The organism is Salinivibrio sp. IB872 (assembly GCF_001995345.1).
Classification (GTDB): Bacteria; Pseudomonadota; Gammaproteobacteria; order Enterobacterales; family Vibrionaceae; genus Salinivibrio; species Salinivibrio proteolyticus.
Window position 1 is genome coordinate 1 of the sequence record NZ_MUFO01000010.1, and the last position, 57671, is coordinate 57671.

Genomic DNA, 57671 nt, shown 5'->3' on the forward strand with positions numbered 1-57671 from the left:
TAGCGTTAGTGGTGAGCTATCTAAGAAAATGTGGCTTTAACATGGCGGATATAAGGCAAATACTGGCTTCTATCCGCCAATTTAGGCGTTGGTCGGTAACGACCACTCTCTAACAAAAAATATCGCGATCGCGGCCTACGGCCGCTTATCAAAAAGAACCCCGCCTAAAAAGGCGGGGTTCGTCAGCAATCTGAGGCGTCTCTCGACGCCTTTTTTATTCACTCGTTTTAGTGTGCGATTCGCCGCGCAGGGCTCATACGTCAGAGGCTGTATCGTTTTTGGCTTTGCGGCTGAAAAAGCCCAGCTTATGACCCACCCAAAACGCCAATACCATAGCAACCAAAATCGAGAAGAAGTTACCGCCCAATTCTGGCATTTGCATACGCATGAACGCAGAGTACCCAAACGCACCCACTAAGAAACACGCAAACGCGATCAGCGGTGTGCCTTCAGTGAGGGGTTGGCGTTCATGCAATTGGTAACAAGCATGTACGGCCAGCACAAACGCTAGAATGGGGAAAATAGAAAACGCCACACCACCGACAAATAGCGTGGCGAGAGTGGCACTGCCACAGATACCTGTGATCAACGACAGTACTAAGAATTTACGCTCAGATTTAACTTGCTCATGTTCCATGTTTTCACCTGTTATGACAGCTTTTTCTGTAATGCCCGCCGCTCACGATCTTTACGATACCAGTAAGCTCCCTTGGCTATCATGCGCAATTGTATCACCATTCGCTCGGCCAATTCTGCCCGTGAATGTGTATCAAGATCTAACGCTTCCGCGCCGGAGTTGAATACCAAGATCACGCAGGCTTCAGCCTGATTGTACGCTTCTTCATAGGTGAGCTGCGTGCGAGACTGCAAATACTCGGTCAATTCTGCGACAAAGTGCTGAATTTCTCGTGCTACAGCCGCACGGAACGCCGCTGAGGTCCCTGAACGTTCGCGAAGCAGCAAGCGAAAAACGTTGGGGCTGCTTTCAACAAATTCCATAAAGGTTTCGACCGAGGTACGCACCACACTACCTTCTGCGGCAATACGCTGACGGGCTTGACGCATCAGCTGACGAAGCAGGAGCCCCCCCTCATCGACCATGGTTAATCCCAACTCATCCATGTCTTTAAAGTGGCGATAAAATGAGGTTGGCGCAATGCCTGCTTCACGCGCGACTTCTCGCAAACTCAAGCTTGAGAAGCTTCGCTCCGCACTCAATTGGCTAAAGGCCGCATCAATCAATGAGCGACGCGTCTTTTCTTTTTGTTCTGCTCGAATACCCATCACACTCAACCTGCCGTCATCATGGCGACACTATACGCATTTTTACGTCCTAAATCAGCCAAACACCCTCTTGAACAGCGCCTTGCGTTTTCCACGCGAACGTCCAGATCATGCAGGAAAGTTAACCTTACTGCCAATAAGCGTTAAACTGGTCATAAATGGATGTTGCAATAATGAAAATAAGGTTTGAATCCTATGAGCAAGTCGAATCCTCGCCCTGTTGATCATTTTGATGCGATCGTAATAGGGAGTGGCCCAGGCGGCGAAGGCGCGGCAATGGGGCTAACCAAGGCGGGCAAGCGCGTGGCCGTGATAGAACGCGAAAGCACTGTCGGTGGTGGCTGTACCCACTGGGGCACCATTCCTTCCAAAGCACTGCGCCACACCGTTAGTCGGATTATTGAATTTAATCAAAGCCCGATCTACACCCAGAACACCAAAAGTATTCACAGCACCTTCTCTCAAATCCTGAGCCATGCCGATTCCGTGATCGGCAAACAAACGCGCCTTCGTCAGGGTTTTTACGATCGCAATCAGTGCACGCTGCTCCATGGAATGGCGGAATTTGTTGACGCACATACTTTAGCCGTTCGCCACCCTGACGGCAGCAAAGAGCATTACACTGCCGATCATTTTGTGATTGCGACCGGCTCACGCCCTTATCAACCAGCCGATGTCGATTTTAGCCACGCACGTATTTACGACAGTGATTCAATTCTGTCACTCAAGCATGATCCGCGCCATGTGATTATTTATGGCGCAGGTGTCATTGGTAGCGAATATGCGTCTATTTTTCGCGGGCTTGGCGTCAAAGTCGACTTAATCAATACCCGTGATCGCTTGTTGTCATTCTTGGATAACGAAATTTCCGATGCCCTGTCATACCATTTCTGGAATAGCGGGGTCCTGATCCGCAATGATGAAACCTATGAGCGCATTGAGGGCACAGATGACGGGGTCATTGTCCATCTTGCCTCAGGTAAAAAAATGAAAGCCGACTGCCTGCTCTATGCCAACGGTCGCACCGGTAACACAGATAAGTTGAATCTTGGTGCGGTGGGACTGACGCCCGACTCTCGCGGCCAGTTGAGCGTCGACGACAATTACTCGACCGAGGTTGACCATATTTATGCGGTTGGGGATGTGATTGGCTATCCAAGTTTGGCCAGCGCGGCCTATGATCAGGGACGGGTCGTCGCAGAAGCAATTAGCCAAGGCAATGCCAATGCACGCCTCATTGAACATATTCCCACCGGCATTTATACCATCCCAGAAATCAGTTCTGTGGGGAAAACGGAGCAAGAGCTCACGGCAGAGAAAGTCCCGTATGAAGTCGGGCGTTCTCAATTTAAACATCTCGCTCGCGCCCAAATTGCCGGGATGGATATTGGCAGTTTAAAGATCCTCTTTCATCGCGATACCCGTGAGATTTTGGGGATCCACTGCTTTGGTGAGCGAGCCTCAGAGATCATTCACATCGGCCAAGCGATTTTTGAGCAAAAAGGCGCCGGTAATACCATCGACTATTTCGTCAACACGACCTTTAACTACCCGACCATGGCCGAAGCGTACCGCGTTGCTGCACTCAACGGCTTAAATCGCTTGTTCTAAGCGGTACCAATCGCTATCTCTTACCAAAAAACGGCACCTGACGGTGCCGTTTCGCGCGACTGTTACGATGCACGCAATATCGAAGACCAAGCGAGCGATTCATCACCCAGTACAATAAAGTTGGGGTTTTGCAACGAGTCACGCTCGTTATATGACAAGGGGTCCAACTCGGTACTTAAAATCCGCCCCCCTGCTTGTTCGACAATGCATTGGGTGGCTGCCGTATCCCACTCCCCAGTCGGACCTAGACGCAAATAACAATCTACCGCGCCTTCAGCAACCAAACACGCTTTCAATGCTGCGGACCCTAGTGGGACCAAATCATAGTTGATCTCAGGGGCGAGCTTTTCTGTCACGGCATGAATATCTTGACGGCGGCTAATGGCAATCGAGAGTGAGGTGATGGCCTCTTCTCGCTTCATTGTCGAGATGCGATGCATTTCGCCATCGGGGGTAATTTTCCACGCCCCTTTTTCTTGGCACGCATAATAAGTCACACCCGAGACAGGGGCATAGACCACTCCCATCACCGGATGGTTATTTTCCACCAGCGCAATAATGGTGGCAAAATCGCCACTCCCGGCAATAAACTCTTGGGTGCCATCCAATGGGTCAATCAACCAGTAACGCTGCCATTGCTGACGATCACTGAGCGGCACACCACAATCTTCTTCCGATAACACCGGAATATCCGGGGTTAACGCCGTCAGTTTCTCGGTGATCAGTTTGTGTGCAGCAAGATCCGCGCTGGTGACGGGGGTTTCATCGCTTTTGGTAATTTCTTCAAAATCACCGTCTTGGTAAATATCGAGAATCACTTGTCCCGCTGCGCGGGTAATTTCAATCACATCGGGCAACAACTCAGGCAGTGGCATGCCTCACCTCTCAGATTGTAAGTACTTCAGCGCCATCATTAGTGCGGTGATACTGCGCGCTTCACAGAAATCGCCGTGGGTCAGCAACTCCTCCGCTTGAGCTAATGGCCAACGGATCACCTCAAGTGGTTCGGGTTCATCCCCTTCCAAGGTTTCAGGATACAAATCACGTGCCAACATCAGTGTCATACGGCTTGAGAAGTACGACGGAGCCAGTACGACCTCCTTGAGTGGAATAAGCTCGCGGGCGCCCAAGCCTATTTCTTCTTTCAGTTCACGCACCGCTGCCTGCTCTGGCACTTCCCCTTTATCAATTAAGCCTTTTGGAAAGCCTAGCTCATATCTCTCCGTGCCAGCTGCATATTCTCGCACCAGCAACAAATCCCCCTGTTCGGTCAGCGGCACCATCATGACCGCATTACGGCCCGAAGGCTTCATGCGTTCATAGGTGCGATTTACGCCGTTACTAAACTGGAGATCGAGCGATTCCACCTTAAATAAACGAGAAGCGGCAACCACTTGCTTAGACAGGATCTGGGGAGGTTTTCGCTGCGTCATATCCTATTTGCACCCTTTACTGATAAGCCTAACAGGCTTGATTAGCCTCGAAAAGAAAAGCGATAGCGCCCTTGTTGATCCGGCGCACCCAGCCAAGCAAGTGGCTCTTTCATTGGCGGTGGGAACGCGGCTTCCGGCTTGAGCCATCCCGAAACAGAGTATCGCCCCGACGGTGTGATTGACAATGAAAACTTATTACTCAGCGAGGAAGACGCGCCTTGGCCTTCGGCGAGAATACCTTGCTGCTCACAACGGAGTGTGGCACTGGCTGGGATATCTGCTAAACGCCCCATTGGCAAGCGTAATGCGGCTTGTTGCCACTGCAGCTGACCATCGAGTCGCTGACAGCCCGCCTCGGTAAAGGCCAGATCGCGTAATACCAGATCCACATGGCCTTCAATCGCCACATTGGCAGGGAGTGCCACAGAACTGGCAAGCAACTGGGCCGGTGCTGACACCAGCGCACGGGATAAAGAAACTGCATGACCATCAAAGCCCACGGTTGCTTTCCCTTTCACCCCATCTGAGCTGCGAAGACGAATATCCGCTTCTAACGTTGCCGCAGTAAATAAACGGTGTACTTGAAGATCCCAACGAAGTGGACCGACGGTGTAATCTTGCCAGCGTATTTGCGCAATGCGTCCTTTCCACACTGTCCCCTCAATCGCGCCCACCTTAAGTTCAGGCGGCAAGGGGGCCAGACGCAATAGCGATGCGGGTGCGTGGATCACGACGCTGAGTACAAAAACCAGCGTACAAGCTAAACCCAAGACTATTTTTTTCTTCATGACTATCGTTCTAATTGCAGGCGATTAACCTTCACAACCCCAGCGTTATCTGTCATTTCCGTATCAAGACGCACGACCTGAATACCATGTAAGCGAGCGAGTTGGTCGAGCCAACGCAAAAGTTGGTTAAATGGCAAGGGCTCGACACCCAATTGGACACTCGCCTCACCGGGCTGCAAGCGAGTAATGGTGACACTAAACTCCCCTGCGCTGGCCGCCACCACTTGGTTTAATGGCTGATTACTGCTGGTTGGTGCGCGACTGCTTGCACCTGACTTTGCGCGCAACTGAACAATTTGCTGATGCTTTTGCTGTACATCACTCAGCAAACGTCGCTCACTAGCAAGCGCTTCTCGCGCATTGTTCGCCTCGGCTTGAATCGGCGCAATGATCCCCCAGTACAAGACACTGAGTAGCATCACCAGTGCAGCCACCATCAATAAACGCTGCTCACGTTCACTGAGCGATTGCCAGCGTGCTTTTAACTGACTCATCATGATTCGGTCCTCAAGGTAAACTCACCACTTACGCTGTCACCATTACGGTTGAGCTGCCCAAGCTCGGTCGTATAGTGTTCGCTCAGCAGGCCGCGTAGTCGCTCAAACTGGGCAAAATCGCTGCCGGAGGCTCGGATCACTAAGACTTCACGTGCTGCTTGATAACGTAACGCTTGCAGGTGAATACCGGGCGTTTTTTCTAGCATCGGCGCTAATTTCGCTAACCAAGGCAAAAGCGCAGCATTGTGCTGCTGTCCTTCAAGACGCGCAATTTCCGCATCCATCTGGCGAACCATGTACGATTGCGTCGGAATGCGCTGATACTGTGGCAACGTCTGGCGAAAGACAGACTCGCTCTGTGCACGTAGCGCTTCAGCCTGCTGTTGGGTATCACGAATCGTCAGCCATTGTTCAACGCCCAATAAGGCGCTAATGGCTAACACTAAACAGGCGGCAGGTAATAAAGGCTTGAGCGTTTGCTTAGTCTGGCTTTGTGGCCGATAAGGCCCAGTTAGCAAGTTCGCAGACAGAGCATGACTTTGTGTCGCCAACAGCCCTATCACAGTGTCACAGGGATGCCACTTAGCCTCCGCCTCATCCAGTCCACTGACTGGCCAATCAAGGTCAAGATGGGACGGGCAATATCCATGTAAGGTGAGTGACGGGGCCTTGTCCTCGTCATCCGCATCCACCGGATCCTGTTCTAGCGCCTTTTGTTGTTGAGCTCGCCACGCGTTCGCCCAGAAACGAAGCCAGTCACGCGATCCCACCACACCTTGACTGTCATGATGCCGACACAGCCATTGCTCACCCAGTGGCGCAACCGTCAAATGGTTTGTTTGCCACGGTAAACACAGCACATCGGGTAGCCATTGCCGCGCATGGATATCTGCATCCGCCAGCGCTTGCTGCCAGGCTTGCATTTTGTCGTGTGCTACCACCGCCACGTGGGCAAGACTGCCCGAGACACTCAAAATACTGACGTGTACCCTGTCCACATCATCGGCCAATGCCTCTTCAAGTAAGTAAGGCACCACTTTATCGCGCTGACGCCGAGAGCCGGGCGGCAAGGTCACCGACCTGAGGGTCACCCAAGTGCTATCCACTAAGATCACCACACGCCGCGTTTGTGCTTGCTCCGTCAAGGCTGACAGATGCTCGCATTCACCGGTCGCGGTGACCTGATTGTCACTCACACGCACCTGGGCCCAAAAGATCGGCTGGCTGGCATCACTGATCCTTATTATCAGTCGCTCGCTCACGCATTCCTCCAAAGCGACGACGCACCACGGTTGTGGTGCCATCGTCTTGATAGTGCAATAACGCCTGAATGTGACGTTGGGCAGACGCCACGGTCACATCGGCCTGTAATAAAAAAAACTCGCTGGTCACCGTGAGATGTGGGATCACCTGCTCACGGGCTTTGTCATCGAATTCACTCAGGTTTAACACCGCCATAAAGGCGTCGACATTTTTCCACCCAGCATCAGGGCGCTGTGCAATCACCTGTTTGGCTTGTTCTATCGACAGCGCAGGGGTGAACAGCGCCGCCAGCAAAGGCGCCTGCTTATCCGTCAGTGTATTGACATTGATTTTCAGCTCCGCACTGGGAATCGCACAAACCTGAGCGGATAAACGCTGAAAGACCTGTGCATTGACTCCTTTGACCGCACGCCACTCGCTACGGTCGGCTAGCACGGCATCCGCCGTCACATAGGGAGGACGTAAACTCTCATAGTGGGCATCTTCGGCCCCGAGCGACTGATCCAGTTGATTGTTTTCATCGACAAAGTCTCGCGTAGATTGGGCAATCACATCCGCTTGGTACTCATCATCGACCCCACTGCCGACCAAGGCTCTGAGTACCGTCACTTCATAGGGCACCGCACTGCCTAGGGTCGCGCCACGCAGCTGCAAACTATTCAAATTAAAGCAGGCTTGTGCATCTCGTAAGTGACCACTTACTGTGCCACCTTCTAGCGGAAAGCTGCGCTCTTTCTCGGCCCAACTTTGACTTAAATTCACCGTGTCACTGCCAGATAAACTGTCTCGCAGCACCGCTGCGGCAAGCCCTTCGACGGCCATGCCGTACCAATAGGCTTGCTGAAAATGAAGCTGATTTTCCGCGCGGTTGTAATTAGTAAATAACCGCGATGCCATGCTACCGGCTATCGCTGTCATCAACGCCATAATCAACATCACGACCAATAACGCTGTACCGCGTTGACGACTCATTCTGCCTCCCGCTGTAGCGCTGCAGGCAGCGTTTGCCCGGCCAATAAATAAGTCCGTACTAACTGACCATAGCGAGGATGGGTAAAACGCAGTTGAATGGCATCGGGCAATGCGTGAGGGGTATCAAAGCTGCTCTGCCAACTTCCCTTCACATTAAAGCGGAAGGTGAGATCATCAATATCGTCCAGCAATGTCATCACCGCCGGTTGTTCACCGGCAGCCTGATCCGGATAGCGCCAACGTAACCGCTCCAACTTACCATCTCGCTGGCGATAACCCACCGCCACCACTTCGCTACGCGGAAAACGATACTGGGGATTAATCCAACCGGTACGGGTAAAGCGCACGCCCATGGCATCCCCGCCCAGCACCTCTTTGCCTGCAGTTAGTAATTGCTCACTGGGGGCTTGGCCATCCATACGCTGGCGTCGCGCGGCCATTTGGCGAAAATCACTGTCCATGATCACCAGTGCACGCTGTAATTGTTGCAACGTTTCTCCCACTTGGCGCGATTGCTCGTCACTGCGCTGCACCGTCTGTAGCACTTGATACGCAGTCAGGCTAATGCTGGCGAAGACCACCAGCGCCAGCAACACTTCCAGTAAGGTAAACCCCTTTTCAGCGCGTGGCGACATAGGTCCTCACGGTTACCAGTGGATTGTCTGTCGATTCTGCTGCTGCAACGGCGAGATCCACCGCTCGCAGTGGTCCCGTGTTAGTCGCAATCGGCGTCAACTGCCACTGCCAGCGCTGCCCGGCCATCTCCGTGGTGCCTTGGGTGGCTTTGTCCGGCACCTTGCCGCTCAGCACTACCTCAGCCAACTGATTGTCAGCCACCATCGCCGCCAAGGTTTTTTGCTCCAGGCGACTTAGTGAGCGGGTATGCTGCCCAGTGGCTTTCATCACACTGAGCGCGGCAACCGCAAAAATGGCCACTGCWACCAGCACTTCCAGTAACGTCATCCCATGTTGGGTCTTAGGCATCATCCATCCTCCTCGGCCCGCTGCCAGCGAAATTGCGCCAGTTCATTGGCCTTTAATTGCCACATGGCACGACCGTCGGTTTCGATGGTGAGCGTAAAGGGAGTGATTTCGCCATTCGGTAATAGCCAAATCTGAGGGGGCGCCACAGCGGTTTCACCGTCTTCTTCAAACATGTTTTCGAACAGCGGTTTGTCTTCAAATAACCGGTCCTGCTGCTGCCAACCAAAGCCATCCATACTTAACGCAAAGCGGCTTTGTTCAGGCAAGGTCCCTTGGGTTGCCCAACGATCGCTGCTCACCGTTTGCCAGTTTTCTTCGCCTAACTTCAGCAATTGATAATCATGGTTGTTGATCCGCACCCCGTAAGTCTGCCCTTCCAGCCAACTTTGCTCTGCCCATAACTTAATGCGCTGATACAAAGCTTGGCCGGCTTGCTCGGTCCGGGTGTCAACAGGCTCAGGCCACACCATCACCACGCCTGAGGCGCTGACGGCAATAATCACCACCACCAACAGGATTTCGAGTAACGTGAAGCCCGCCGCCTGACGCATGTTATTGCAGCTCGTTCAGGTTCCAGTTACCAATGTCTTGGTTGACCCCTTCACCGCCTTCTTGCCCATCCGCGCCTAGCGAGAACACATCAATCACACCATGCTCACCTGGGCTCACATAGCGATAGTCATTGTTCCAAGGGTCTTTAGGCAAACGCTTGATATAACCTTGTGCCGGATAGTTACGTGGCACGGGTTCACTTTGTGGCTTGGTCACAAGTGCATCAAGTCCTTGGTCGGTGGTGGGGTACTGGTTATTGTCCAGTTTGTACATATCCAGCGCATTTTCGAGCGCGCTGACATCTGCGATCGCCTTTTTCACTGCTGCTTTATCTTTGTTGCCCAATAAGTTCGGGGCGACAAAGCTGGCTAGCAAACCAATGATGACCACCACGACCATCACCTCGAGAAGCGTAAAACCTTGTTGACGACGCATCTTGTTCTCCTTGTTTATTATCATAAAATCACAACCCCACCATGTTGTTCATGGCAATAATTGGCATCAAAGTGGCGACGACAATAAAGAGCACCAGACCTGCCATGAGCACGATCATCAGCGGCCCAAACACACCTAATGCCACGTTCACCTGCGCCTCAAAATCTTTATCTTGGTTGTCCGCCGCCCGTGTGAGCATGGGTTCAAGTTCCCCACTGCGTTCACCGCTGGCAATCATATGCAACATCATGGGCGGAAAAAGCCCAGATTGATCCAGTGCCACTCGCAAGCTGGCACCTTCTCGCACCTTATCCGCGGCCTCGAGCACTCGGGTACGCACATACTGGTTGGTAATCACCTGTGCGGCGACCTTCATGCCATCCAAAAGCGGGATCGCACTGGCAGTACAAATAGCGAGTGTGCGTGCAAAGCGCGATGTGTTGAGGCCTCGTGCAACGCGCCCCAAGACCGGTAACGACAACTTTTGTTTGTCCCACGCCAATCGCCGTTGCTTGTCCTTCAGCAATGTGCGTATTCCCGCACTGAGTAAGACAAGGCCACCTACGACCCAAATTCCCCATTGGGTAATAAAATCACTGGCGTTGAGAAGAAACTGGGTCGACGCGGGTAAGGATTGACCGGTTTGCACAAACTGGCCAACGATGTCAGGCACCACGGTCGCCAACAAAAAGGCGACAATCACCACAGAGAAAAACGTCAAAATGGCGGGATAAAGCATCGCTTGTAGTAGGGTTGATTGAATGCGCTGACGATTTTCCACATAGTCCGCCAATCGCTCCAGCACCGTGCCCAAATGACCGGCTTTTTCGCCCGCCGCAATCATGGCACGGTACAGTTCATCAAACACTTGCGGATAATCGGCGAGCGCACCAGCAAGGGTATAGCCTTCCATCACCCGCGCGCGCACACTGGTCATCATACTGCCAATACGCGGCTTCTCGGCTTGCTCCGCCACCGCCCGTAAGCACTCTTCCAGTGGTATCGCAGCCTCAATCAAGGTCGCCAATTGACGCGTGATCAACGACAGCTCTTGGGTGCTAATACCGCGATTACGTGATGAAAACAAAGGCCGCGACGTCTCGGTCTTTTGCTGGCTACGCTTGCGTGTGGTCGCGTTGACCACCAATGGCGTCAGCCCTTTGTCACGGAGCTGCTGGCGTGCCTGTCGAGGCGTATCAGCTTCAATCACACCTTTGCGTTTACGCCCACGCGCATCTAAAGCTTGGTAATCAAACGCCGCCATCAGGTCTCCTTGGTGACTCGCATCACTTCTTCAAGCGTGGTTTTCCCTTGTAGCACTTTGGCCAGTCCGTCGTAGCGGATACTCGGACTCTGTGCGCGCACCGCTTGTTCAATCGCATGCTCACCCGCATCGTGATGAATCAGTGCTTGCACCTTCTCGTCGACCGTCAGCAGTTCATGAATACCGGTTCGACCTTTGTAGCCTTTGTGGTGGCAACGCGAACAGCCCCCCGCTTTATACAAGGTGACAGCATCACCAGGCTGGGCCAGTCCCACTCCCACAAACAATTGCTGCTGGCTGGCATCGGCTTGATAAGGAACGCGGCAATCGCTGCAAAGGGTGCGAACCAAGCGCTGCGCCAGCACGCCAAGCAAGGATGAGGAGAGCAAAAAGGGCTCGATCCCCATATCGCGTAAACGCGTCACCGCACCAATGGCAGTATTGGTGTGCAAAGTCGACATCACCAAGTGGCCGGTTAGTGAGGCTTGCACCGCGATTTGTGCGGTTTCTAAGTCACGGATTTCCCCCACCATCACCACGTCAGGATCTTGACGCAGCATGGCACGCAACCCCCGCGCAAAGGTCATATCGACCTTAGGGTTGACTTGGGTCTGCCCGATACCAGGGAGATCAAATTCGATCGGATCTTCTACGGTGAGAATATTGCGATCTTCACTGTTAATGGTTTGTAAGCCCGCATACAGCGTGGTCGATTTACCCGAGCCCGTTGGGCCCGTGACCAGTAAGATCCCATGCGGTTTATGAATAAGATGACGGAAGTTCTCGTGCAACTCAGGCACCATCCCCAACTGAGCCAAGTCGAGTTGTACCGCGTTTTTATCGAGCAAACGCATCACCACACGTTCACCGTGAGAGGACGGCATAGTCGATACCCGCACATCGACGGCGCGGCCACCGATACGTACCGAGATACGTCCATCTTGTGGCACCCGCTTTTCAGCAATATCGAGTTTGGCCATCACTTTGACGCGTGACACCAACAAGGGGGCTAACTTTCGGCTCGGCGATAAGACTTCGCGCAACACCCCGTCGACACGGAAGCGAATCGACAAGGCATGCTCAAAGGTTTCGATATGGATATCAGAGGCGCTCTCTTTGATCGCTTCCCCCAACATAGCGTTGATCAGCTTGATGATGGGGGCATCGTCCTCGGACTCAAGCAAATCCTCGCTCTGCGGCAACTCTTCGGCCAATGAGAAGAAGTCATCACTGTCTGCGTCGGCGCCAATGTCAGCCATCAGCTGCTGCGCATCCGCGCTGTCTCGCTGATAAAGCACCGTCAGTTGCTGCTCAAAATAGGCCTCATCCACGGTTTCTGGCACTAAGCGCGCGCCCCATAACCGTTGCACTTCAACCAAGGTCTCAGGAGCCACCGACGGTAAACACAATAACCGAGCCTGCGACGCATTGGACTGAATTAACACCCCATGACGACGCGCAAAACCAAACGGTAACTGCCATTTACTCTCTGGCTCGTTCGCGAGTGCGACCGTTCGATCCGTCATTCTGCCAGCTCCGCTTGTAATGCACGCACTTCGGCCGGCATCACCGCATCACTTTTATAATCAGGCAACACAGGCTTTTTCGCATCTGGCATCAATTTGACCCCATCTTGTGCACGCAGCAGTTGTTCGGCACGAATGTAATTATATTTACGCTGTGTCACACCATCTGCGGTTAAGCCGGTACGAATAATGGTGGGCTTGATAAACAGCATCAGGTTTTTCTTTTCTGTCCCCGTAGAAGTGGATTTGAACAGATGACCCAGCACCGGAATATCTCCCAATAAAGGCACTTTGGACTCACTTTCTACAGTACGCTCATCAATCAAACCGCTGAGCACAATCATTTGCTGATCACCCACCATCACTGACGTGTTTAATTGGCGTTTACCAAAGCGCACATCCACGGCGCCACTGGCCCCCAAGACATTTGACACCTCTTGCTCAATATCCAAGAGAACCGCAGAACCTTCATTGATTTGTGGGGTAACTTTTAGCTTGATACCCACATCTTTACGCTCGACGGTTTGGAACGGGTTATCGTTATTCGAACCGGTCCGTGAACCGGTAATCACAGGGACTTCCTCACCGACAATAAACGACGCTTCTTGATTATCCAGCACCATCAGGTTGGGTGAAGAAAGGATATTGGATTCGTTATTCGAGGCTACCGCAGTCACCAACGCGGTCCAATCCCCCATAATGACCCCGGCGGCAATACCATTTAATCCACCTAAAACTTCATTGAGCGCGGAGTAATCACCTGACTCTTTGATTTCAACAGTTTTTTCTTCACCGTCAATGATCCGCGTTTCGGTACGTGTCCTGTCTTTGGTCGCCTCTAATCCACCGAGATAACTCGATACACCAACTCCTGTATTGGTGAACTGAATGCCACCATTTTCAAGCGAGCCCCACTGCACACCTAAATTGGCGCCATCGGACTCTGACATCTCTACGATTAGTGCTTCAATCAGTACTTGCGCACGACGAATATCCAGCTGAGAGATCACACTTTCTAAGGTTTTGAGGATATCAGGCGGCGCAGTGATCACCAACGAGTTGGTGCCTTGGTGCGAAGAAATTTGTACCGCTTGCTTTTGGGCACCCGGTTTACTCTTCTCTTCTTTTTCTTTCAGTAAGTTATCTGATACACCTTGGAGAACATCTACCACATCTTCCGCTTTGGCATAGCGCAGGTAAATGACTCGGCTGTTACCTGTGGTCGCCATTTCCTGATCAAGCTGTCTGATCAGCTTTTTCACCCGTTCGCGTACTTTAGGTTCACCTGAGACCAAAACGGCGTTTAAGCGCTCATCAGCGACAAAGCGTGGTTTAAGGAGATCGGGGGCATTATTGGCGTTGTCTCGCTCGTTTAACGCTTCAACAATCCGTACCATTTCTGCGGCAGACGCGTGATCTAAACGCACTACTTCCACCTCTTTATCGCCGGCTTGGTCCACACGACGGATAATATCGGTCAAGCGATTCACGACCGCTGCACGCCCAGTAATCATGATCACATTAGCCGGATCGTAGTGGACTACGTTACCCGCTCCCGCATTGTTAATCAGCTGGCGCAACAAAGGGGATAGCTCACGTACCGACACATTTTTTACCGCGACTACGCGAGTGACAACTTCATCCCCCACCACACTATCGTCTTCACCGACCACAGGTACCGGTGAGGTTTTGGCATCTTTGTCGCGGACCACTTTAACGACACCATTTTCCATCTCGACCACGGCAAAGCCATACACTTCGAGTACGTTTAAGAAAAACTGATAGTACTGTTCATCGGTCAGGGTATCGTAACTCCGGACATTGATGGTGCCACGAACCGAGGGATCAACAATGATGGTTTTTTCGAGATTACGGCCAACGATCTCAATAAATTCCTGAATATCTGTGCCCTTAAAAGAGGCACTAAACTCAGCGGCGCCGGCTGGGATACCAGAAAAGAGAAGGCTCGCGGCCATCAGATAGGGGATCAGTCGTTGTTTTCCCTTCACGTCACACTCCTACGGCCGCTGACGGCGAATGCTGTGGATTAAAATTGAATCGAGATTTCATGTTGTTGTCCTTGTCGCTCGATAACCAAGTCAAGCGATCCCTGTTGTTGAATGCGTCCTAGAATATCAGGCAGTGCTGCGGACTGACTTAACGTCAAGCCATTGATAGCGACAGCAATATCCCCTGCCTGTAAGCCGGATTGCTCAAAAAAGATTGGATTGCGTCCCGGAGTGAGGCGAAAGCCCTTTATTTGATCGCCTTCGCGCACTTGTGACAGCTGCACAAAGTCAAATAAGCGTTGCGGGTTCTGACTAAGCTGCTGCGCTAAGTCGGCAGGCCAGTCAGGGCTGGTCTGCCGCTTGGTCGCCATCGACTTTGGGGGCGTCGACGCATCAGTAGGGGAGGAAAAAACGGTCTGCGGTGTACTATCTGCATCGACCCCTGGCATAAGGAGCGCTTCGCGTCTTGACCCTTGGCGTAATATCACCCGATCGGATAAGACTTGATCGACACTGACTTGGGTCCCTTTCACCTGCTCACCCACACCGTAAGTCACTTGACGGCCGCCGTTCGCGATCACGGCCAATGCACGCTTAGGATCGTTACTGGCCACCACGCCAACCAAAGTTAGGCGTAGCCGGGTTTCGGGGACATTGGTCACCGCATGTTGCGTGGGTTGGGCGGCCGCTTGGTAACGCCCAAACAATTGGGCATTAACGATAGGTGCCAACGAAAAAGGATCCGTCGCAGCGCGAGAGGACGACGCCGACTGGCTTGCTACAGGCAATACAGGTGCGGGTGCAGGCGCATAAAACGCCCACACCATTCGCCCAGCCAACCATGCCAGAACGAGGAACAGTAAAATGTTTAGCCACGTCGCAAGTCGTGCCACCTGCTGCGGTGACACAGTGAACGTGCCATGCTGGCGTCCTGCCTTACGCATCATCCCTTCCAAACCAAATTGAGTCACCGAGTGTCCATTGATGGCTTTTTTTACCATCAAGTTCCATCATTAGATTACGAAAAGCTGGGCATACTAGCAAAAACACGATGTGATATTGAGATAATTTTCATTTTTGTCGTAATCCCACATCCTAACCAAGCCAGCACATTTAGGTCAGATTGTACCTCGACGCTGTGATACTGCTCTAAAGGAATTTTTGTGCTAATGTCGCCCATCCGGATTGCGCAGGAGTTGAGTCATGAAAACACACGCATCGGCGCCCTTGACGGCAGTCAGGCTAGACAAGTGGCTATGGGCCGCTCGGTTCTACAAAACACGGTCAATCGCACGCAACATGATTGACGGCGGCAAGGTGCATTATAATGGCCAGCGCGCCAAACCTAGCAAAATGGTTGAAGTAGGTGCTGAGATCCGACTTCGGCAAGGACACGAAGAAAAAACCATTACTGTATTAGAATTATCAGAGCAGCGTCAGGGTGCGCCGATTGCGCAGACGCTGTATCAAGAAACCCAAGACAGTATCAAACAGCGTGAGCACAACACGGAAATGCGTCGCTTACACGCACACAATCCGCGCCCAGAAAGCCGGCCGGATAAGAAACAACGCCGAGATATTCGTAAGTTTAAACAAGGCATAGAGTAAGGCCGATCCCACTAACCAGGCCCTAAGCCGGAGAGAGATTGCATGTCAAACGATCAACTACACCGTTACCTATTTAAAGATGTGTCTGTGCGTGGTGAGCTGGTCAAGCTCGATGAAACCTATCAACGCATCTTGGAAAACCAAGACTACCCTGCGCCCGTCCAAGCGCTACTGGGGGAGATGCTTGTCGCCACCAGCTTGCTCACTGCCACCTTAAAATTTGAAGGCTCGATTACCGTGCAACTACAAGGTGACGGTCCGGTATCACTGGCGGTGATCAATGGTGACCACCAGCAGCAACTGCGCGGTACCGCACGCCTGAAAGGCGACATCAAAGCCGATGCAACTCTACCTGAAATGCTCGGTAAGGGGCAGCTCATTATCACTATCGAACCGGTCGACGGCGAACGCTATCAAGGCATTGTGGGCTTAGACTCGGATCATCTGCAAGGCTGCCTTGAAGACTACTTTGCGCGTTCAGAGCAACTGGAAACGCGACTTTGGTTGCGCACCGGTGAGTTTGATGGCAAACGTCACGCGGCCGGAATGATGCTGCAAGTGCTACCGGATGGCAAAGGGGACGATAACGACTTTGACCATTTGGCGAAGCTGACTGAAACCGTTAAAAATGATGAATTATTTGGCCTTGACGCAAAAGACGTCCTTTATCGTCTATATCACCAAGAAAGCGTGACCGTTTTCGATCCTCAGTCAGTATGCTTCAAATGCAGCTGCTCACGCGAGCGCAGCGCACAAGCGATAGCCGCGATTGAACGCAGCGAAGTCGATAAAATGATTGCAGAAATGGGCACGATTCGTTTGCACTGTGATTATTGCGGCAGTGATTATGCGTTTGACAGCGTCGATGTCGCGGCCATCTTTGAGCAAAACGCCGATTCATCGTCACAAATGCAGTGAAAAACGTGCTACATATTTAGTTGCATAAAACAAAGAAACCCAACTTAGTTCAAAAGCCAGCATCAAGCTGGCTTTTTTCTTGGTCTCCTCGGACACATCTCACATTTTTTTGCGCATTAATTTTGTACAAACAATAAGAGCTCTGTGGGTAGCGCAAACGTTTAACTAAGCGTTACCATAGAGGGAGTCACGTCACCTGGTGGTCAGTACCCTACAATCAAAATAGCCCTAGTGTGCGTGCGGTAATTTTTTGCAGTAACTCCCTGAATGGCACTATTCAGGTTGCTAGCATAAAGACAGTTAACAACATCTTACCCCAAGGAGCACCTATGACTGTCCTGAACGTCGAATCCGAAGTCGCCGGCATCGATCTTTCCCGTCATGGTCTGGAAAATGTCAAAGAAGTCATTCGCAATCCCTCTTATGAACAGTTGTTCGAAGAAGAAACCAAACCTGGGCTGGAAGGCTATGAAAAAGGCGTGGTGACTGAGCTCGGCGCTGTGGCGGTGGATACCGGTATTTTTACTGGCCGTTCACCAAAAGATAAATACATTGTGCGTGACGACACCACCCGCGATACCGTGTGGTGGTCCGATCAAGGGAAAAACGATAACAAGCCGATTGATCACGCCGTTTGGAAAGATTTAAAAGCCTTGGTTACCCAGCAACTCTCTGGCAAACGTCTGTTTGTGATTGATGGCTACTGCGGTGCCAACCCTAACACACGTTTACGGATCCGTGTGATCACCGAAGTGGCGTGGCAAGCGCACTTTGTAAAAAACATGTTTATCCGCCCTACCGATGAAGAGCTAAAAGACTTTGAACCCGACTTCGTGGTTATGAACGGTGCTAAATGCGTCAACAATAAATGGCGCGAGCATGGTTTGAACTCGGAAAACTTCACGGTCTTCAATCTTACCGAGCGCATGCAGCTTATCGGCGGGACATGGTACGGCGGCGAGATGAAAAAAGGCATGTTCGCCATGATGAATTATTTCTTGCCTTTGCAAGACATCGCGTCCATGCACTGCTCGGCAAATATGGGCAAAGACGGCGACGTCGCGATTTTCTTCGGCTTATCTGGCACGGGTAAAACAACCCTCTCCACCGATCCGAAGCGTCAGCTGATTGGCGACGACGAACACGGCTGGGACGATCATGGTGTGTTTAACTTTGAAGGCGGCTGCTATGCAAAAACCATTAAGCTGTCCAAAGAAGCAGAGCCCGATATTTACAATGCCATTCGCCGCGATGCACTGCTTGAAAACGTCACCGTACGCGGTGATGGCCGTATCGACTTTGACGATAACTCCAAAACCGAAAACACCCGAGTGTCTTACCCGATTTATCATATCGATAATATCGTTAAGCCAGTGTCGAAAGGCGGACATGCCAACAAGGTGATCTTCCTCTCCGCGGATGCATTTGGCGTGCTACCGCCGGTGTCTAAACTGACGCCTGAGCAGACCAAGTATCACTTCCTGTCAGGCTTTACCGCAAAGCTGGCCGGCACTGAGCGTGGTATTACAGAGCCAACCCCCACCTTCTCAGCTGCTTTCGGGGCCGCATTCTTGACCTTGCACCCAACCAAGTATGCAGAAGTGTTGGTCAAACGTATGGAAGCGGCAGGTGCAGAAGCCTACCTAGTGAATACTGGTTGGAACGGCTCAGGCAAGCGTATTTCGATTAAAGATACCCGCGCCATTATTGACGCTATCTTAGATGGTTCGATTGAGAAAGCAGAAACGAAGACGATTCCTATCTTCAATCTCACCGTGCCCGTCTCACTCGACGAGGTCAACGATGGCATCCTTGACCCGCGTGACACCTATGTCGATCCACTCCAGTGGGAAAGCAAAGCGAAGGACCTTGCCCAACGCTTTATCGATAATTTCGACAAGTATACCGACACCCCAGAAGGGGCTGCTTTGGTTTCAGCCGGGCCTCAGCTCGACTAAATCATCCCACTTACGCCCCATAGCAATATGGGGCGTACTTTTTGCCTAGCAGTTGAATTTAGGCCACTTTTGCGCCAGTCTTAATCCATTCATCGTCACCGTTTCTCGCTCCGATAGGATTTGCCCATGCGCATCCTGGCCAAACTGATTGCCAGCTTGATCATCCTGATTGTCACCGCGCTTTTCGTGGTTGTGGTGCTTTTGCATACCCGTTACAGCACACCTGTCTTTAATACCGTCTCCCAGACCCTGTTGCCCGGTAAACTCACCGCGGCACAAGTGGGGTATCACTGGCGCTCACCGCTGCAACTGACATTGATTCAACCGGATTATCAAGCCTCCCAAACCGATTGGCATGCGGACAAACTACAACTTTATATAGACCCCGCCACCTTTCCACACATTGCTTGGCTACGCATTGATGGTATGGATATTGACCTTGATGCGCTGGACGCCAACCCATTTCAGGAATTACCTCAAGGGCTGACTATTGGTCGAGTGCTACTAAGTGATGTCACCCTACACACGCGGCACTGGCAAGCCACCAATGTACGTGCACAACTCGATAATTGGCAAAAAGGCTCCCAAGCCTATGGCACAGTGAAAGGACGAGCACAATGGGAAATAGGCTCGCTTAACGGACAAGGTATCGCCTTAACCCAATTACTACTGGATGCGAAACCGAGTGACCAAGGGTGGGAGATTCTGGGCGCCTCGATGCAGTGGCAACGCGCTGCAATCAGTGCGCAGGGCCATTGGCAACCCGGCACTCTCGCGCTCGAGCAACTCACTATCAGCGATGCGGTGATAGATAGCGATCAAACCCGCCAGATCCTCGCGCAAGCACTCGCGGCTTGGCCTCACGATACCGTGTTAACCGTCGCCCGTGCCGACGTAAGACAACTCAGCGCAGAAACGCATCTCCTGTCGGTGAACCAGTTAACCTTCTCGGCGCAAAATCTTCGTTTCGCCCCCAACGCGCCTTGGTGGTATCAACCGGCGATGCGATTGTCATTCAACGCCGATTATTTACGCTGGCAAGGCCAAACTTGGGAACAGCCGCTGGGCGATATCGAGTGGAGAGATAACACAGTGATCGTCAATCAGCTCACCAGCCAATTGCAGGAGGGCTTTTTTGCTGTGTCTGGCCAATTCACCCAGAACAATTGGCAGATAGACCGCTTTCAAGCCAACGGTTTAACCCTCTCTCGCCAAGAGCTTGATCCCCTTCAAGCCCTGTTACCCGGTATACCGACCCAACTGAGCATCACCAGTTTACAGCTAAAGCATAACGAGTGGCTCAACTTATCCCCTGACTTTGCCACCAAAATCAGTGGCATTGATGTGGATGGCCAATCTCTTGAGATCCGCGATGGCGAGCTGGTCAATGGTCTCATTACAGCCAGCGCCAACCATGCAAGTATTAACCAGCAGTGGATCGCAGAGCCCTACCTGCGTCTTGAGGCCCATGATCGAAAACTTCAGCTGCACCAATTTTTACTGGGTTTTCCCGATGGCCAACTGGCGCTGTCTGGGCAGATCAATCTCGCCGCACCGAGCCGACCTTGGTCACTGGCCGTTGACGGTTTGCAAATTCCCTTGTCCATTTACCATGCTTGGTTCGATTGGCCACTACCGCTAGACGGCTTTCACGATATTGAGGGGCAATGGTCAGGGCTGGCAGCAGACGCACACAGTTTTAAGGTGGGGTTGAACGGTCAGTTAGCCGTCACTTTTCTCGACAGCGCTGCGGCGCAAACCGACCTATCTGTGGATCAACCTTGGTCTATTCGGCTCGCACACTGGTTGAAAGGGGAGACTGTTCCGCCTGAGGAAAGCCGCTTAGTTCCGCTACCCTTTGCATCGCTGACGCTCAATGCCGATCGCGGTGACATTCGCGCCACGCTCAACGGCGAGCAAACCCTGTCACTCCGCTGGCCGATTTATCAAGCGACAGAGCCTAACCTCAGCGAATAAGGCGCTAACGCAGCAGAGCCAGTTGCGGGGCCGGTTGGGTCGTTGCCGCATCATCCGATGGCAGTAAGACATAGGTACCCGTGAACACTCCAGCCTGTTCATCACCACTGAAAAACGCCACTTCTAGCGTCACCCGCGCTCGGCGCCCGTTTTCGAGTCGGTCTAGATCGCCGCTTAAACTGTCTAATGACACGCTGGCACGGGGACGCTCTGCCACCGGGCGACGATAGCGAATATGGCTGTCTGCGAGCACAATATCCGCACTCAGCTGGCGCTCTTTCATCAGCAACCACACCATGCCCCAACCGGCGAGCGTGGCAAGGCTGAAAATACTGCCTGCAAACATGGTGTGATGCGGGTTTAGATTGGCATTAAGGTTGGCGCACACTTCGAAGCGATAGCCGGTAAATTGAGTGATTTTAACCCCCATTTTGTCACTGATGGGGATCTGATGTTGCCAGCGCGTTTGAAGCTCTGCGCACCATTCAGGTCGACGTACCACATCGGAAAGTGGGTCTAAATGCTTCACCATTTGTTGATGACGGATCGGACCGCGCTCATCGTTCAACTCACCTTGGCTAATAAATTCATGCTTAGCGTAAAAACTGACCGCATCCTCACGCGCATTACAGACCAAGCGCTTTGCACCTTCTTGGCGTGCTAAGGACTCTAGTGCCATCAGCACCAAGGCGCCAAGACCACGGCTGCGATAGTCCGGTGAGACCGCCATATAACGGATTTGGCCATCGTTATCTGGGGTAAGGTACAAACGCCCAATCGCAACAGGCTCGCCATTACCATCGACAATCATTCGATGGCAGGCACTCACATCATACGCATCTCGCTCAGAGCCACGCGGTGCATGCCAAGGCTCGCGTAGCATGCGGTAACGAAAATCGTAGTAGCGCGCCAGATCCTGCTCTATCTGTGGAGTCACCATTCGGAACATGCCTGTCTCTCCCTGTTAGGCTGGTTAAACCTGAAGCCAAAATGTGACGGGTCCATCATTGACCACACTCACTTTCATGTCTGCGGCGAACTGCCCAGTTTGGGTCTGAAGCCCCGCTTGGCGACAGTGTTCACAAAACAAATCGTACAAACGCGCCGCCTCTTCCGGCGCCGCGCCTGAAAAGCTCGGCCGCATCCCTTTTTTAGTATCCGCTGCAAGGGTGAACTGCGAAACCACCAGCAGCTCGCCTCCAGCCTGAGCAACATTGAGGTTCATTTTGCCGGCATCGTCTTCAAATACCCGATAGCCAGTGACYTTGTGCGCCAGTTTGGCAGCCTGCGCATCGGTATCCCCTTTTTCTACGCCTAATAGCACCACCAGCCCTTTGCCGATGGTACCGAGGGTATTGCCCTCAACCGTGACGTTCGCTTCACTCACGCGTTGAATTAAGGCGATCATAACGCTCCTTATTATCTTCAGTTTCAATCACAGCAGGGACACGGGCTTCTCGCGACGCCGCATTCCCTTGGGGTCGCCAAAGTGTAGACTCATGCAAGGTGGCCGTCACTTGCGCACCAAACAACACAATGCACCAACTAAAATACACCCAAACAAATAAAATCGGCACCACCGCCAGCGCACCGTATATCAGCTGATACGAAGGAAAGTGCGTCACGTACAACGCGAACACTTTTTTGCTCAGTTCAAACAAAATGCTGGCAGCTGCGGCACCAACCAACGCATGTCGCAACCGCACCCGAGTGTTCGGCACCAGTGTATACAGCCCCATGAAAGTGAGCGTGGTTAACACAAAGGGTAAGCCACGCAGCAGAGTGGTCAGTAAGTCACTGGCGACGCCGCTTCGTAGTAGCGATAGCGACGTCAAATACGAGCTTAAGGCAATACTGGTACCAATCAGGATCGGGCCCAGCGTCAGCACCATCCAGTAGATCGAAAAGGCGATCATCATCGGCCGCTTGGTCTTAATTTTAAAGGTGTGGTTCAAGCTCTTATCAATGGCAGAAATGAGCATAATGGCGACCACGAACAAAAAGCTGACCCCCACCGCGGTCATCTTGCCCGCGTTGGCGACAAACTCATTGAGGTAACGCGCGACAATTTCGCCCGCCGCTGGGACGAAATTCTTGATCACAAACTGCTGCAGTGTTTCGCCCACTTGCGAAAAGCCGGGAAAACTCGAGAATGCAGACAGCACCACGGTGACAAGCGGGACCAAGGACAACAAGGTGACATAGGCCATATAGCCGGCGCTCACGGTGAGCCTATCTTCTCCCATTCGTTGCCACAAATGACGAACCATGGCCTGTAGCCAGTCACGTGAGCATTGCCATGAGGGCATGTCACGCAGCGGATTATCGAGCATACCTTGTTCCTAACCTTGTGTTAGCCTTACGCTTATTCAGTGTACATGATTTATAACCAAGGAGTTGCCTGTGCGGGCCGTGCTACTATTTTTGACCAGTTTAACCCTGCTGACCGGCTGTCAGTCTGCCTATTACGCCGCGATGGAGCAAGTCGGCGTTCATAAGCGCGATATCATGGTCGATCGTGTTGAAGATGCTGCCAGTGCGCAGCAAGAGGCACAAACCCAGTTTAACGACGCGCTTGAAGCATTGACCACATTGACGCAGTTTGATGGCGGCGAGTTACAAGCGGCTTACGATACAGTCAATAAGCAATATCAAAAAAGTGAAGCAGCAGTGACTCAGGTTCGTGACCGCATTGATGCCTTGGACGCCGTGGCGCAGGCCTTATTTGCTGAGTGGGACGAGGAGCTGGCGCTATACACCAATCCACGCCTCAAACGCGAGAGTGCCCAGCGTTTGCGAGCCACACAAGCCGAGTATCAGCGCTTGTATGATGCCATGCAACGCGCCGAACGAACCATGACACCCGTGCTAAATACGCTGCAAGATAACCGCTTATATCTGAAACACAATCTGAATGCACGCGCCATCGGTGCACTCCAAGGCGAGTTCAAAAATCTCGCCGGCGATATCGATCGCGCTATTGCCGATATGCAGCGTGCCATTCAAGCGTCCGATCGGTTTATTCAAACCCTTAATTAATCCGTAGGCACAAAAAAAGGCACCCGAGGGTGCCTTTTTGACGCTTCGCATTCACGATTTAGCCTTTACGGCCTGCACGCTTACGCTCAGTTTCAGTCAGTAACTTCTTACGAATACGGATGCTTTCTGGTGTCACTTCCACCAGCTCATCGTCATCGATAAACTCAAGCGCTTGCTCAAGGGTAAACTTGATGGCAGGTGTCAGTACCTGTGCATCATCAGTACCAGACGCACGTACGTTGGTCAGCTGCTTACCTTTCAAGCAGTTAACGGTCAGATCGTTAGAACGGTTGTGAATACCGATGATTTGACCTTCGTACACTTCATCACCGTGCTCAGCAAACAGACGGCCACGCTCTTGCAAGTTAAACAGAGCATAAGTCAGTGCTTTACCCGCCGCGTTAGAAATCAGTACGCCGTTAACACGTTGACCGATATCACCGCCTTTAAATGGGCCGTAGTGGTCAAACGTGTGGTAAATCAAGCCAGAGCCCGAGGTCAGGGTCAAAAACTCAGTCTGGAAGCCAATCAGGCCACGAGACGGCATCATAAAGTCCATACGGACACGGCCTTTGCCGTCAGGCAACATATTGGTTAATTCACCTTTACGCAGACCGATGTTCTCCATCACGCCGCCTTGGTGCTCTTCCAGTACGTCAATGGTCACGGTTTCAAACGGTTCCAGTTTTTGGCCATCTTCTTCTTTGATGATCACTTCTGGACGTGATACCGCAAGCTCGTAGCCTTCACGACGCATGTTTTCGATCAGGATAGACAGGTGCAGTTCACCACGACCGGATACGCGGAACTTATCTGGGTTATCCGTTTCTTCAACGCGCAGTGCAACATTGTGTACCAATTCTTTTTGCAGACGCTCAAGAATGTTACGCGACGTAACGTATTTACCTTCCAGACCCGCAAATGGCGAGGTGTTAACTTGGAAAGTCATGGTTACAGTTGGCTCATCGACGGTCAACGCTGGCAGCGCTTCTGCATTGCTTGGATCGCAGATGGTATCTGAAATTTTCAGCTCGCCAAGACCGGTGATAGCAATGATGTCACCCGCTGTCGCTTGCTCAACGTCATTACGCTCAAGGCCCAAGTAGCCCAGTACGCCACCCACTTTGCCGTTACGCTTGCTGCCGTCGGCGCTAACAATGGTCACCTGTTGGTTAGGCTTCACTGAACCGCGAGTAATACGGCCAACACCGATAACGCCTTTGTAAGAGTTATAGTCCAGCTGAGAGACTTGCATTTGGAATGGGCTGTTGATGTCAACATCCGGCGCTGCAACGTTATCAACGATCGCATTGAACAGCGGTTCCATGTTCTCGCCTTCGGTGGCTTCGTCTAGGCTCGCCCAACCGTTTAGTGCGGATGCGTAAACCACTTGGAAATCTAGCTGCTCGTCTGTCGCACCCAAGGTATCAAACAGATCGAATACCTGATCCATCACCCAGTCAGGACGCGCACCTGGGCGGTCAATTTTGTTGATAACCAAAATTGGCTTCAGACCGTGTGCAAACGCCTTTTGGGTGACAAAACGCGTTTGTGGCATCGGGCCGTCAACCGCATCAACCACGAGCAACACAGAGTCAACCATCGACATGATACGCTCTACTTCACCACCGAAGTCGGCGTGTCCTGGAGTATCGACGATGTTGATGCGGTAGTCATTCCAGTTAATGGCGGTGTTTTTCGCCAAAATGGTGATGCCACGCTCTTTCTCAATGTCGTTCGAGTCCATGACACGCTCTTCCACTTCACCGCGGGTTGCTAGCGTGCCGGACTGCTGCAGCAGCTTATCCACTAGCGTGGTTTTACCGTGGTCAACGTGGGCAATAATGGCGATATTTCTCAATTTATCAGTCTGTAAGTTGGTCATGGACTCTCTTTTCACTCGATAGACGGGGGCGCGCGCCGAACCTTGGGTTAAACACACCTACCACGACGGTGCCGCCACCTGATTAAAAAAACGGCCGTAATGTACCAGATTTTGTCGCAAAACCCACCTAAATATGTGAATCAGCGCAAAGACAATGACGGACTCTTGTGTTCACACTGGTGAATTATTAAGCAAATACAACGGCTCAGTGAGAAAAAGACCAAGATGAATTTTTAAAGGCAGACCACACTCTCACCGCCATTTGTCTGCTATAACTTCGAGGGCTGCACGGCTGTCGTGCGAATCCAACACCACTGCCGAGTTATTTGCACCATAGCAATGCATTGATGCACAATAATGGTGCATACAGACAGTGTTTCGGTGCCCATTAATCGTCGCGTTGCCCGTCAATGGGGCAATTATCACGTTTAAAATTGTTGGCACAGTTTTCGCTTTGTACTGTGCAAGGAGCAAACCCAGCTTACCCTTTTATTTTGACACCGGAGGTTATTTCACATGTCAGTAGAAAACGTGCTCGCATTGATCCAAGAGAACGAGGTGAAATTCATCGATCTGCGCTTTACCGATACTAAGGGTAAAGAGCAGCATGTCTCTATTCCTTCACACCAAATCGATGCTGACTTTTTCGAAGAAGGCAAAATGTTTGATGGCTCATCCGTCGCCGGTTGGAAAGGCATCAACGAATCAGACATGATTATGATGCCTGACCCAAGCTCAGCCGTGCTGGACCCATTTACCGAAGAAAGCACGCTCAACATTCGCTGTGATATTCTTGAGCCCTCAACCATGCAAGGTTATGAGCGTGACCCTCGCTCGATTGCCAAACGTGCCGAAGACTACATGCGCGCAACTGGCATTGCTGATACCGTCCTGATCGGTCCTGAACCAGAGTTTTTCTTGTTCGATGACGTGAAATTCGCCACCGATATGGCCGGTTCTTTCTACAAAATTGATGATGTCGAAGCGAGCTGGAACTCAGGCTCGGCACTGGAAGGCGGTAACAAAGGCCACCGTCCGGGCGTAAAAGGCGGCTACTTCCCAGTTGCCCCTGTGGATTCATCACAAGATATCCGCTCTGCCATGTCATTAGTGATGGAAGAAATGGGCCTCGTGGTTGAGGCGCACCACCACGAAGTGGCAACCGCAGGACAAAACGAGATCGCAACCCGCTTTAACACTCTGACCACCAAAGCGGACGAAATTCAGATCTACAAGTATGTCGTGCATAACGTCGCGCACGCCTTTGGTAAAACCGCAACCTTTATGCCAAAGCCACTGGTTGGTGATAACGGCTCGGGCATGCACGTACACCAATCACTCGCGAAAGACGGTCAAAACCTGTTTGCCGGTGACAAGTACGGTGGCCTGTCCGAAACCGCTCTTTATTACATTGGCGGTATCATCAAGCATGCGCGTGCCATCAACGCCTTTGCCAACGCTTCAACCAACTCGTACAAGCGTCTGGTTCCCGGTTTTGAAGCGCCTGTCATGCTGGCTTACTCCGCACGTAACCGTTCTGCGTCTATCCGTATTCCGGTGGTGCCGAGCCCGAAAGCACGTCGTATCGAAGTCCGCTTTGGCGATCCGTCTGCGAACCCATACCTGTGCTTCGCTGCGATGCTGATGGCTGGTCTTGACGGGATTAAAAACAAGATCCATCCAGGCGATGCGATGGATAAAGACTTGTACGACTTACCCGCAGAGGAAGCGGCGGAAATCCCAACCGTTGCCGAGTCCTTGAAAGAAGCCTTGCAAGCCCTTGATGCCGATCGTGAATTCTTGACGGCTGGTGGCGTGTTCTCGGATGACTTTATCGACTCTTACATTGGCCTAAAAGCCGGTGACGTGGAGCGCATCCAAATGACCACGCACCCTGTTGAGTTCGAACTTTACTACTCAGTGTAAAGCGCCCACCAACAGAAATTACGGCCCACCTCTCAGGTGGGCTTTTTTATGCTTGAGCCCGCCTAATGCCGTTTTACACTCAGTGTTTTACCGTGACAAGGCACAACAAACATGAAATGGCTTCTCGTAACTTGGTTGCTTATCACACTGCCTTGTGCAGCCACCAGCGTCTATCAATGGACCGATGCGCAAGGGGTTTTGCATCTCAGTGATACGCGGCCGGTTGGCGAGATGTCGGTCACTGAGCATACGGTAACGCCCTTTACGCCATCCACGCCGCCGGTCTCACCTTCATCGAGCCTGACACCTGCCTCTCCCTCAACCGAGCCGGACATTGCCGTGGCGCTCTCACTACTCCATCCTGCTGAAGGTGCGACCTTGCGCAGCAATCCCGGTAAGCTCAAAGTCTCGGCATCAGTCCGTCCCGTCCATGCAGCCACAGAGTCGGTGGTATTGCTCCTCGATGGTGCAAAGGTAGCGCTTTCCCCCCAGCAAACCACACAGCAAGATCAGCGAACGTTGCATTGGTATATTGAGCCAGTCGATCGGGGCACTCACACGGTGCAAGTGCAATACATTGAAAACGGCAAGGTTATTGCATCATCTCCCGTTCATCGTTTCTTTTTGCACCGTGCACATCTCAATCAACCGTCGCGTCAGACGCACTAGTGAGGCGGTTATCGCCTGATGACAACCGATTGAGTTCACAAAGCCACCGACGGGGGCTGCACGGTGTACAGAGTTTGATTACACTCAATGCACCATTATAGTGCAAATAAGGATTCAGCCGCACATGATGCCAGGGCAACTGTTCGATCATCTGCTAACGGCCATTGTCGTGGTCGACACACAATGGCGTATTTTGTACGCCAATGCAGCCGCTGAGCAGCTGATGCACCAAAGTGTCCGCCGTTTAGTTAACCAACCGCTCACAGAACAGCTCCAACATGCCAGTGTGGATTGGTCACACATCGTCAGTACCACACAAGCCGGACAGAGCTTGACCGACAGTGATGTGACTTGGGTGGTCGACGGTCAACCACAAAAAGTCCAACTTAGCGCGAGTCCGCTATTTGATGACCCAGACGGCGGGAAAATCCTGCTCGAAGTCAATGTGGTTAGCCAGCAGCAACGGATCAGTAAAGAGCTCGCCCAAAAAGCACAGCAACAAGCGGCCAAAGAATTAGTCCGAGGATTAGCGCACGAAATAAAAAACCCGCTCGGTGGCTTACGTGGCGCGGCACAGCTGCTGGAAAAAATGTTGCCCGATGCGAGCTTGGCCGAATACACCCAAATCATCATTGAACAAGCGGACCGGCTGCGTAATCTCGTCGACCGACTACTGGGCCCGCAGCGTCCGGGGCTGCGACAAAAGCAAAATATTCATGTGGTGCTGGAAAAGGTCCGTCAGTTAGTCAATCTCGACACGCAGGGCTTGGTCGACATCATTCGCGACTACGACCCTAGCTTGCCGGATTTTGACATGGATCCCGAACAACTTGAGCAAGCGATTCTCAACGTGGTGGCCAATGCTGCCGACGCGGTGCGCGAACAAGCCGATGGACAAATTACCTTGCGTACACGCACAGGGTTTCAAACCGTGATTCATGGCATGCGTCATCGTGTCGTGGCACAAATCGAGATTATCGATAATGGGCCGGGCATCAGCCCCGAGCTACAAGACACCTTGTTTTACCCCATGGTCACCAGCAAAGTGAACGGAAATGGCCTCGGGCTTGCGATTACCCACCACCTCATTGATCAGCATAAAGGAAAGATTGAGGTTAACAGCTGGCCAGGGCACACCTGCTTTATCATCCAATTACCGATTATTGAAAAGGACACCACGCATGAGTAAAGGAACCATCTGGATTGTTGATGATGACAGTTCCATTCGTTGGGTCATGGAGCGCACCTTAAGCGCCGCCAATTTAGCGTGTCAGACATTTTGTGATGCCGACAGTGTGTTAAGCGCACTCCGCGAGCAAACACCCGATGTGTTGGTCTCCGATATCCGCATGCCGGGCACGGATGGGCTCGCCCTTCTCCATCGTGTTCACGAGCAACATCCGGATTTGCCAGTGATCATTATGACCGCACACTCAGATTTGGATGCCGCGGTGAATGCTTACAAAAAGGGCGCATTCGAGTATCTGCCGAAGCCATTTGATATTGATGAAGCCCTCGCTTTAGTCGAGCGTGCACTGGCACATCGCAAAGAGCAGCAAAAGCAGCAAACCACCCAGCCTYCTCAAGCGGACATGCCAGAAATCATTGGTGAAGCGCCCGCCATGCAAGAAGTGTTTCGCGCCATAGGTCGTCTTTCTCGTTCATCGATTTCAGTCTTGATTAATGGCGAGTCTGGCACAGGGAAAGAGTTAGTGGCGCAAGCATTGCACCGCCATAGCCCCCGCGCTGACCATGCTTTTATCGCACTCAACATGGCCGCGATTCCCAAAGATTTGATTGAATCTGAACTGTTCGGCCACGAAAAAGGCGCCTTTACCGGTGCAAACTCGGTGCGCCAAGGACGGTTTGAGCAAGCCAATGGCGGCACGTTATTCCTCGATGAAATTGGCGATATGCCACTGGATGTGCAAACACGTTTGCTGCGTGTGCTGGCGGATGGCCAATTCTATCGCGTCGGTGGTCACGCCGCCGTGGATGTGGATGTGCGGATCATCGCCGCCACCCACCAAGATTTAGAGCGCTTGGTGGCGGAAGGCGCATTTCGAGAAGACTTGTTCCACCGCCTGAATGTCATTCGCGTCCATTTACCGTCTCTTAAAGACCGACGCCAAGATATTCCGCAATTGTGTCAGTATTTTCTCGCCCGCGCCGCGGAAGAGCTCGGCGTCGAAGCCAAACAGCTTCATCCAGATACCAAGGCCATCATGAGCCAGCTACCTTGGCCGGGGAATGTGCGTCAACTAGAAAATACCTGCCGATGGTTAACCGTCATGGCCAGTAGCAATGAGGTCTTACCCAGCGACTTACCTCGTGAGCTGCTTCATCAGCCCACCCGCCTCGCTGAGAACGAAGAGCAAGACTGGCAGCACGCATTGGCGCAATGGGCAGAGCATGCGATTGCCAGCGGCCAACACGGCATTTTGCAACAGGCACTGCCGAGTGTTGAGCGCATATTGTTGGAGTCAGCATTGGCACACACCCACGGTCACAAGCAGGATGCAGCGAAAATACTCGGATGGGGACGAAATACACTCACCCGCAAGTTAAAAGAGCTTAATATTGAGTCATGACTCATTATTAAAACTCAAACACTTTGAACCTCTGCTAAATTTAATAACAGTGATTGGGGTACAATCCGCCAATTGTGATGGGTTCTTAAGAAGAGTTAAGTTGTTGTACTAATGAGAAACATGCGTCCCCTTTCGATTCGAGCAGCTGTCATGTTACCCGTGTTTCTCGTACTCACGCTGACACTGATTGTGATCGTTTTTACAATCAACAATCATTACCAGTCTAGTTCGCGTTTCGTCGGTAAGTTACTGCTTACCGACTACTCTCAGGGGATAGAGCAGGACTTACGTCAATACCTCGAAAATCCGTTTTACGCCAATGTCTTTGTCGCTGACAGCGTGGCGGCGTGGGCGAAAGATCGCAATCCCACCCCACAAGACATTCGCAATTACTTGCTCAACAGCTATGCCTCCCTTTTTCAAGCCATGCCTCATATGCAGGTGTTGAGCATTGGTGTCGATGCCCGCGGCGACTATTACGGCTACCGAAAAAGCGCCAGTGGCCAATACGTACTCATGGAGCGCAGTGATGATACCGACCGCGCCTTGCGCATCTTCGATGGGCGTACGCCTTTATCCAATGTGATTTATCAAGACGGGGATTACGATCCCCGTGTGCGCCCTTGGTACATTCCTGCCTTTAACCGTGAGCAGCCACGCTGGACCGATATTTATCGCGATGCCGATGAGGTGGGAGAAGTCTCGCTCTCTGCCATTGCCCCCATCCAAATAAACAACAAAGTATGGGGCGTGGTTGCCAGCGACATTAAACTCACTGCTTTCAATCAGTTTTTAAGTGAGCGTCAGCAAAAGCTGGGCGGTGCCTTGTTTATTCTCGATAGGGAAGGACGCATGCTGGCACACAGCGGCCAAGACAGCCCGACCAATATTCTTCATTTTCCCGGCGACCCCAATAACTCGGTGCTCAACAATACCATTAGAAATATCTCCGATGACTGGCCTCCTGCGCCCTCGCAATTAGGGCAGCCTTTTTATTTTAAGATTGCCGATCAGGGCAATTTTTACGGCACGATCAAGAGGGTAGATATGGCGGCACCGTTCCAGCACGACTGGTATGTGGTGGTGGCCTTGCCCGATCAGCTATTGCTGGAGAGCTTACTCAACCAACAAAAGATCAGTGTCTACCTGGTGATAGCCATGGCGCTAGTTGGGTTAATGGTGGTGTATTTGATTATTCGCCAACTCACCCGCCCTTTGCGCGATACCGCGGAAGCTGCCGCCAAGCTTGCTTCAGGGAACCTGACGTATCGGATCAACACCTCTGCCAGTTTGCGAGAAATCGCCATCCTTAAAGATGCCTTTAACAACATGTCAGACAAGGTGCAGGACTCGTTCAATGCATTACGTCTACAGGTCCGTCAAGACAACTTAACCCGTTTGTACACCCGAGAAGGCTTATTAGAACAAGCCAACACCATCCGCTATCACGCGCCCAACACCTTAGTGATCCTCGGCATCAACGGGTTTCGCAACATCAACGACAGCCTTGGCCAAGACGGCGGCGACCAACTCCTGTGCACCATTGCTCAGCGCTTAACCGATCTCGCGGATGGCACTGGGATGTTGGTGTCACGGATTCGCGGAGATGAGTTTGCAGTGCTGGCCCCCAACACCACCAATCGCACTCAGTCAGAAGCCTTGGTGAATCAATTGCTCAGCCTGTTCAAGCGTCCGGTCAAAATCGGTAACGATGAGGTCTTGGTCGATGCATGTGCTGGGGTAGTCTTTGGCCACACTTTTGGCGATGCCATTTATGAGGGATTGCAACATGCAGGATTGGCACTGAGTGAGGCAAAACGCAGTGAAACCGATGCCTATGTTTTCTTTGAGGCCAGTATGCAAGCGCGTGTCCAAGAGCAGTCGCGCTTGCTGCTCGAGCTTCATCATGCCGTACAGCACCATGAGTTTGTGGTTTACTATCAACCTCTTGTGCGTCTTGTTGATGGCCGTTTCTGTGGCGCCGAAGCACTGGTCCGTTGGGAAAGCCCCAGTCGGGGTATGGTGTCGCCCGCCGAATTTATTCCGGTGGCCGAACAAAGCGGTTTAATCAACCAAATTGGTATGCAAGTGCTTGAACAGGCCGCGTACGATACCGTCGCTCAAATCGAAAAAGGCATGTGGGCAGCGGATTTTCAGCTGCACGTAAACTTATCCGCCCGCCAGCTTTTATCCGCTGATTTTATCGATAAGTTGCAAGATGTCCTGTCACGTACCCGCTTGCCCGCCGATAACCTCACCTTAGAGATCACCGAATCTCAACTGATGAGCCACGAGCAACTGGCGACATCAGGGCTAACTAAAATCCGTGCACTGGGCATCAAAATAGCCATCGACGATTTTGGGACCGGGTATTCGTCTTTGGCATACCTTCACCAGATGGCCTTTGATAGCTTAAAAATCGATCGCAGCTTTGTGCATTCGATGACTGAAAATGTGACCAACCAGCGCATCATTGAAGCCGTAGTAGCCATGACCCGTGGCATGGACGTCCACCTCGTTGCCGAAGGGATTGAAACCCAAGAAGAAGCGATTCGACTGCGTGAAATTGGCTGCCACTACGCCCAAGGGTTCTTGTTTGCCAAGCCGCTTCCTTTGGCCGAACTACCAACAGAACGGGTAACGGATAAGCTCCCCACGCGATAGTTGTCACGTCATCGGCATACTGGCTACTGACGATGTGATGGTCAATCGCTATACTGAGCGCCAACTCACCTGCTGGGAACCGATGATGATAAGAAAAGACCTACCCTTGACGGACTTACACCGCCATCTGGACGGCAACATCCGTATCGAGACCATTTTAGAGCTGGGGCAAAAATTCGCGATGCCTCTGCCGGCAACCAACATCGATGCGCTACGCCCACACGTGCAAGTGGTTGAAAACGAGCCGGATCTGGTCGCGTTTTTGTCCAAGCTGGACTGGGGCGTCGCCGTGCTGGGTGACTTGGATGCAGTGCGCCGTGTGGCGTATGAGAACGTCGAAGACGCATTAAACGCACGCATTGATTATGCGGAACTACGCTTTTCGCCTTACTACATGGCGATGAAACATCAACTGCCTCTCGAAGGCGTGGTGGAAGCCGTGGTCGATGGCGCGCAAGCCGGTAGCCGTGACTTTGGCGTAAAAACCAACCTGATTGGCATCATGAGCCGCACTTTTGGCCCTCAAGCTTGTATGGCGGAGCTAGATGCCTTGCTGACCCAGAAACATCAATTGGTCGCCATCGATCTGGCCGGTGATGAGCTGGGCCAACCTGGCGATCAATTTACCCAACACTTCACCAAAGTCCGTGCCAGCGATCTGCAAGTGACCGTGCACGCGGGTGAAGCCGCGGGTGCGGCCAGCATGTGGCAAGCCATTAATGAACTCGGCGCGACCCGAATCGGGCACGGGGTTAAAGCCATTGAGGATCCAAAACTGATGGACTACTTAGCCGAAAACCGTATCGGGATTGAAAGCTGCCTAACGTCGAACATTCAAACCAGTACGGTGGCGGATTTGTCTCAGCACCCGGTACGTCAGTTCCTCGATCATGGTATTCTTGCTTCGTTAAATACCGACGATCCCGCCGTCGAAGGCATTGAACTCCCGTATGAATACGAAGTGGCTGCCCCAGCTGCGGGCTTAACTACTGCGCAAATCCACACACTGCAAGAAAATGGCCTGACCATTGCTTTCTTGTCTGACAGTGAGAAAGCGGCACTGACCGCCAAAGCCGCGGCCCGCTAATTTGCGAACCAAGCGACACAAAAAAACCGCCGTTTGGCGGTTTTTTGTTTAAATCACTCGCGAGAACTGTTGTTGGCGAGCCCTATCCCGTAAATAAACATCAAAACTCATACAGATGTTACGAATCAACATGCGCCCCGTTTTGGTCACAGCAATGCTGGTGTCGGTCAAGGCGACCAAGCCATCATCGACAAAACACTGCAAGAGTTTCAGATCCTCGGCAAAATAGCCATCAAAGTCGATGTCATACTCGGCCGCAATCTGGGCTTTATCCAAGTAAAAATTACACATCAATGCTTTGATCACATCACGGCGGATCCGGTCATCGCGCTCTAGCATCACGCCTTTGCACAATGCATGGCGCTCAGCATCCACTTGCTGATAATACTGCTTCATGTCCTTTTGGTTTTGCGCGTAACAATCACCAATCATCGAAATTGCCGACACCCCCAACCCCAGTAAGTCACAATCACCTTGCGTGGTGTAACCTTGGAAATTGCGGTGTAAACGCCCTTCGCGCTGCGCGACAGCCAATTCATCATCGGGCAGAGCAAAGTGGTCCATGCCGATAAATTGGTAGCCAGCATCGGTTAATGTGGTGATGGTCTCTTGCAGCATAGTTAGCTTGGCATCTGGCGATGGGAGGTCGTCGTCTTTAATCTTGCGCTGCGCAGCAAACAGCGATGGCAAATGCGCATAGTTAAACACCGACAAACGTCCCGGACGCATCGTCAGCACTTGCTCTAAGGTTTTGGCAAAACCCTCTGGCGTCTGTGTGGGTAACCCATAAATTAAATCAAGATTGGTGGAGCGAAATCCCAGCTCACGCGCACGCTCAACCAAGGCGTGGATAAAGTCTTCGTCTTGCTCTCGATTGACCAACTGCTGCACTTTTTTATCAAAGTCCTGCACGCCAATGCTAATGCGGTTAAACCCCTCACCGCGCAAGTGATCAAGCATATCCAGTGGGATTTCACGCGGGTCGACTTCAATGCTGATTTCTGCCTCAGCCTCAAAGTGAAACTCTTGGCGTAGCAAACTCATCAAGCGGGATATTTGCGGTTTAGTTAAAAATGTCGGCGTTCCCCCACCCCAATGCAATTGAGTCACGCGACGCGTGCCCAGCAAAAACGCACGCTGGCGAATTTCATGCTCAAGCGCATCCAGGTATTCATCCGCTTTATGCTGATGGCGCGTCACCACTTTATTGCATCCGCAGTAATAACAAAGCTTATGGCAAAACGGGATATGCACGTAGAGCGATAAGGGCCGGTCAGGATACTGGCTACAGGCCATATCAAATTCAGCGGCCGTAAAGGCTTCGTGAAATTCTAACGCGGTAGGATACGAGGTATAGCGGGGCCCTGAATAGTTGTACTTATTGATAAGGGCTTGATCCCAAATAACTTGTGGTGAGGACATGGCTTACAATTCCGCAAAGAGCGCTCAGGACAACAGCGCCTAGTGTGCCACAGCTTTTGGTGATGTGTTGAGCACTAACCGGCGCTAGCGATGCGAAAATGTCGGTGAGATCGAGTTTCGCCCAATAATTATAGGGGTATTGCGCGGTCAGAAGATAGACCGCGCGACTGGCTTTAATGGGTCAGGATATGATCGGGGATATGGCGACCGCCCGTAAACGCGAGAATCTCGGCCAACTCGGCCTTAATCGCTTGCTCAAGGCGCGCTTCGTGTTTCGCCCGTTCTAGGTCAAGCTTCATACGCTCTTTCTTTTTCAGCGCACTGCGCGCCTCGCCGCGTGGGGTATCTTTCACTGCTTCATACAGCTCAAACAATGCGGGGTAACGGCTATCAAACTCGACCCGTTTATCGCCTTGCAAATGATCCATGATCATATAGAGCCGAATCGCCGCTTCCGATAAATCACACTGATCGTTAAGTGCGGCAAACGCAATCACGTCGACACTCGCGACAATTTTATCGTTGCGCTTGGCAATCGCAGCCTCTTTTTGCTGCGCTTGTAAGGTGTTTTGGCGTTTTAATTTAGCCAGCAACACCCCCGCATAAATGGATAGGCCGAGAATGATTAATCCGCCTAGTCCGGCTAATACCCAGATCCAATCCTGCACCTGTTACTCCTCGTTAGTCGTCCTGTTGTTCAAATTTTGCCAGCAGGTCGTCTTCATCAGTGTCGTCGTCATTGAGTAAGCCAAGCTTATCCATCAGCACTTCAATGCGATCGAGCTTTTCATCCACATACGCTTGCAGACCAGAGCCTAACTTCTCACCGTTTTCGATACGATCCAACAACACATTCAGTTGTGGGTCTTGCTCGAGTTTGGCAAGCTCCTGCTCAGGCGTGAGTTTAGGCTGCTTTGGCTTCACCGCATCCGTCCCGAGTGGGATAGGCTTTTTACTGCCAATGCGCGGGTCTTTACTACCACCGCTGCGGCGCGTTTGCGTTTTACTTTCTTCCGAATGACGCGAGCCGGCTTTTTTACCTTTGCGCTTTTTCTGCTTTTTCAGCATGCGCGCAATGCTATCTTGTTCATTCTGGTTTTTATCTACGTATTGCGCCGGGCCTTCCGATCCTACGCGGCGCGTTTTCTTTTTACGCGTCATGACAGTGGTTTCCTCATTAAAATTACGTCGTTGCCAACAAATTCAAGCGCAAGGCCCGATTTCGCGGCTAAAAACTCAAAAGTATGACGGCTAAAAAAGCTCACGTGTGTGGGGTCATTTTTGTAATGCCAACGTGAGAATGCCGCTTGGTCTGTGACCAACTTGGTCATCACCCCGAGCCATCCACCGGGCTTCAGCATGGCTTGCCATTGTTGCCAAGCCACATCGGGTTGATAAAAGTGTTCGATAGCTTCTGTACAGGTAATAAAGTCGTACTGCGTCTCTAAGACCTGTGCATCTGGCGCATAGAAGGGATCATAGCAGGCCATAGTGTGCCCTGCGTCAGTCAGCATCCTTGCCAACACCGGCCCCGGTCCACAACCAAAGTCGAGCCCGTAAGCATGTTGGGGTAACCGCGCCATTAACGGTGTGAACAGGCGGGACAGAAAACGTTTATAGCCTTCATCCTCAGCATGGTTTTGGTGTAAGTCGTAAATCGCCTTCTCGTCATCCGCCGATAGCAACGCGTCACGGTCAACGAAGACTAACTCACACACTGCACACTGGAAGTATGCTCGCTGTTTATCACTATGGTAAGGGTGTACGCCTTGGTGCGCACATAATGGGCAATGCTGCATATCATTCTTTAATGCCAGAAGCTGGCGCGAATGTAGCAGAAAGTGGGTCAATAAAAAAGCGACAGGCATAAAGCCTGTCGCGGTATCGCCTGAGCGATATAAGCGGGTGTCGTCCGTCCTGGTACGTCTTTCGTCCCTGCTTGGTGGCGCTGTGCGCCCTTTGTATCAACGTCCTGTTGCTGTGGTGGCTACCTGCCCAACAATCGCCTCCTGCGTCCTTGTCATCATGACAACCACGGCACTGTCCTCGTGCATCACACTCCTTGTGCTAACGCGCTCCATGCGCACCACCTTGGTGGCGTCACCTTCCTGGCGTTTCCCCCGCGCTCCGTGCGGGTGATGCATCAACGTCCTGTCGATGGGGATAGAATACTACAACCATGACCATTGCCTAGAATTAAAGTCATAAAACAAATGAGCGCAAAAACAACCCAAAAATGTAAATAATTGAATAATATAACTATATTTTATTGTCTCGCATAAATCATATCTATTTTCACGGCAATCTATAGGCGATCTCTTACAAAAAAAGTCGCTCTTTTCGCGGTGCAGCTATCTACGTCAATAGGGTCAGGTGCGTGGAGTCGGTTCGTATGAGTAAAAAACCGAAGGCAAACGCTAAGCGGGTAAGACGTCAGGCAACAAAAAAGCGAAAGCGGCCTGCGCCCCTCTCGCTTTCGATATGTGTGCGTGTCGCTGCGAGGCGATGCTGTCTTAGTGCAGACCACCAAGATATTTTGACAACGCATCAATCTCGTTGTCGGTCAGCTTCGCCGCCACTGAGCGCATCATTTGATTCATATCGTTATGACGATCACCATCGCGGAACATTTTCAACTGACTCGCTAGGTATTTCGCGGGCTGGCCAGAAATTTTGGGGAAACCAGAAGAAGGCGTACCATTACCGCGCGGACCATGACACGCAGTACAGGCTGCAATGCCACGCTCAGGATCACCTGCCATATAAAGCTGACGGCCAATCGCCACCGAGCCTTCAGGCGTAGTGCCAGGCTTTGGCGTCAAGGTCGCATAGTAAGCCGCGAGATCAGCCATGTCTTGCTCTGAAAGCGGTGCAACCATGCCTGCCATCACAGCATTGTAACGACCTTGCTCTCCGCCGCTTTGCGCGCCGAGCTTAAATTCCTTTAATTGCTTTTCAATGTAGTTGGCGTGCTGACCCGCCAAGTTGGGGTAGTCAGGCAAAATGCTATTACCATCGGCACCGTGACAGGCGGCACAGGTATTGGCTTTTGCTTTGCCCGCTTCAGCATCTCCTTGGGCCCAGGCTGAGGCGCTGGCGAGGAGGGTCAATATTAGCGCTAATTTCTTCATGACATTCCATTTATAATTATCAAGCTTCCAGTACCACTACTTCGTTACCGTCATGGTACAATAACCGATCAAAAACCGAGCACGGTTATTTTACACAAATTCACACAAAAGTAATCAGTCTACTACACCAAGACGAGACGGAGTTAACAGTGGAGCAATCGCTTAATTACCGTAACACCCAATTTGTTACCAGCGCACCCGATATTCGCCATCTGCCTGATAATACTGGGATAGAAATCGCGTTTGCTGGTCGTTCCAACGCCGGCAAGTCTAGCTCCCTTAACCGTCTTTGTGACCAAAAGAGCCTTGCAAAGACCAGTAAGACGCCGGGGCGGACACAATTAATTAACCTTTTTAAGGTGGACGATGGTTGCCATATTGTCGACCTGCCCGGCTATGGTTTTGCCCAAGTGCCACTGGAGATGAAAGAAAAGTGGCAACGTTCGCTGGGTGAATACCTACAAAAACGCGAGCAGTTGGGCGGACTGGTGGTGTTGATGGATATTCGTCATCCCATGAAGGATCTTGATCAACAGTTGATTCATTGGGCGGTGCAATCCGACCTGCCTGTCATGGTGTTACTGACCAAAGCCGACAAATTGAAATCTGGCGCCCGTAAGCAACAACTGATGAAAATCCGTGAAGCCGCACTGGCGTTTTGTGGCGATGTAGAGATTGAATTGTTCTCATCCCTAAAAGGCATTGGCGTCGATAAGCTTCGCCGTAAGCTCGACACTTGGTACCACCAAGCGCCTGATGAAACCGTTCTCGACGAGACTACCCCTGATGCGGAGCCGGAGTGATCGCCTCTTATACGCCGAGTAAGCTGCATTTATAAGCTCGTCTAGCCTGAAGATGGCAGAGAAAATAAAGTCCCCACCTGAACAGGTGGGGCAACGGGAGAGAAATAGGATTTATCTTATTATCGCGACAAGTTTTATAGACAATCGCCCATAACGCAAGTATCGCTTTGTCGAACCATTAGTCTCGCCGCACATTCACTTTGATTCCTGCCTCAAGGTCACAAAACCATCACTTCGAGCAAAATTACCCAAAAAAAAGCCGACCCTAAGACAGGATCGGCGAATCTTTGTGCGTAAGCGATCTGATAAGACCCCGTAGACACATAAAGAACAAGAAGCTGCGCGCATTATAACCAAGCCCATCACTAAAATTAAAGTAATTACTCTAATTTTTTTGAAAAGAATGAGGATAAGCGAGTCAGCGAAACATAAAAAGGCAGTGGCAGGGTATCTTCATCGGTTGGAAAATTGCCAATAAAAAAAGCCCCAGTCAGTATCCTGACTGGGGCTGCTGAATCAGCCAAATCCAATAACGTGAAACAAAAGGTCTGAAAGATAGAACATCTTACCTCTGTACCCTACGCCAATAACTGTATATCAAATGCACAGCGTTGAAAAGTATCCTACGTAATTTTTTTTCATAAATTTGTATCGAAATGTACAAAAAGACGCCAAAACAGCAAGATAAACGGACGAAAAAAAAGCCGACATGGTGTCGGCTTTAGCTTTTTTGTTATTAAACCACAGGAAAAGCCGTGATTTAGTGGGCTTCACCCCAGTTATTACCGTGTCCAGACTCGGCAATCAGCGGCACGTCCAAGTCCGCCGCCGACTCCATCAGTTTCCGTACTTCACTTTCAACTTTGGATAAAGATGACGTTTTAACTTCCAGTACCAGTTCATCGTGAACTTGCATCACCAGACGGGCGTCATCCGCGGCATTGGCTTGAATCCATTGATCAACCAGTATCATCGCACGCTTAATAATATCGGCCGCCGTTCCTTGCATCGGCGCATTGATTGCCGCGCGCTCGGCCCCTTTACGACGCATCCCATTACGCGATTTAATTTCCGGCAAATAGAGACGACGGCCAAAAATGGTTTCTACATAGCCTTTTTCCGCCGCTTGCTCACGGGTGCGCTCCATGTAGGCCTTTACGCCTGGGTAGCGCTCAAAGTAGGTATCCATGTAGCTTTGTGCTTCTTGACGGCCAATCCCTAACTGACGGGACAGACCAAAAGCACTCATGCCATAAATCAGACCAAAGTTGATCGCTTTAGCGCGGCGTCGCTGCTCGCTGGTGACCTCGTCGAGGCTTACCCCCATCACTTCCGCTGCGGTGGCGGCGTGAATATCTTTGCCGTCACGGAACGCTTCTAGCAAGGCTTTATCGCCGGATAGGTGCGCCATAATTCGCAATTCGATTTGCGAGTAATCGACCGCCAAAATGGTGTGATCCGGTTCCGCGGTGAAGGCTTCTCGAATACGGCGACCCTGTTCGTTACGAATGGGGATATTTTGTAAGTTTGGATCGGTGGACGATAAGCGCCCCGTCGCGGTGACGGCTTGATGATACGAGGTATGCACACGGCCGGTTTGCGCATTGATCATGCGCGGCAATTTGTCCGTGTACGTCGATTTGAGCTTTGCCAGCCCACGATATTCCAAAATCCGTGCTGGCAGCGGGTAATCGAGTGAGAGCTCTTGCAGCACTTCTTCATTGGTTGAAGGGCTACCTGATGGGGTTTTCTTCACCACCGGCAGGCCCATTTTCTCAAACAAAATCGCTTGTAGCTGCTTGGGCGAGCTTAAGTTGAACTCTTCGCCGGCAATCTCAAACGCTTCACGCTCAAGCTCAATCAAACGAGTATGTAACGCTTCTGATTGGGTCGCCAACTTGTCTTTGTCAATTAGTACACCATGACGCTCCATACGCGACAACACGCTGACTAGCGGCATCTCGTAGAACTCAAAGATGGTTTTCAGTTTCTCGTCACTGGTGACTTTTCCAATCAGGTATTGGTGCAAACGCAACGTAATATCAGCATCTTCTGCCGCATAAGGTGCCGCTTGCTCAAGAGGGATTTGGCTAAAGGTCAGTTGTTTCTTGCCTTTCCCAGCAATGTCTTCAAAACTGATGCAGGTGTGCTGCAAGTAGCGCTCAGCGAGGCTGTCCATGTCATGGCGTCCCGCCACACTGTTATAGACGTAAGATTCCAGCATGGTGTCATAGGCAATCCCTTTTAAGGTGATCCCGTGACGCGCAAACACACTGGCATCATATTTCAGATTCTGGCCAACTTTCGCCGCTGAGGGATCTTCCAACCAAGGACGCAACACCTCCAGCACCTCATCCAGCGATAATTGAGCCGGCGCTTCCAGATAATCATGCGCTACCGGCACATACGCCGCCTCACCTGGCGCGACGGCAAATGAAATGCCAACCAGATTGGCTTCCATATAGTTGAGGCTATCGGTTTCGGTATCGACCGCCACCACCTCAGCGTCACGAATTTTCTTCAGCCAAGTGTCCAGTGCGTCCCGCGTGAATAGCGTCTGGTAGCCACTGCGGTCAATCGTGGCCGCTTGCGAGATAGGTTCATCAGACACCGCCTCTTCCGGCGCATCACCTTCATCCAGCTCTTTAAGCCAGCGGCGGAATTGTAAGTCACGATACATGGCCACCAAGGTGTCATTATCAGGCGCTTGCTTGACCAGCTGTTCAGGGGTGAAATCCAGTTCAACATCCAATTTAATCGTGGCGAGTTGATAAGACAGGTAAGCGGCGTCTTGATGCTCAGTCAGTTTTTTCGCCATGCTTTTCGCGCCGCGGAAGCTGAGCGCTGCAATCTTATCGAGGTTCGCGTAGATATCATCCAAGCCGCCTAGATTGGCAATCAACGCGGTCGCGGTTTTATCACCCACACCCGGTACGCCAGGAATGTTATCGACTTTGTCGCCCATCAGGGCAAGGTAATCAATAATATGCTCAGGACCAAAGCCATACTTCTCACGCACCGCCTCAGGATCCATCACCACATTAGTCATGGTGTTGATTAAGGTGACATGCTCATCCACCAGCTGCGCCATGTCTTTATCACCCGTGCTGATCAGGACCGGCATTCCCGCTTTTGAGGCTTGAGTGGCGAGCGTGCCAATCACATCATCGGCCTCCACCCCTTCTACCGCGAGTAAAGGCAGACCCATGGCTTTAATAATCTTATGCAAAGGTTCAATTTGCCCGCGTAGGTCATCTGGCATGGGTGGACGGTTGGCTTTGTACTGCTCGTACATATCGTCACGAAACGTCTTCCCTTTGGCATCAAAAATCACCGCCACATGTGAATGGGGAAATTGTCGCAACAAACTACGCAGCATGTTCACCACCCCAAATACAGCCCCGGTGGGTTCACCTTGGCTATTGGTGAGATTAGGAGAAGCATGGTATGCCCGGTAAAGGTACGAAGAGCCATCCACGAGGATTAACGGATTGTCGGGAAGAGTTGCCATATCAGAATCTTGGTTGCCAGTTAAACACGTTAGCTGCTAAGCATGCCACGAGTCGTCATTCCTGTTAACCACGGTTTTTCACATCCATAGCCTGAGCTGTGGATAAGTTTGTTGGTAAATATTTTATAGGGTTTTGATTTCGTCTAAATAATCATAAATTTTGATTTTTAAACACCTTAAAAACAAATACTTATCCCTAATAGCTCAAAAAGGATCTTGATCGAAAAAGGATCCTTAGGTGTGGAAAAAGAAATCACTTGCTCTGCATGAGGTTGCAGAGAAAGTCATCACAAACTGCGGAGATAATCACCAATTTAGTTATCGAACTTGGCTACTATTTCGCTTAACCCAGCACCAATGCGACACTGTTGAACGTAACTAAGCGTAGACGCGTTTGGTCGATTATCCACATTGATTGCGATAATTTTAATCTCGATACAAGGAGAGCATCATGAAAAAGGTGGCTGTTATCTTATCTGGCTGCGGCGTGTTTGACGGTGCCGAGATCCAAGAGGTAGTCCTATCCCTGCTTGCCCTCGAGCAAAACGATGCTCAATGGCAATGCTTCGCACCAGATATCGATCAGCACCATGTGATCGATCATCGTACCGGCGAAGCGATGAACGAGACACGCAATGTACTCACCGAAGCCAGCCGTATTGTTCGTGGGGAGATTCTTCCGCTAACGGATTTAAACGTCGACCACTTCGACGCCTTGCTGGTTCCCGGCGGCTTTGGCGCCGCGAAAAACCTATCGGACTTTGCTTACAATGGCGATCCGGTACAAGTCAATCAAGAGATGTTTGCGGTTTGCCAAGCCTTCGCCTGTGCAGAAAAGCCCGCTGGCTACATGTGTATTGCCCCCATCATGATCCCGCAGATCTATCCAAAAGGCGTCAAGGGCACCATTGGCAATGAGCCCGATATCGCTGCCGCCTTTGATCGGATGGGCGGTGAACATATTGAGTGTCCGGTATCAGATTATGTATTAGATCAGCGCCACCATCTCCTGTCCACGCCCGCCTATATGCTGGCGACGTCAGTACTGGATGCTGCCAGTGGGATCAATCGGATGGTGAAAAAATTGGTAGAACTCGCCTAAGACACGCTCATCCGCACAGAAACGCAGCAGAGAAAAAGAAAAAAGCGACGCCGAGATGGGCGTCGCTATAACAAGTGAGCGCAAAAACAAAGCTGTTATCAGAACAGTTTGCTGGCCCCAATACACTGGAAGCAATGTGAGCAATGTCGTGCCTTCAGAGCTGAGCATGTGGGCTTTGCCCTGAACGCAAGTTAACAATAACCATTCTCATTCCCATTTTCAACACTTAGTTGAGAATCTTTTTCATTTATTGATCTTGTGCTCAGACTCACTCGCTGTCATCAAACTGTTATTGCACCCAAAGTCATCACGCTAACAACTTTGGTTTGAAAAGCCAGTGCCCAGAAAAGAAAAAAGCGACACCCTGAGAGGTGTCGCCTAGCAAAAATAGGCTAACTTAATCACTGTTTGATAAGCGCCCCGCTAATACACTGGAAGCAATGTGAGCAATGTCGTGCCTTCAGAGCTGAGCATGTGGGCTTGGCCCTGAGTGCAAGTTAATAATAACCATTCTCATTATCGTTTATCAAGAAAAAAATACGCTTATTTTTCACTCGCTGTACATTTATTGATCTTCTTCTCAAAATAAAGCCGGTAATCGGCAGGCTGACCTTTTTGCTCCACCGCAACCATCTGATAGCCATGACGCATCAGCATGCACACCATCGCGGTGAAGCGATTACGTGATTTGACCGCAAGCGTTTGATAGCCAGAAGCCGCTACCCACGCTTCTTGAGCCTTGAGTAGCGCTTTCGCCACTCCTTGACCTCGGGCCGCTTTGGCTACCCCGCCCAGCCAGCTATAAAACTGCGTCTGACTGGTGGCATAGCCTATTTTGGCACCGACAGGCTCACCGTTTTGGTATGCGACTAATACCAATGCTGTGCGTCCCGCTAATCGCGCGTGACATTGCTCCAAGGATACACCTGCATCCAACTCGGGCACGCTGTTAAGCACTGTTGCCGCATCTTCTAAGTGCCCAGCACGAATTTCCATCTCACCTCCTCGCATTGACGTAAAAAAAGAGCCGCAATGCGACTCTTTATTCTGCTACTGATTAGGACGTTTGCTGCATCGTCGCCGACGGCGTCACCTGTGTGATACGCCGGATAATCAGGTTGAGCAACACTCCATACATAGGAATAAACAGCCCCAAGCTAATAATCAGCTTAAAGGCATAGTCTACCAAGGCGATTTCGACCCAGTGCTCGGCCATAAAGGCATCTTGGCTTTGGTAAAACGCAATCGCGAAAAAGGCGAGTGTGTCTGACGCATTGCCAAACAGGGTAGAACAACTCGGCGCGACCCACCATTGGCGCTGCTGGCGTAACCGATTAAACACATGAATATCTAAGATCTGGCCGAGCAGATAAGCCATAAAGCTGGCAATCGCAATCCGTGCGACGGTGAGATTAAACGTGCCCAGCTCCGCAAACCCTTGGTAACTGCCTTGATAAAACAAGACGGATAACACGTAGGAAATCAGCAGCGAGGGCACCATTACCAGCAAGATAATACGGCGTGCCAATGCCGGACCATAGATCCTGACGGTTAAATCAGTGGCCAAGAAAATAAACGGAAACGTAAACGCTCCCCACGTGGTGTGGAAACCCCAAACCGTAAAGGGGATCTGCACCAAGTAGTTACTGGAGGCAATGATCAGTAAATGAAAAATCACGAGGTAACCCAGCGCTTTACGCTGCTGAGCAAGAGAAAAGTGGCTCATAGTGCACCTTTTTGTCATTGGGGGCGAGGGAACCCAAAATACCTAGCTACCCGTCTACAGGCAGCGCGAGGTGGCGAATTATACAGCAATCAAGCGACGGTGCCAGCGCAATTTAAAGAGGCGGATGACGCGTCCACCAGCGGCGCAAAAAGGTAATCACCTCATCGCCCTCCTCATCCAGCGCTTCTAACCACACGCTCTGGGTGTAATGTGCTGCTTTAAGCATCAAACGCGTGCCTTCAAAATCAATCAGCCAGGTCATCATATCCGCGTCTTGTTGGCACTCAAGCACAGAGGCTTCGAGGGCTTGCAGCAATGGCTGACAGATTTCTTTGCCATTATCCGCATCCAGCTGCGGCTGATAAAACGCCAAGGTGTTGTCGGACGCTATCAATTGCCAATTACTCGGTGCCATAGCCGTACTCGCTCAAACTCAAGTGATCGTCAATCAAGTCCAAAAACGCATCGCCAAATTTTTCGAGCTTACGCTGCCCGACGCCACTGACCGCTAGGAGCTCCGCTTGCGATGACGGCAGCATCTCGGCCATTTCCATCAAGGTTGCGTCGTTAAACACCACATAAGGTGGAATATCTTCTTCGTCAGCAATGGCTTTACGTAACTTACGCAGCTTGGCGAACAGTTTTTTATCGTAATGGCGCTGGCTCAGCTTGTTGGCCTTGGTGCGAGGGCTGAGGCCAATACGCGGTACCGCCAGCTCAAGGGAAATCTCGCTGCGCAGTAATGGTCGCGCTTGTTCAGTTAACTGCAGCACCGAGCTACGGGCAATGTTTTGCACCAGATAACCGCGATGGATCAATTGGCGAATAATGCTTACCCAGTATTCATGGCTCCACTCTCTCCCGATGCCGTAGGTAGAGAGCTTGTCATGGCCATGATCTTTAATGCGCTGATTTTGCATCCCACGCAACACTTCCACCACGTATCCAACCCCGAAGCTTTGGTTAACACGGTACACGCACGACAGCGCTTTTTGTGCTTGTTCGGTGCCATCAAAATGGGTAGGCGGGTCGAGACAAATATCACAGTTGCCACAAGGGGTTTGCCGATGCTCGCCAAAGTAGTTTAGGAGCACCAAACGACGACAGGTTTGTGCTTCGGCAAATGCGCCCATCGCGGTCAGTTTATGGCTTTCGACCTGCTTTTGGGGCCCATCCGGCTTTTCTTCCAAGCAACGATGGAGCCACCCCATGTCGGAGGGGTCATACAACAACACCGCTTCAGCCGGCAGTCCATCTCGCCCTGCTCGTCCGGTTTCTTGGTAGTAAGATTCAATATTGCGCGGCACATCATAGTGCACCACAAAGCGAACATTGGGCTTGTTGATCCCCATCCCAAACGCCACGGTCGCCACCACAATGTTGACATCATCACGTTGGAACGCCTCTTGGACTGATCCGCGTGCCTCAGTGGTCATCCCTGCATGGTAAGCGGCGGCAAGCATATTGTTATCACACAGTTTTTGAGTGACCTGCTCAACCCGCTTACGGCTATTGCAATAGACAATCCCTGATTGGCCGCGTTGACCACTCAGAAACTGCACTAATTGGGCCAAAGGTTTGTGCTTTTCCAGCAAGGTGTAGCGAATGTTAGGGCGGTCAAAGCTACCCAGATGTACCAGCGGATCGTGCAGGGCAAGGCGGGACAAAATATCCTCGCGCGTGGTGGCATCCGCGGTGGCAGTCAGCGCCATCACCGGCACGTCAGGAAAGTGCTGTTTGAGCTGGCCTAAAGAGGCATATTCACGACGAAAATCATGCCCCCACTGGGAAATACAGTGCGCTTCGTCGACCGCAATCAACGCCAGTTGCCACTCCGTTAAGCGATGGAGAAAGTCACGCCCTAGCGCGCGCTCAGGCGACACATAGAGTAGTTTCACCTCCCCCTGATTTAGCGCACGCAAAGTATCCGCTTGCGCCTCAGGCGTCATCGCTGAGTTTAAGCACGCCGCCGCAACCCCATTGGCATTAAGCTGGTCAACCTGATCTTTCATCAATGAAATCAAAGGTGAAATCACCACGGTCAAGCCGGTGCGCACCAACGCGGGGATCTGATAGCATAGTGACTTCCCTCCCCCAGTCGGCATAATCACCAAGGCATCACGCCCCGCAATCGCCGCATCGATGACCGCTTGCTGACCCTCGCGGAACTGGTGATAACCAAACACCGCTTTGAGTACCTGATGGGCAGGACTCACAGCAGGATCAGCGGTAGCGGCGTCAGTTTCGGTTGACGCATCGGCATGGGCGGGGGTGGCGGACATAATCAAGCTCATTACTCAAACTGGCGCTCATTCTACCGACACCCCGTAAGCGATGAAACCCTGAGCACAGAGAAAGGTGCTTGCGCCCGCCCTTACAACTTGTTACATCTAGGCAACATGCACACGTTCGTGTTCATCCCTGACCGACACTTATAACGAGACTGCGCTGTGATTCCTGATCCAAAACGCACACGCCAAGGCGTGTTACTGGCCCTTGCGGCCTACATTATGTGGGGTATCGCCCCCATGTACTTTAAAACGGTCAACCATATTCCGGCGCCCGAAATTTTAGCGCACCGGGTATTGTGGTCGTTTGTCTTTTTGGCATTGCTGCTTTTTTTCACCCGTCGTTTTTATCTGCTTAAACCGATTATCCGCGAGCCGAAAAAACTGTTGGTGTTGATGCTCACCTCTTGCTTTATTGGCTGTAATTGGTTGACGTTTATCTGGGCGATTGTTAACAACCGCATGCTAGATGCCAGCCTTGGCTACTACATTAATCCACTGGTGAACGTGGCGCTGGGGATGATCTTTCTTGGTGAGCGTTTCCGCCGTCTGCAGTGGCTTGCGGCCGCGCTAGCGTTGGTGGGGGTATTAGTACAACTGATCACCTTTGGCTCACTGCCTTGGATAGCCCTGGTGCTGGCCACCAGCTTTGCGATTTACGGCTTACTGCGCAAAAAAATCAACTTACCGGCGGTGCCGGGTCTGTTTGTGGAAACCTGCACCCTGCTTCCTGTGGCATTGATTTATTTATGGCAGTTTGCCGACAGCCCCAGCGCCAACCTGCTCGAGAATCCCATTAGCCTGAATATGCTACTGGCCGCTGCCGGTTTGATCACTACGGTGCCTTTACTGTGCTTTACCGGCGCCGCGACCCGCCTACCTTTGACGGTATTGGGCTTTTTCCAATACATCGGCCCTAGCTTAATGTTTTTACTCGCCGTCGGCTTGTATGACGAACCCTTTACCCCAGATAAAGCCACCACCTTTGCCTTTATTTGGGCCGCCTTGGCAATATTTAGCTTTGATGCCTATCAGAACAAACGACATCAAGTCACCAACATTAAACGTGCCGCTTTATCAACAGGAAAACCAGAATGAACGAGCTGACTATTCTCGCCACGCTGGCGGGGGTACATATGATTGCGCTGCTCAGCCCCGGGCCCGACTTTGCCTTGGTGCTCCAAAATGCGACCCGTTATGGCCGTGCCACTGGCTTAGCAATCGCACTAGGGTTATCGCTCAGTATTTTGGCACACACAATATTGAGCATTACCGGCATCAGCCTGTTGGTGCATCAGCACCCGCAACTGTTTATGTGGGTACAGGTGGCAGGGGGCAGTGTACTGATGTATTTAGGCCTTAGCGCAATTAAAGGCTTGCTCGCCTCTACCACAGCGCCGGCACAAACCGCCAATGATGCGCCTGCAGTACGCGGCCAAAAACAGGCTTTTTGGAAAGGGGTGCTGACCAACCTTTTTAACCCTAAAGCCTTGGTGTTTTTTATTTCGTTGATGAGTACCTTGGTGCCGGCCAGCATGTCTGCCAGTGGCAAAGCCATGGCCGTGGCGGTGGTGTTCCTACTCTCATTGGGCTGGTTTTCTTCGCTCGCCTGGCTGCTATCAGGCAGTCGCGTACAGCAAGTGCTCACCAAAGTCGCCCCGGTTATCGATGGCCTGTGTGCACTGTTATTTTTGCTGTTAGGTGGCGCGGTCGTTTGGCAAGCCGGCGTGTTCGGCTAACGCCGCGGCAGAAAAAGCAGGCAATGGGATAAAGACCAATACGCCCAGCCGAAGCTGGGCGTATGTTACGTTTTTTCCGTTGAACCCTCGGGCTTAAAGCGCTTCCAGTTTGGCATACTGAGTCACCAACCACTTAATCCCTTCCCCATTAAAGGCAACTTGCACGCGACTTTGTCCGCCACTGCCTTCAAAGTTGATGATGGTGCCTTCACCAAACTTAGGGTGTTGAACCCGCTGACCCAAACTAAATCCGGTTTGATTAAAGTTCTCCTGAGTCTGCGTTTTGGAAAAACGACCACCGCTTGCAGCAGGGCGTGAGACATTGGCACGCATGCGCACTTCTTCCAAGCAGGCCTCGGGCAGCTCACGTATAAAGCGCGAGATCTTATGGAACATGTCTTTGCCGTACACACGGCGCATTTCTGCGTAGGTGAGATAGAGCTTTTCCATCGCTCGCGTCATGCCAACATAGCAAAGGCGACGCTCTTCTTCTAAGCGGCCTGCTTCTTCGGCTGACATCTGGCTGGGGAACATGCCCTCTTCCACCCCGACCATAAAGACTAAGGGGAACTCGAGGCCTTTGGCACTGTGCAAGGTCATCAATTGGACCGCATCATCAAATTCGTCCGCTTGGCCTTCACCGGCCTCAAGGGCAGCGTGGGCCAAGAACGCCGACAGCGGTGTCATGCCTTCCGCTTCCGCCTCTTCGGGCGGTGTAAATTGGCGCGTGGCCGTCACCAACTCTTCCAAGTTATCGACGCGTGCTTGCGCTTTTTCGCCTTTTTCTTGCTCGTACATGGCGCGCAAGCCGGAGTGACGGATCACGGCATCGGTCTGTTGATACAGCGCCATGTCACGGGTGTCATCTTCTAGCGCATTGACCAGCTCGATAAACCGGCCCAATGCATTGGCCGCACGCCCTGCCAGCGCTTTTTCGGCCAAGATTTGCTCGGCAGTGTGCCATAAGGTTTGGCCGCGATCGCGCGCCGCGCCACGAAGCGTCTCAAGGGTACGATCACCAATCCCACGAGTGGGCGTGTTTACCACCCGCTCGAACGCCGCATCGTCATTACGGTTGGCCATCAAACGTAAATACGCCAGTGCATCTTTGATTTCCTGACGTTCGAAAAAGCGCATGCCGCCGTAAATACGATAAGGCAAACCGGCTTGAATTAAAGCTTCTTCCAGCACCCGAGATTGGGCGTTGTTGCGGTATAAAATGGCGCTGTCACTCAGTACGCCCCCTTCGTCCTGCCAAGTTTTGATTTTCCCGACCACAAAACGCGCTTCATCCAGTTCATTAAAACCGGCATACACAGAGATGGGCTCACCCTCTTTGCCCTCGGTCCACAGGCTTTTGCCCATCCGGTCGGCATTGTTTTCAATCAGGGTATTCGCCGCTTGCAAAATCGTACTGGTTGAGCGGTAGTTTTGCTCCAAACGGATAGTCTGCGGGGTGGTGAAATCGTCCAGAAAACGCTGAATATTTTCGACTTTCGCGCCACGCCAGCCGTAAATGGATTGGTCGTCGTCCCCCACAATCATCACATGCGCCTGTTGGCCCGCCATCATGCGTAGCCACGCATATTGGATGTTGTTGGTATCTTGGAACTCATCCACCAAAATGTGCTGGAAACGTGCTTGGTAGTGTTCGCGGATCACCGCTTTGTCGCGCAATAACTCTAAGGTTCGCAGCAAGATCTCGGCAAAATCCACCAAACCGGCGCGATCACAGGCTTCTTGATACGCCTGATAAATCCGTAGCCAAGTGCTTTCAACCGGATCATGGCGGGTATCAATGTGCTTGGGACGCAAGCCTTCATCTTTTTTGCCATTGATATACCAACTCGCTTGCTTGGCAGGCCAGTGTTTTTCATCCAAGTTTTGCGCTTTAATTAACCGGCGTAGCAAGCGCTGCTGGTCGTCTGAATCAAGAATTTGGAAGTCTTGTGGCAGGTTGGCGTCCAAATAGTGGGCACGGAGAATACGATGGCAAATGCCGTGGAAGGTGCCACACCACATGCCAGAGGCGGTGCCTTGCATCAATTGCTCAATACGGCCACGCATTTCGGCTGCTGCTTTGTTGGTGAAGGTCACCGCCATCACCGAGAACGGCGACGCCTCTTCCACCCGCATTAGCCAAGCCATACGATGAACCAGCACCCGGGTTTTACCACTACCGGCCCCGGCAAGCACTAAATGGTTGCCGAGCGGCGCGGCCACGGCTTCACGCTGTTTGTCGTTGAGTCCGTCAAGAAGAGTTGATACGTCCATCGCCACCTGCCATTTTACTGGGTATTTATACACTGGTTGGCGATTATACCAGCTCAGCGCTAAATTGCGCGCCCGATCCCGACGCAACTTTTTTAAACAAAAATTCAGTAAGTTAGCCCTCACCATGCAAAAAAACCGCTTAAGTGGTGAAAGATTGCGCAGTGTTTTCCTATCTTGGTTTATATGCCCACCACGAATCAGTGGGCTGATAACACCAATACGGAACAAGAAGAGGAAGCATGATGAAACACACTAACCTAGCGGTTGCCGCTGCTGTGACAGGATTACTGGCTGTAGGCGCGACCACACTCACTAGCGCACCGGCCCACGCGGCAGAAAAAGAAAAATGCTATGGCGTCGCCAAAGCCGGACAAAATGACTGCGCCACCAACACCAGCTCCTGCGCGGGCACCTCCACCGAAGACGGCCAAAAAGATGCGTTTGTCATGGTGCCTGAAGGCTTGTGCGATCGCTTAGCTGGCGGCAGTACCTCGTCATCCTGATATGGCGCACCCGGGCTTGTCCCGGGCTTTGTCACTTGATCACAAGGAGCGACCATGGATGAGGCAACCGTTTTGACCGGCGTGGGGCTCAGACAACCACACCTCGCCTACTTCGACCAATATCGCCCAAAGCTTGGCTGGCTAGAAATTCACAGTGAAAACTATTTCCGCCCTCACCGTCCTGCTTTTTCAACCCTGATGCGATTACGTGAGGATTACGCCATCAGCTGTCATGGCGTGGGATTATCGCTGGGGAGCGACGAACCGCTTGATCGGGCCCATTTAGACAAACTGTGTACACTGGTCAAACACGTCGATCCACTGTTTGTGTCTGACCACCTAAGTTGGAGCCGGATAGACGGGCAGCACTTTCACGATTTACTCCCCCTCCCCTATACCGAGCAGGCATTGCGAGTATTTTGCGCCAATGTGCAACAGGTTCAAGATGCGCTACAGCGCCCCCTGCTGATTGAAAATCCATCGAGCTATTTATGTTTTGCTCAGGGTGACTACCACGAATGGGAATTTCTCGCCGAAGTGCACGCTCGCACGGGCTGCGATTTGCTGCTCGATTTAAATAATGTTCATGTCAGCGCGTTTAACCATGATTTTAGCGCCAGTACCTACCTTGACGCGATTCCCGCCCATGCGGTGAAAGAAATTCACCTTGCTGGGTTTACCGTCAAACACACCCCCGCAGGAGAAATTTGGATAGACACCCATAACCAGCCGGTTAGCGAGGCGGTGTGGACGCTCTATCAACAGTGGATTGGCCGCCACGGCCCTCGCCACACCCTCATTGAGTGGGATAGCGACTTGCCCGCGCCCGAGCGATTGTTAGCAGAAGCGGCCAAAGCCCACTACCGACTGGCTCGACACAAGGAGGCGGTATGACGCTGGCAACCCTGCAGCAGGCCTTTGCTGCCACATTGCGAGATGATCCACAACCGCTGCCGATAAAAGACCGTCGTGTTGCCGCTGACAAGCGATTGCAGATTTATCGCAACCATTATGTGGTCACCCTCACTGACACCTTAAAATGCGTGTATCCCAAGACCTGTGCACTATTAGGTGAGGCGTGTTTTGATGCGGTAGCGCGTCATCATGCGATGATGCATCCCCCGCAAACTGGGGTGATGGAAGACTATGGCGCACAGTTCGATGCGACCTTGCGCGCCCTACCCAATATTATCGAGCCCGTGCCGTGTTGCGCCGAGCTTGCCCGTTTTGAGTGGGCACAAGTGGTACTCACTCTCGCCCCTCCCTCTCCGGCGTTTGAAGGCAGCGCGCTCGCGTTGCTAAGCCCTGAGCAACAAGCGCAGGTTTGTTTACCGCTCAACCAGCAAGCGCGTCTATTTGAGAGCGACTACGCAGTCAGTGACGTATGGCAAGCGATCGCCACCGAGCAGTTCGAAGGCTTGGTGGTCGAGAAGCCGCAAGCTTTGTTATTGGTTGCTCACCAAGACAAGGTGCATTGGTACACGCTCAATGCCAATCATGTCAGCGTACTGAAAGCCTGCCCACACACACCATTAGGCGACCTGTCAGAAGTGCAACTGGCGTGTGTGTCTGAGCTCGCGGCCATGAACGCGTTTACCACCCCAACGACTGCCTGCAATGGTAAGGAGTAAGCCATGTGGATAACCACAATCAATCACACCTTCACCCGCGCGCTTACCCCACTGCAACCGCTACTTCTGCTGGTAGGCCGCGTCTATGTGGCATGGATTTTTTTTCAATCTGGGCTAATCAAATACCAAAATTGGGACAGCACCCTATACCTGTTTGAGTATGAGTATCAGGTGCCTTTGCTGCCGTGGCAGCTGGCCGCGTATTTAGGGACCGCGGCGGAGCTGATTTTGCCGATATTTGTTGCTTTGGGCCTGCTCGCACGCCCCATGACGTTAGCGTTATTTGTGTTCAACATTGTCGCGGTCGCTTCCTACCCACTGCTATGGGAGCGTGGCTATGATGACCACATTATGTGGGGCGTGATCTTATTGGTGGTCAGTGTGGGGGGGCCGGGTTGGCTTAACCTCGATAACTGGCTAGCCCGCAAACAAAGCGGCACCGATTAGCGGTGCCACTGCTGAATAAGGGTATCGAGCTCAGATAAATCGTCGATCGCCACATCCGGTAAGGTGCGTCCTTTGCGCATCATCGGAGATTGGCGCTCTGGGCGGATCCAACAGGCTTGCATGCCCGATTGGCGCGCGCCAGCCACATCCGAACTTAAGTGATCGCCTACATGTAAAATACGCGCCGGGGCGATGCCCAAGGCCTGCGCCGCCTTATCAAACATCTCCGGGTTCGGCTTGGCCGCACCGTGTTCACCGGCACGGAAAATATGCTGGAAAAACGGCGTCAGTCCAATCGCATCGGTGTCGACGTTACCGTTAGTGATAGCCACCAATGGCAGTTTCTCGGACCAGGCTTTTAAGTAAGCCACACTTTGCGCCGGCGGAGTAAAGTCACTGCGATATCCGCAAAAGAAGGTGGTCGCCGCTTGGGCTTGTGCATGCGCCTTCTCCGCGGTTAAACCCACATGTTCACCGGCAAGCGTCAGCTGGGCAACCCGCATCGCGGTAACATCAAAGCGGTGGGCAGGGTTCTCATCACGGGCTTGGCGGCGAAATCCCGCAAGGGTGGCTTTATCAAGCGCGGCGAGCGGTGGGCAATGCTCACTCAAATAGTCGCTTAGCGCCGCCTCCGCGCGTGCGATCACCGGCCAGTTATCGTACAAGGTATCATCCAAGTCAAAACTCACCGCATCAAACGCGTTTAAGCGACGATAAAATTTCATATCACGACTCCGAGTTGTTTTTTTTGCCTGCGCTGGGTTTACGAGCCCCTGTACTGCGGGCGCGAGGATGCGCCGCGTCATACACTTTCGCCAAGTGTTGAAAGTCCAAATGGGTATAAATTTGTGTGGTGCTTAAATCGGCATGGCCAAGCAACTCTTGCACTGCACGCAAATCCCCGGACGACTCCAGCATGTGAGTGGCAAAACTGTGGCGCAGTTTGTGAGGATTAATGTGGCTATTCACCGCCTGCTTTTGTCCCCACTCCGCCATACGTTTTTGCACGCTGCGGTGCGAAATTCGCTGGCCGAGTTTAGAGATAAATAGCGCCTCTTCTGGCCCTTTGAGGAGCTGGTTGCGCACTTTTAGCCAGTTCATCACCCAGGTTTTCGCCATGCCGGAAAAAGGCACGATACGCTCCTTTTCCCCTTTACCGGTGACACGCAAATCCCCTTTACGTACCGAGACATCACGCACGTTGAGATCCACCAGCTCGGCTAAACGCAACCCTGCGCCATACATTAGCTCCATCATCGCCCGATCCCGTACCGACAGCGGGTCGTCTTGATCCACCTCGAGCAGCTGATTCATTTCATCCACATCAAGGTTTTTCGGCAACTGGCGCCCTTGCTTGGGCGCAGCGACCCCTTTGGCTGGGTTGGCGGCAAGCTGTTCGGTTTGCACGAGATAGTCGAAAAAGCTGCGCAGTGCGGACAGCCGCAACGCAATACTGCCCGGTTTGAGGCCATCGCGTTTGGCTTGGCTCGAAATTTGTCGCACCCAGTCGGCATCCACATCTTGCCAATGAGCGATGCCCCGCGCGGTCAGAAAGTCGACAATCTTATCTAACTGGCGCTGATAATTACGTTGCGTATGGGCACTGAGGCCCCGTTCGCTGAGTTGATATTGATAAAAGCGGTCAAGAGGGACCGTCAGTGAACGGGGAGCCGCTTGGTCAGACGTTACCGCTGTCACTGACGCTCACCCTTGTTCGTCCACTGGCTACATAAGATGGCCAAGTGTGCAGCCAGCTGTTCGATAAAAAGGGTGTCCATTTCTGGCTGAAAGTGCCCGCCATCTGCGCTCGCAAAGCTCAACAGTCCCCACTCTTTGCCTTCCCCATTAATCGGTACCAGCGCAAAAGAGCCTAGCTCAGGTGGCGTTGCCATCACTACTTCAGCATCCACACGGCGCAAGCGTCCGAGATAACAACGACGTCCGGCAAAATGATGACTCTTTAATTGATCTACCGCCTGACGTGAGATGCTCTGCAGCCCATCGATAGGCGCATACACCCGTAAGCTGACGCTCAGTTGCAGTTGCTCGCTAAGCGTCGTCAATGCTTTTTGCACCGCCTGCGGCGTATTAGCACGCAGCAGCGCCTGATGCGCCTCGGCAAAGGCACGAAACAGGGCATCGTTTTTTGCCCCT

General features: G+C 51.9%; 55 protein-coding genes (1 of these 55 running past the window's edge). 20 read left to right on the top strand and 35 right to left on the bottom strand.

Annotated features, from left to right (window positions below):
- Positions 1-253 precede the first annotated feature (253 nt).
- Both BZJ18_RS06090 and fabR read right to left on the bottom strand, forming a co-directional pair.
- Positions 254-637, bottom strand: a complete 384-nt coding sequence (locus tag BZJ18_RS06090) for a YijD family membrane protein (RefSeq protein WP_069586865.1) — start codon at positions 635-637, stop codon at positions 254-256.
- Positions 638-648: 11 nt separating this feature from the next.
- Positions 649-1284 carry an HTH-type transcriptional repressor FabR gene (gene fabR, locus BZJ18_RS06095; protein ID WP_069586866.1) on the bottom strand — a complete coding sequence of 212 codons (636 nt, stop codon included), beginning with the start codon at positions 1282-1284 and terminating at the stop codon, positions 649-651.
- Between the two features lie 195 nt (positions 1285-1479).
- Here fabR and sthA point away from each other — a divergent pair, with 195 nt between their 5' ends.
- Complete coding sequence (sthA, locus tag BZJ18_RS06100; protein ID WP_077455737.1) at positions 1480-2895, top strand: Si-specific NAD(P)(+) transhydrogenase; 1416 nt, start codon at positions 1480-1482, stop codon at positions 2893-2895.
- A gap of 62 nt (positions 2896-2957) precedes the next feature.
- Here sthA and cysQ read toward each other — a convergent pair whose 3' ends face one another.
- The 14 genes from cysQ to gspC form a co-directional block, all read right to left on the bottom strand.
- Positions 2958-3770, bottom strand: coding sequence for a 3'(2'),5'-bisphosphate nucleotidase CysQ (gene cysQ, locus BZJ18_RS06105; RefSeq protein ID WP_069591221.1), 813 nt, complete (start codon positions 3768-3770; stop codon positions 2958-2960).
- 3 nt (positions 3771-3773) lie between these two features.
- A complete protein-coding gene (gene nudE / locus BZJ18_RS06110) occupies positions 3774-4328 on the bottom strand; it encodes an ADP compounds hydrolase NudE (protein ID WP_069591222.1) in 555 nt (184 codons plus the stop codon).
- Between the two features lie 41 nt (positions 4329-4369).
- Positions 4370-5116 carry a type II secretion system protein N gene (locus tag BZJ18_RS06115; protein ID WP_077455738.1) on the bottom strand — a complete coding sequence of 249 codons (747 nt, stop codon included), beginning with the start codon at positions 5114-5116 and terminating at the stop codon, positions 4370-4372.
- A 2-nt stretch (positions 5117-5118) separates the two neighbouring features.
- Complete coding sequence (locus BZJ18_RS06120) at positions 5119-5613, bottom strand: type II secretion system protein M (RefSeq protein ID WP_077455739.1); 495 nt, start codon at positions 5611-5613, stop codon at positions 5119-5121.
- On the bottom strand, positions 5610-6875 hold the full coding sequence (gene gspL / locus BZJ18_RS06125; protein WP_198532195.1) for a type II secretion system protein GspL: 1266 nt from the start codon (positions 6873-6875) through the stop codon (positions 5610-5612). The genes BZJ18_RS06120 and gspL overlap by 4 nt, the downstream gene beginning before the upstream one ends.
- Positions 6844-7848 carry a type II secretion system minor pseudopilin GspK gene (gspK, locus tag BZJ18_RS06130; protein WP_077455741.1) on the bottom strand — a complete coding sequence of 335 codons (1005 nt, stop codon included), beginning with the start codon at positions 7846-7848 and terminating at the stop codon, positions 6844-6846. Before gspK ends, gspL begins: the two co-directional genes overlap by 32 nt.
- Positions 7845-8483 carry a type II secretion system minor pseudopilin GspJ gene (gspJ, locus tag BZJ18_RS06135; protein WP_077455742.1) on the bottom strand — a complete coding sequence of 213 codons (639 nt, stop codon included), beginning with the start codon at positions 8481-8483 and terminating at the stop codon, positions 7845-7847. Before gspJ ends, gspK begins: the two co-directional genes overlap by 4 nt.
- On the bottom strand, positions 8467-8832 hold the full coding sequence (gene gspI, locus BZJ18_RS06140; protein WP_069591266.1) for a type II secretion system minor pseudopilin GspI: 366 nt from the start codon (positions 8830-8832) through the stop codon (positions 8467-8469). Before gspI ends, gspJ begins: the two co-directional genes overlap by 17 nt.
- Positions 8832-9383, bottom strand: coding sequence for a type II secretion system minor pseudopilin GspH (gspH, locus tag BZJ18_RS06145; RefSeq protein ID WP_069591229.1), 552 nt, complete (start codon positions 9381-9383; stop codon positions 8832-8834). Before gspH ends, gspI begins: the two co-directional genes overlap by 1 nt.
- A gap of 1 nt (position 9384) precedes the next feature.
- Entirely contained in the window at positions 9385-9843 is a 459-nt protein-coding gene (gene gspG / locus BZJ18_RS06150; RefSeq protein ID WP_077455743.1) for a type II secretion system major pseudopilin GspG, read from the bottom strand.
- Between the two features lie 4 nt (positions 9844-9847).
- The gene (gene gspF, locus BZJ18_RS06155; protein ID WP_077455744.1) at positions 9848-11083 is read right to left on the bottom strand and encodes a type II secretion system inner membrane protein GspF; all 1236 of its coding nucleotides are present in this window, start codon (positions 11081-11083) and stop codon (positions 9848-9850) included.
- Complete coding sequence (gene gspE, locus BZJ18_RS06160; protein ID WP_077455745.1) at positions 11083-12609, bottom strand: type II secretion system ATPase GspE; 1527 nt, start codon at positions 12607-12609, stop codon at positions 11083-11085. The genes gspF and gspE overlap by 1 nt, the downstream gene beginning before the upstream one ends.
- A complete protein-coding gene (gspD, locus tag BZJ18_RS06165; protein ID WP_077455787.1) occupies positions 12606-14585 on the bottom strand; it encodes a type II secretion system secretin GspD in 1980 nt (659 codons plus the stop codon). The genes gspE and gspD overlap by 4 nt, the downstream gene beginning before the upstream one ends.
- 71 nt (positions 14586-14656) lie before the next feature.
- Positions 14657-15619 carry a type II secretion system protein GspC gene (gspC, locus tag BZJ18_RS06170; protein WP_077455746.1) on the bottom strand — a complete coding sequence of 321 codons (963 nt, stop codon included), beginning with the start codon at positions 15617-15619 and terminating at the stop codon, positions 14657-14659.
- Between the two features lie 202 nt (positions 15620-15821).
- On the opposite strand from gspC, the gene hslR reads away from it, so the two are divergent.
- The 4 genes from hslR to BZJ18_RS06190 all read left to right on the top strand — a co-directional run bounded on the left by hslR (position 15822) and on the right by BZJ18_RS06190 (position 21079).
- Positions 15822-16226, top strand: a complete 405-nt coding sequence (gene hslR, locus BZJ18_RS06175) for a ribosome-associated heat shock protein Hsp15 (protein ID WP_077455747.1) — start codon at positions 15822-15824, stop codon at positions 16224-16226.
- 42 nt (positions 16227-16268) lie between these two features.
- On the top strand, positions 16269-17144 hold the full coding sequence (gene hslO, locus BZJ18_RS06180) for an Hsp33 family molecular chaperone HslO (protein ID WP_069591237.1): 876 nt from the start codon (positions 16269-16271) through the stop codon (positions 17142-17144).
- A 329-nt stretch (positions 17145-17473) separates the two neighbouring features.
- The gene (pckA, locus tag BZJ18_RS06185) at positions 17474-19102 is read left to right on the top strand and encodes a phosphoenolpyruvate carboxykinase (ATP) (protein WP_069591238.1); all 1629 of its coding nucleotides are present in this window, start codon (positions 17474-17476) and stop codon (positions 19100-19102) included.
- A gap of 126 nt (positions 19103-19228) precedes the next feature.
- A complete protein-coding gene (locus BZJ18_RS06190; RefSeq protein ID WP_077455748.1) occupies positions 19229-21079 on the top strand; it encodes an AsmA family protein in 1851 nt (616 codons plus the stop codon).
- 4 nt (positions 21080-21083) lie between these two features.
- Here BZJ18_RS06190 and BZJ18_RS06195 read toward each other — a convergent pair whose 3' ends face one another.
- The 3 genes from BZJ18_RS06195 to BZJ18_RS06205 are packed head-to-tail and all read right to left on the bottom strand — an operon-like array spanning position 21084 to position 23412.
- Positions 21084-22028: a bifunctional GNAT family N-acetyltransferase/hotdog fold thioesterase gene (locus BZJ18_RS06195; protein WP_077455749.1), complete on the bottom strand. Its 945-nt coding sequence runs from the start codon at positions 22026-22028 to the stop codon at positions 21084-21086.
- A 24-nt stretch (positions 22029-22052) separates the two neighbouring features.
- Positions 22053-22487 (bottom strand): D-aminoacyl-tRNA deacylase, encoded by a 435-nt coding sequence (dtd, locus tag BZJ18_RS06200; RefSeq protein WP_077455750.1) that lies wholly within the window; start codon positions 22485-22487, stop codon positions 22053-22055.
- Positions 22459-23412, bottom strand: a complete 954-nt coding sequence (locus BZJ18_RS06205) for a virulence factor BrkB family protein (RefSeq protein ID WP_077455751.1) — start codon at positions 23410-23412, stop codon at positions 22459-22461. Before BZJ18_RS06205 ends, dtd begins: the two co-directional genes overlap by 29 nt.
- Positions 23413-23482: 70 nt before the next feature.
- Between BZJ18_RS06205 and BZJ18_RS06210 the strand changes: the two genes are divergently transcribed.
- Positions 23483-24118 carry a DUF2959 domain-containing protein gene (locus BZJ18_RS06210; RefSeq protein WP_077455752.1) on the top strand — a complete coding sequence of 212 codons (636 nt, stop codon included), beginning with the start codon at positions 23483-23485 and terminating at the stop codon, positions 24116-24118.
- 58 nt (positions 24119-24176) lie between these two features.
- Here the strand turns inward: BZJ18_RS06210 and typA are convergent, their stop codons facing one another.
- Complete coding sequence (typA, locus tag BZJ18_RS06215; RefSeq protein ID WP_077455753.1) at positions 24177-26003, bottom strand: translational GTPase TypA; 1827 nt, start codon at positions 26001-26003, stop codon at positions 24177-24179.
- A 516-nt stretch (positions 26004-26519) separates the two neighbouring features.
- On the opposite strand from typA, the gene glnA reads away from it, so the two are divergent.
- The 6 genes from glnA (at position 26520) to add (ending at position 34940) form a co-directional block, all read left to right on the top strand.
- The gene (gene glnA / locus BZJ18_RS06220; RefSeq protein ID WP_069591248.1) at positions 26520-27929 is read left to right on the top strand and encodes a glutamate--ammonia ligase; all 1410 of its coding nucleotides are present in this window, start codon (positions 26520-26522) and stop codon (positions 27927-27929) included.
- A gap of 111 nt (positions 27930-28040) precedes the next feature.
- On the top strand, positions 28041-28598 hold the full coding sequence (locus BZJ18_RS06225) for a DUF4124 domain-containing protein (RefSeq protein WP_077455754.1): 558 nt from the start codon (positions 28041-28043) through the stop codon (positions 28596-28598).
- A 124-nt stretch (positions 28599-28722) separates the two neighbouring features.
- Complete coding sequence (gene glnL / locus BZJ18_RS06230; RefSeq protein WP_077455755.1) at positions 28723-29787, top strand: nitrogen regulation protein NR(II); 1065 nt, start codon at positions 28723-28725, stop codon at positions 29785-29787.
- A complete protein-coding gene (gene glnG, locus BZJ18_RS06235) occupies positions 29780-31189 on the top strand; it encodes a nitrogen regulation protein NR(I) (protein WP_077455756.1) in 1410 nt (469 codons plus the stop codon). The genes glnL and glnG overlap by 8 nt, the downstream gene beginning before the upstream one ends.
- A 120-nt stretch (positions 31190-31309) precedes the next feature.
- Positions 31310-33853, top strand: coding sequence for a bifunctional diguanylate cyclase/phosphodiesterase (locus tag BZJ18_RS06240; RefSeq protein ID WP_198532199.1), 2544 nt, complete (start codon positions 31310-31312; stop codon positions 33851-33853).
- Positions 33854-33938: 85 nt separating this feature from the next.
- Positions 33939-34940 carry an adenosine deaminase gene (gene add, locus BZJ18_RS06245; RefSeq protein WP_077455788.1) on the top strand — a complete coding sequence of 334 codons (1002 nt, stop codon included), beginning with the start codon at positions 33939-33941 and terminating at the stop codon, positions 34938-34940.
- 48 nt (positions 34941-34988) lie between these two features.
- On the opposite strand, the gene hemN is transcribed toward add, so the two are convergent.
- The 5 genes from hemN to BZJ18_RS06275 form a co-directional block, all read right to left on the bottom strand.
- The gene (hemN, locus tag BZJ18_RS06250; protein WP_077455758.1) at positions 34989-36362 is read right to left on the bottom strand and encodes an oxygen-independent coproporphyrinogen III oxidase; all 1374 of its coding nucleotides are present in this window, start codon (positions 36360-36362) and stop codon (positions 34989-34991) included.
- Between the two features lie 173 nt (positions 36363-36535).
- The gene (locus tag BZJ18_RS06255) at positions 36536-37030 is read right to left on the bottom strand and encodes a DUF2489 domain-containing protein (RefSeq protein WP_077455759.1); all 495 of its coding nucleotides are present in this window, start codon (positions 37028-37030) and stop codon (positions 36536-36538) included.
- A gap of 13 nt (positions 37031-37043) precedes the next feature.
- On the bottom strand, positions 37044-37523 hold the full coding sequence (yihI, locus tag BZJ18_RS06260) for a Der GTPase-activating protein YihI (protein ID WP_077455760.1): 480 nt from the start codon (positions 37521-37523) through the stop codon (positions 37044-37046).
- Complete coding sequence (locus tag BZJ18_RS06265; RefSeq protein ID WP_077455789.1) at positions 37520-38161, bottom strand: class I SAM-dependent methyltransferase; 642 nt, start codon at positions 38159-38161, stop codon at positions 37520-37522. The genes yihI and BZJ18_RS06265 overlap by 4 nt, the downstream gene beginning before the upstream one ends.
- A gap of 714 nt (positions 38162-38875) precedes the next feature.
- Complete coding sequence (locus BZJ18_RS06275) at positions 38876-39493, bottom strand: c-type cytochrome (protein ID WP_069590267.1); 618 nt, start codon at positions 39491-39493, stop codon at positions 38876-38878.
- A 149-nt stretch (positions 39494-39642) separates the two neighbouring features.
- Between BZJ18_RS06275 and yihA the strand changes: the two genes are divergently transcribed.
- Entirely contained in the window at positions 39643-40296 is a 654-nt protein-coding gene (gene yihA / locus BZJ18_RS06280; RefSeq protein ID WP_077455762.1) for a ribosome biogenesis GTP-binding protein YihA/YsxC, read from the top strand.
- 516 nt (positions 40297-40812) lie between these two features.
- Here yihA and BZJ18_RS17775 read toward each other — a convergent pair.
- Positions 40813-40860 carry a hypothetical protein gene (locus BZJ18_RS17775; RefSeq protein ID WP_438616993.1) on the bottom strand — a complete coding sequence of 16 codons (48 nt, stop codon included), beginning with the start codon at positions 40858-40860 and terminating at the stop codon, positions 40813-40815.
- A 196-nt stretch (positions 40861-41056) separates the two neighbouring features.
- The gene (gene polA, locus BZJ18_RS06285) at positions 41057-43807 is read right to left on the bottom strand and encodes a DNA polymerase I (protein ID WP_077455763.1); all 2751 of its coding nucleotides are present in this window, start codon (positions 43805-43807) and stop codon (positions 41057-41059) included.
- Positions 43808-44258: 451 nt separating this feature from the next.
- Here polA and elbB point away from each other — a divergent pair, with 451 nt between their 5' ends.
- On the top strand, positions 44259-44909 hold the full coding sequence (elbB, locus tag BZJ18_RS06290; RefSeq protein ID WP_077455764.1) for an isoprenoid biosynthesis glyoxalase ElbB: 651 nt from the start codon (positions 44259-44261) through the stop codon (positions 44907-44909).
- A gap of 543 nt (positions 44910-45452) precedes the next feature.
- Here the strand turns inward: elbB and BZJ18_RS06295 are convergent.
- The 4 genes from BZJ18_RS06295 to recQ all read right to left on the bottom strand — a co-directional run bounded on the left by BZJ18_RS06295 (position 45453) and on the right by recQ (position 48917).
- A complete protein-coding gene (locus BZJ18_RS06295) occupies positions 45453-45905 on the bottom strand; it encodes a GNAT family N-acetyltransferase (RefSeq protein ID WP_077455765.1) in 453 nt (150 codons plus the stop codon).
- 61 nt (positions 45906-45966) lie between these two features.
- Positions 45967-46635, bottom strand: coding sequence for a 7-cyano-7-deazaguanine/7-aminomethyl-7-deazaguanine transporter (locus BZJ18_RS06300; RefSeq protein ID WP_077455766.1), 669 nt, complete (start codon positions 46633-46635; stop codon positions 45967-45969).
- A gap of 112 nt (positions 46636-46747) precedes the next feature.
- Positions 46748-47050 carry a DUF3630 family protein gene (locus BZJ18_RS06305; protein WP_077455767.1) on the bottom strand — a complete coding sequence of 101 codons (303 nt, stop codon included), beginning with the start codon at positions 47048-47050 and terminating at the stop codon, positions 46748-46750.
- Entirely contained in the window at positions 47037-48917 is a 1881-nt protein-coding gene (gene recQ / locus BZJ18_RS06310; protein WP_077455790.1) for an ATP-dependent DNA helicase RecQ, read from the bottom strand. Before recQ ends, BZJ18_RS06305 begins: the two co-directional genes overlap by 14 nt.
- A 228-nt stretch (positions 48918-49145) precedes the next feature.
- On the opposite strand from recQ, the gene rarD reads away from it, so the two are divergent.
- Positions 49146-50021 (top strand): EamA family transporter RarD, encoded by an 876-nt coding sequence (rarD, locus tag BZJ18_RS06315; protein ID WP_443216501.1) that lies wholly within the window; start codon positions 49146-49148, stop codon positions 50019-50021.
- Entirely contained in the window at positions 50018-50662 is a 645-nt protein-coding gene (locus tag BZJ18_RS06320; RefSeq protein WP_077455768.1) for a LysE family translocator, read from the top strand. The genes rarD and BZJ18_RS06320 overlap by 4 nt, the downstream gene beginning before the upstream one ends.
- 93 nt (positions 50663-50755) lie before the next feature.
- On the opposite strand, the gene uvrD is transcribed toward BZJ18_RS06320, so the two are convergent.
- On the bottom strand, positions 50756-52936 hold the full coding sequence (gene uvrD / locus BZJ18_RS06325) for a DNA helicase II (RefSeq protein WP_077455792.1): 2181 nt from the start codon (positions 52934-52936) through the stop codon (positions 50756-50758).
- Positions 52937-53178: 242 nt separating this feature from the next.
- Here uvrD and BZJ18_RS06330 point away from each other — a divergent pair, with 242 nt between their 5' ends.
- From BZJ18_RS06330 to BZJ18_RS06345, 4 genes are read left to right on the top strand one after another with little or no spacing between them, the layout of a single operon-like run.
- Entirely contained in the window at positions 53179-53439 is a 261-nt protein-coding gene (locus BZJ18_RS06330) for a BufA1 family periplasmic bufferin-type metallophore (RefSeq protein WP_077455769.1), read from the top strand.
- 54 nt (positions 53440-53493) lie between these two features.
- Positions 53494-54333 carry an MNIO family bufferin maturase gene (bufB, locus tag BZJ18_RS06335; RefSeq protein WP_077455770.1) on the top strand — a complete coding sequence of 280 codons (840 nt, stop codon included), beginning with the start codon at positions 53494-53496 and terminating at the stop codon, positions 54331-54333.
- Positions 54330-55070, top strand: a complete 741-nt coding sequence (locus tag BZJ18_RS06340; RefSeq protein WP_077455771.1) for an HvfC/BufC N-terminal domain-containing protein — start codon at positions 54330-54332, stop codon at positions 55068-55070. The genes bufB and BZJ18_RS06340 overlap by 4 nt, the downstream gene beginning before the upstream one ends.
- A 3-nt stretch (positions 55071-55073) precedes the next feature.
- Positions 55074-55517, top strand: a complete 444-nt coding sequence (locus BZJ18_RS06345; RefSeq protein ID WP_077455772.1) for a DoxX family protein — start codon at positions 55074-55076, stop codon at positions 55515-55517.
- Here the strand turns inward: BZJ18_RS06345 and BZJ18_RS06350 are convergent.
- The 3 genes in view from BZJ18_RS06350 to BZJ18_RS06360 are tightly spaced (at most 1 nt apart) and all read right to left on the bottom strand, a layout consistent with a single transcriptional unit that may run on beyond the window.
- On the bottom strand, positions 55514-56242 hold the full coding sequence (locus tag BZJ18_RS06350) for an HAD-IA family hydrolase (protein WP_158011258.1): 729 nt from the start codon (positions 56240-56242) through the stop codon (positions 55514-55516). The genes BZJ18_RS06345 and BZJ18_RS06350 overlap by 4 nt on opposite strands.
- Before the next feature lies 1 nt (position 56243).
- Positions 56244-57215, bottom strand: coding sequence for a tyrosine recombinase XerC (gene xerC / locus BZJ18_RS06355; protein ID WP_077455774.1), 972 nt, complete (start codon positions 57213-57215; stop codon positions 56244-56246).
- On the bottom strand, positions 57212-57671 hold the 3' portion of the coding sequence (locus BZJ18_RS06360) for a DUF484 family protein (protein ID WP_077455775.1). 233 nt of this gene lie beyond the right edge of the window; 460 of the gene's 693 nt are visible here — the last part of the coding sequence; the start codon falls outside the window, past its right edge — the gene reads right to left on this strand; the stop codon is at positions 57212-57214. Before BZJ18_RS06360 ends, xerC begins: the two co-directional genes overlap by 4 nt.

Bases quoted from the DNA above. Each gene is read 5' to 3' on its own strand.
- gspF (WP_077455744.1), bottom strand. From the start codon at position 11,083: ATGGCGGCGTTTGATTACCAAGCTTTAGATGCGCGTGGGCGTAAACGC.
- BZJ18_RS06300 (WP_077455766.1), bottom strand. From the start codon at position 46,635: ATGAGCCACTTTTCTCTTGCTCAGCAGCGTAAAGCGCTGGGTTACCTC.
- glnL (WP_077455755.1), top strand. From the start codon at position 28,723: ATGATGCCAGGGCAACTGTTCGATCATCTGCTAACGGCCATTGTCGTG.
- gspJ (WP_077455742.1), bottom strand. From the start codon at position 8,483: ATGTCGCCACGCGCTGAAAAGGGGTTTACCTTACTGGAAGTGTTGCTG.
- cysQ (WP_069591221.1), bottom strand. From the start codon at position 3,770: ATGCCACTGCCTGAGTTGTTGCCCGATGTGATTGAAATTACCCGCGCA.
- BZJ18_RS06090 (WP_069586865.1), bottom strand. From the start codon at position 637: ATGGAACATGAGCAAGTTAAATCTGAGCGTAAATTCTTAGTACTGTCG.
- BZJ18_RS06340 (WP_077455771.1), top strand. From the start codon at position 54,330: ATGACGCTGGCAACCCTGCAGCAGGCCTTTGCTGCCACATTGCGAGAT.
- fabR (WP_069586866.1), bottom strand. From the start codon at position 1,284: ATGGGTATTCGAGCAGAACAAAAAGAAAAGACGCGTCGCTCATTGATT.
- hslR (WP_077455747.1), top strand. From the start codon at position 15,822: ATGAAAACACACGCATCGGCGCCCTTGACGGCAGTCAGGCTAGACAAG.
- bufB (WP_077455770.1), top strand. From the start codon at position 53,494: ATGGATGAGGCAACCGTTTTGACCGGCGTGGGGCTCAGACAACCACAC.
- yihI (WP_077455760.1), bottom strand. From the start codon at position 37,523: ATGACGCGTAAAAAGAAAACGCGCCGCGTAGGATCGGAAGGCCCGGCG.
- sthA (WP_077455737.1), top strand. From the start codon at position 1,480: ATGAGCAAGTCGAATCCTCGCCCTGTTGATCATTTTGATGCGATCGTA.
- BZJ18_RS06350 (WP_158011258.1), bottom strand. From the start codon at position 56,242: ATGAAATTTTATCGTCGCTTAAACGCGTTTGATGCGGTGAGTTTTGAC.
- nudE (WP_069591222.1), bottom strand. From the start codon at position 4,328: ATGACGCAGCGAAAACCTCCCCAGATCCTGTCTAAGCAAGTGGTTGCC.
- recQ (WP_077455790.1), bottom strand. From the start codon at position 48,917: ATGTCCGCCACCCCCGCCCATGCCGATGCGTCAACCGAAACTGACGCC.
- rarD (WP_443216501.1), top strand. From the start codon at position 49,146: ATGTGGGGTATCGCCCCCATGTACTTTAAAACGGTCAACCATATTCCG.
- BZJ18_RS06225 (WP_077455754.1), top strand. From the start codon at position 28,041: ATGAAATGGCTTCTCGTAACTTGGTTGCTTATCACACTGCCTTGTGCA.
- BZJ18_RS06345 (WP_077455772.1), top strand. From the start codon at position 55,074: ATGTGGATAACCACAATCAATCACACCTTCACCCGCGCGCTTACCCCA.
- BZJ18_RS06305 (WP_077455767.1), bottom strand. From the start codon at position 47,050: ATGGCACCGAGTAATTGGCAATTGATAGCGTCCGACAACACCTTGGCG.
- gspE (WP_077455745.1), bottom strand. From the start codon at position 12,609: ATGACGGATCGAACGGTCGCACTCGCGAACGAGCCAGAGAGTAAATGG.
- gspC (WP_077455746.1), bottom strand. From the start codon at position 15,619: ATGGTAAAAAAAGCCATCAATGGACACTCGGTGACTCAATTTGGTTTG.
- uvrD (WP_077455792.1), bottom strand. From the start codon at position 52,936: ATGGACGTATCAACTCTTCTTGACGGACTCAACGACAAACAGCGTGAA.
- BZJ18_RS06295 (WP_077455765.1), bottom strand. From the start codon at position 45,905: ATGGAAATTCGTGCTGGGCACTTAGAAGATGCGGCAACAGTGCTTAAC.
- BZJ18_RS06195 (WP_077455749.1), bottom strand. From the start codon at position 22,028: ATGTTCCGAATGGTGACTCCACAGATAGAGCAGGATCTGGCGCGCTAC.
- BZJ18_RS06330 (WP_077455769.1), top strand. From the start codon at position 53,179: ATGAAACACACTAACCTAGCGGTTGCCGCTGCTGTGACAGGATTACTG.
- BZJ18_RS06190 (WP_077455748.1), top strand. From the start codon at position 19,229: ATGCGCATCCTGGCCAAACTGATTGCCAGCTTGATCATCCTGATTGTC.
- BZJ18_RS06275 (WP_069590267.1), bottom strand. From the start codon at position 39,493: ATGAAGAAATTAGCGCTAATATTGACCCTCCTCGCCAGCGCCTCAGCC.
- BZJ18_RS06265 (WP_077455789.1), bottom strand. From the start codon at position 38,161: ATGCAGCATTGCCCATTATGTGCGCACCAAGGCGTACACCCTTACCAT.
- BZJ18_RS06120 (WP_077455739.1), bottom strand. From the start codon at position 5,613: ATGATGAGTCAGTTAAAAGCACGCTGGCAATCGCTCAGTGAACGTGAG.
- hslO (WP_069591237.1), top strand. From the start codon at position 16,269: ATGTCAAACGATCAACTACACCGTTACCTATTTAAAGATGTGTCTGTG.
- gspG (WP_077455743.1), bottom strand. From the start codon at position 9,843: ATGATAATAAACAAGGAGAACAAGATGCGTCGTCAACAAGGTTTTACG.
- BZJ18_RS06205 (WP_077455751.1), bottom strand. From the start codon at position 23,412: ATGCTCGATAATCCGCTGCGTGACATGCCCTCATGGCAATGCTCACGT.
- polA (WP_077455763.1), bottom strand. From the start codon at position 43,807: ATGGCAACTCTTCCCGACAATCCGTTAATCCTCGTGGATGGCTCTTCG.
- pckA (WP_069591238.1), top strand. From the start codon at position 17,474: ATGACTGTCCTGAACGTCGAATCCGAAGTCGCCGGCATCGATCTTTCC.
- elbB (WP_077455764.1), top strand. From the start codon at position 44,259: ATGAAAAAGGTGGCTGTTATCTTATCTGGCTGCGGCGTGTTTGACGGT.
- typA (WP_077455753.1), bottom strand. From the start codon at position 26,003: ATGACCAACTTACAGACTGATAAATTGAGAAATATCGCCATTATTGCC.
- gspK (WP_077455741.1), bottom strand. From the start codon at position 7,848: ATGAGTCGTCAACGCGGTACAGCGTTATTGGTCGTGATGTTGATTATG.
- BZJ18_RS06320 (WP_077455768.1), top strand. From the start codon at position 50,018: ATGAACGAGCTGACTATTCTCGCCACGCTGGCGGGGGTACATATGATT.
- hemN (WP_077455758.1), bottom strand. From the start codon at position 36,362: ATGTCCTCACCACAAGTTATTTGGGATCAAGCCCTTATCAATAAGTAC.
- BZJ18_RS06240 (WP_198532199.1), top strand. From the start codon at position 31,310: ATGCGTCCCCTTTCGATTCGAGCAGCTGTCATGTTACCCGTGTTTCTC.
- BZJ18_RS06115 (WP_077455738.1), bottom strand. From the start codon at position 5,116: ATGAAGAAAAAAATAGTCTTGGGTTTAGCTTGTACGCTGGTTTTTGTA.
- add (WP_077455788.1), top strand. From the start codon at position 33,939: ATGATAAGAAAAGACCTACCCTTGACGGACTTACACCGCCATCTGGAC.
- gspD (WP_077455787.1), bottom strand. From the start codon at position 14,585: ATGGCCGCGAGCCTTCTCTTTTCTGGTATCCCAGCCGGCGCCGCTGAG.
- gspH (WP_069591229.1), bottom strand. From the start codon at position 9,383: ATGCGTCAGGCGGCGGGCTTCACGTTACTCGAAATCCTGTTGGTGGTG.
- glnA (WP_069591248.1), top strand. From the start codon at position 26,520: ATGTCAGTAGAAAACGTGCTCGCATTGATCCAAGAGAACGAGGTGAAA.